The organism is Colwellia demingiae, assembly GCF_007954275.1.
GTDB lineage: Bacteria > Pseudomonadota > Gammaproteobacteria > Enterobacterales > Alteromonadaceae > Colwellia > Colwellia demingiae.
This window is the reverse complement of the sequence record NZ_VOLT01000018.1, coordinates 1-45,443: the sequence shown is the minus strand read 5'-3', so window position 1 is coordinate 45,443 and position 45,443 is coordinate 1. Positions and strand designations below refer to the sequence as shown.

36 protein-coding genes and 2 pseudogenes are annotated in these 45,443 nt (G+C 38.6%); 14 read left to right on the top strand and 24 right to left on the bottom strand.

All coding sequences use genetic code 11. The features are described from left to right. Positions 1–1,206 precede the first annotated feature (1,206 nt). Positions 1,207–3,168 carry a molecular chaperone HtpG gene (gene htpG, locus ESZ36_RS21840; protein ID WP_146791820.1) on the top strand — a complete coding sequence of 654 codons (1,962 nt, stop codon included), beginning with the start codon at positions 1,207–1,209 and terminating at the stop codon, positions 3,166–3,168. Positions 3,169–3,422: 254 nt separating this feature from the next. Then, the gene (adk, locus tag ESZ36_RS21835; protein WP_146791818.1) at positions 3,423–4,067 is read left to right on the top strand and encodes an adenylate kinase; all 645 of its coding nucleotides are present in this window, start codon (positions 3,423–3,425) and stop codon (positions 4,065–4,067) included. 67 nt (positions 4,068–4,134) lie between these two features. Here the strand turns inward: adk and ESZ36_RS21830 are convergent, their stop codons facing one another. From ESZ36_RS21830 to hisG, 10 genes are all read right to left on the bottom strand, one after another. After that, entirely contained in the window at positions 4,135–4,614 is a 480-nt protein-coding gene (locus ESZ36_RS21830; protein WP_146791816.1) for a GNAT family N-acetyltransferase, read from the bottom strand. Between the two features lie 5 nt (positions 4,615–4,619). Further along, positions 4,620–4,916, bottom strand: a complete 297-nt coding sequence (locus tag ESZ36_RS21825) for a DUF6559 family protein (protein ID WP_146791814.1) — start codon at positions 4,914–4,916, stop codon at positions 4,620–4,622. Positions 4,917–5,290: 374 nt separating this feature from the next. Beyond that, positions 5,291–5,911: a bifunctional phosphoribosyl-AMP cyclohydrolase/phosphoribosyl-ATP diphosphatase HisIE gene (gene hisIE / locus ESZ36_RS21820; RefSeq protein WP_146791812.1), complete on the bottom strand. Its 621-nt coding sequence runs from the start codon at positions 5,909–5,911 to the stop codon at positions 5,291–5,293. Next, positions 5,905–6,681, bottom strand: coding sequence for an imidazole glycerol phosphate synthase subunit HisF (gene hisF / locus ESZ36_RS21815; RefSeq protein WP_146791810.1), 777 nt, complete (start codon positions 6,679–6,681; stop codon positions 5,905–5,907). The genes hisIE and hisF overlap by 7 nt, the downstream gene beginning before the upstream one ends. Next, the gene (gene hisA / locus ESZ36_RS21810) at positions 6,681–7,454 is read right to left on the bottom strand and encodes a 1-(5-phosphoribosyl)-5-[(5-phosphoribosylamino)methylideneamino]imidazole-4-carboxamide isomerase (RefSeq protein ID WP_146791808.1); all 774 of its coding nucleotides are present in this window, start codon (positions 7,452–7,454) and stop codon (positions 6,681–6,683) included. Before hisA ends, hisF begins: the two co-directional genes overlap by 1 nt. Further along, positions 7,451–8,107, bottom strand: coding sequence for an imidazole glycerol phosphate synthase subunit HisH (hisH, locus tag ESZ36_RS21805; RefSeq protein WP_146791826.1), 657 nt, complete (start codon positions 8,105–8,107; stop codon positions 7,451–7,453). The genes hisA and hisH overlap by 4 nt, the downstream gene beginning before the upstream one ends. A gap of 11 nt (positions 8,108–8,118) precedes the next feature. Further along, positions 8,119–9,204 carry a bifunctional histidinol-phosphatase/imidazoleglycerol-phosphate dehydratase HisB gene (hisB, locus tag ESZ36_RS21800; protein WP_146791806.1) on the bottom strand — a complete coding sequence of 362 codons (1,086 nt, stop codon included), beginning with the start codon at positions 9,202–9,204 and terminating at the stop codon, positions 8,119–8,121. 54 nt (positions 9,205–9,258) lie between these two features. Beyond that, a complete protein-coding gene (hisC, locus tag ESZ36_RS21795; RefSeq protein ID WP_170235919.1) occupies positions 9,259–10,419 on the bottom strand; it encodes a histidinol-phosphate transaminase in 1,161 nt (386 codons plus the stop codon). 2 nt (positions 10,420–10,421) lie between these two features. Next, entirely contained in the window at positions 10,422–11,726 is a 1,305-nt protein-coding gene (gene hisD, locus ESZ36_RS21790) for a histidinol dehydrogenase (RefSeq protein WP_146791804.1), read from the bottom strand. 168 nt (positions 11,727–11,894) lie between these two features. After that, the gene (hisG, locus tag ESZ36_RS21785) at positions 11,895–12,797 is read right to left on the bottom strand and encodes an ATP phosphoribosyltransferase (RefSeq protein WP_146791802.1); all 903 of its coding nucleotides are present in this window, start codon (positions 12,795–12,797) and stop codon (positions 11,895–11,897) included. Between the two features lie 613 nt (positions 12,798–13,410). On the opposite strand from hisG, the gene ESZ36_RS21780 reads away from it, so the two are divergent. Further along, complete coding sequence (locus ESZ36_RS21780) at positions 13,411–13,758, top strand: hypothetical protein (RefSeq protein ID WP_146791800.1); 348 nt, start codon at positions 13,411–13,413, stop codon at positions 13,756–13,758. 55 nt (positions 13,759–13,813) lie between these two features. Continuing rightward, positions 13,814–15,757, top strand: coding sequence for a DNA repair helicase YoaA (gene yoaA / locus ESZ36_RS21775; RefSeq protein ID WP_146791798.1), 1,944 nt, complete (start codon positions 13,814–13,816; stop codon positions 15,755–15,757). Between the two features lie 159 nt (positions 15,758–15,916). Here the strand turns inward: yoaA and ESZ36_RS21770 are convergent, their stop codons facing one another. From ESZ36_RS21770 to ettA, 3 genes are all read right to left on the bottom strand, one after another. Beyond that, positions 15,917–16,414, bottom strand: coding sequence for a glycine cleavage system transcriptional repressor (locus ESZ36_RS21770; RefSeq protein ID WP_146791796.1), 498 nt, complete (start codon positions 16,412–16,414; stop codon positions 15,917–15,919). Positions 16,415–16,499: 85 nt separating this feature from the next. Next, positions 16,500–16,868, bottom strand: coding sequence for a PilZ domain-containing protein (locus tag ESZ36_RS21765; protein ID WP_146791794.1), 369 nt, complete (start codon positions 16,866–16,868; stop codon positions 16,500–16,502). A 196-nt stretch (positions 16,869–17,064) separates the two neighbouring features. Continuing rightward, a complete protein-coding gene (ettA, locus tag ESZ36_RS21760) occupies positions 17,065–18,744 on the bottom strand; it encodes an energy-dependent translational throttle protein EttA (RefSeq protein WP_146791792.1) in 1,680 nt (559 codons plus the stop codon). Between the two features lie 284 nt (positions 18,745–19,028). Between ettA and ESZ36_RS21755 the strand changes: the two genes are divergently transcribed. Beyond that, a complete protein-coding gene (locus ESZ36_RS21755; RefSeq protein ID WP_170235918.1) occupies positions 19,029–19,736 on the top strand; it encodes a substrate-binding periplasmic protein in 708 nt (235 codons plus the stop codon). A gap of 184 nt (positions 19,737–19,920) precedes the next feature. After that, entirely contained in the window at positions 19,921–20,499 is a 579-nt protein-coding gene (locus tag ESZ36_RS21750) for a hypothetical protein (RefSeq protein WP_146791788.1), read from the top strand. Positions 20,500–20,528: 29 nt separating this feature from the next. On the opposite strand, the gene ESZ36_RS21745 is transcribed toward ESZ36_RS21750, so the two are convergent. The 5 genes from ESZ36_RS21745 to tkt all read right to left on the bottom strand — a co-directional run bounded on the left by ESZ36_RS21745 (position 20,529) and on the right by tkt (position 27,698). After that, a complete protein-coding gene (locus tag ESZ36_RS21745) occupies positions 20,529–21,413 on the bottom strand; it encodes a DUF481 domain-containing protein (protein WP_146791786.1) in 885 nt (294 codons plus the stop codon). Between the two features lie 405 nt (positions 21,414–21,818). Further along, positions 21,819–22,883: a class II fructose-bisphosphate aldolase gene (gene fba / locus ESZ36_RS21740; protein ID WP_146791784.1), complete on the bottom strand. Its 1,065-nt coding sequence runs from the start codon at positions 22,881–22,883 to the stop codon at positions 21,819–21,821. A 438-nt stretch (positions 22,884–23,321) separates the two neighbouring features. Beyond that, entirely contained in the window at positions 23,322–24,500 is a 1,179-nt protein-coding gene (locus ESZ36_RS21735) for a phosphoglycerate kinase (RefSeq protein WP_146791782.1), read from the bottom strand. A 70-nt stretch (positions 24,501–24,570) separates the two neighbouring features. Continuing rightward, on the bottom strand, positions 24,571–25,590 hold the full coding sequence (epd, locus tag ESZ36_RS21730) for an erythrose-4-phosphate dehydrogenase (RefSeq protein ID WP_146791780.1): 1,020 nt from the start codon (positions 25,588–25,590) through the stop codon (positions 24,571–24,573). A 119-nt stretch (positions 25,591–25,709) separates the two neighbouring features. Next, positions 25,710–27,698 (bottom strand): transketolase, encoded by a 1,989-nt coding sequence (tkt, locus tag ESZ36_RS21725; protein ID WP_146791778.1) that lies wholly within the window; start codon positions 27,696–27,698, stop codon positions 25,710–25,712. Positions 27,699–27,912: 214 nt separating this feature from the next. Between tkt and ESZ36_RS21720 the strand changes: the two genes are divergently transcribed. After that, complete coding sequence (locus ESZ36_RS21720; protein ID WP_146791776.1) at positions 27,913–30,261, top strand: CHASE domain-containing protein; 2,349 nt, start codon at positions 27,913–27,915, stop codon at positions 30,259–30,261. Positions 30,262–30,388: 127 nt separating this feature from the next. After that, a complete protein-coding gene (locus ESZ36_RS22620) occupies positions 30,389–30,526 on the top strand; it encodes a hypothetical protein (RefSeq protein WP_170235917.1) in 138 nt (45 codons plus the stop codon). A gap of 252 nt (positions 30,527–30,778) precedes the next feature. Here ESZ36_RS22620 and ESZ36_RS21715 read toward each other — a convergent pair whose 3' ends face one another. From ESZ36_RS21715 to ESZ36_RS21700, 4 genes are all read right to left on the bottom strand, one after another. Continuing rightward, positions 30,779–33,088 (bottom strand): FdhF/YdeP family oxidoreductase, encoded by a 2,310-nt coding sequence (locus tag ESZ36_RS21715; RefSeq protein WP_146791774.1) that lies wholly within the window; start codon positions 33,086–33,088, stop codon positions 30,779–30,781. Between the two features lie 13 nt (positions 33,089–33,101). Next, positions 33,102–33,893 (bottom strand): formate dehydrogenase accessory sulfurtransferase FdhD, encoded by a 792-nt coding sequence (gene fdhD, locus ESZ36_RS21710; RefSeq protein WP_146791772.1) that lies wholly within the window; start codon positions 33,891–33,893, stop codon positions 33,102–33,104. Between the two features lie 80 nt (positions 33,894–33,973). After that, positions 33,974–34,711, bottom strand: coding sequence for a DUF3726 domain-containing protein (locus ESZ36_RS21705; RefSeq protein ID WP_170235916.1), 738 nt, complete (start codon positions 34,709–34,711; stop codon positions 33,974–33,976). A gap of 9 nt (positions 34,712–34,720) precedes the next feature. After that, positions 34,721–36,430 carry a hypothetical protein gene (locus tag ESZ36_RS21700; protein WP_146791770.1) on the bottom strand — a complete coding sequence of 570 codons (1,710 nt, stop codon included), beginning with the start codon at positions 36,428–36,430 and terminating at the stop codon, positions 34,721–34,723. 523 nt (positions 36,431–36,953) lie between these two features. Here ESZ36_RS21700 and ESZ36_RS21695 point away from each other — a divergent pair. Further along, entirely contained in the window at positions 36,954–37,136 is a 183-nt protein-coding gene (locus ESZ36_RS21695; RefSeq protein WP_146791768.1) for a hypothetical protein, read from the top strand. A 135-nt stretch (positions 37,137–37,271) separates the two neighbouring features. On the opposite strand, the gene ESZ36_RS21690 is transcribed toward ESZ36_RS21695, so the two are convergent. Then, positions 37,272–38,195 carry a LysR family transcriptional regulator gene (locus ESZ36_RS21690; protein ID WP_146791766.1) on the bottom strand — a complete coding sequence of 308 codons (924 nt, stop codon included), beginning with the start codon at positions 38,193–38,195 and terminating at the stop codon, positions 37,272–37,274. 90 nt (positions 38,196–38,285) lie between these two features. Here ESZ36_RS21690 and ESZ36_RS21685 point away from each other — a divergent pair. The 4 genes and pseudogenes from ESZ36_RS21685 (at position 38,286) to ESZ36_RS21670 (ending at position 43,018) form a co-directional block, all read left to right on the top strand. Then, positions 38,286–39,728, top strand: a pseudogene (locus tag ESZ36_RS21685) (aldehyde dehydrogenase family protein). 14 nt (positions 39,729–39,742) lie between these two features. Next, entirely contained in the window at positions 39,743–40,732 is a 990-nt protein-coding gene (locus tag ESZ36_RS21680) for a dipeptidase (protein WP_146791765.1), read from the top strand. A 195-nt stretch (positions 40,733–40,927) separates the two neighbouring features. Continuing rightward, entirely contained in the window at positions 40,928–42,487 is a 1,560-nt protein-coding gene (locus ESZ36_RS21675; RefSeq protein ID WP_146791762.1) for a BCCT family transporter, read from the top strand. Between the two features lie 153 nt (positions 42,488–42,640). Next, on the top strand, positions 42,641–43,018 hold the full coding sequence (locus ESZ36_RS21670) for a RidA family protein (protein ID WP_011044606.1): 378 nt from the start codon (positions 42,641–42,643) through the stop codon (positions 43,016–43,018). A 368-nt stretch (positions 43,019–43,386) separates the two neighbouring features. Here ESZ36_RS21670 and ESZ36_RS21665 read toward each other — a convergent pair whose 3' ends face one another. Then, positions 43,387–44,112 carry a sulfite exporter TauE/SafE family protein gene (locus tag ESZ36_RS21665; protein WP_146791760.1) on the bottom strand — a complete coding sequence of 242 codons (726 nt, stop codon included), beginning with the start codon at positions 44,110–44,112 and terminating at the stop codon, positions 43,387–43,389. 964 nt (positions 44,113–45,076) lie between these two features. Here ESZ36_RS21665 and ESZ36_RS21660 point away from each other — a divergent pair. Beyond that, positions 45,077–45,443, top strand: a pseudogene (locus ESZ36_RS21660) (OprO/OprP family phosphate-selective porin); the annotation flags it as partial.

Genomic DNA, 45,443 nt, shown 5'->3' with positions numbered 1-45,443 from the left:
AGAAGCCCGTTACGAAAGTAACGGGCTTTTTGCTGTCTGGGATTTGAAAAGATTCAGCTGATGGGGAATGTGACTCAAACTAGTTAAGCCCATGTGAGAGTAGGACATTGCTATACTTCTATTTAAAAAAGCCCGATTCGATAGAGTCGGGCTTTTTGCTGTCTGGTATTTGAAGAACTTTGCCATTACGTAAGTAAATTCAATGACGCCGATGAGTAGTGTGACTCATGTAAGTTAAGCCCATGTGAGAGTAGACATTGCTATACTTCTATTTAAAGAAGCCCGATTCGATAGAGTCGGGCTTTTTACTGTCTGGGATTTGAAGAACTTTACCGTTACGTAAGTAAATAGAATGACGCCGATGAGTAGTGTGTGTGACTCATGTAAGTTAAGCGGATGTGAGCGTAAGATATTCTCAATTTCACTTTAAAGAAACCCATAGCTAATGCTACGGTTTTTTTGCTGTTTGGGATTTGAAAAAGTTCCTATTAATGGTTAAGCATATGACAGTTACGCCGATGGTTGTATGACTCAGGCCTGTTAAGCCTATTTGGGCATATGATATTCTAGACTTCACTCTCTAAATGATACACAAAAGCTAGATTTGAAAGAGTCGGGATCTTTGCTATTTGTAATTAAATAAATATAAAATTCGTAACTAAATGTTTTTTGATGGTTATGGTGGTTAAAAGTCATATTTTATATGGGGTTAGGGTATTGTTTTACACTTGGTTGTGCGAATACATATTCAATTAACTTGCTTAGTTATGCTAAAATGTACTAGTATATTAGAAATAAACTGTTTGTATTACTTACGCTATAAGGTAATGTGAACCAGTTAATAAATTGTGGTTTACTCCCTAAGCAACAAATTAATAACTGCATACTTATTGGTAAACCTGATCTGTCAATCATTTATCGCAAGTATACATTTCCGGAGTAGGGCAACCTACTCCGGTATTTTCCCTTTAATGTTGAATTTTCCTTCCTATCTTAGATAAATACTAGTTTTGATCATGCTTAGTGAAATAAAAATAAATAAATTAGCTTTAACCATGAAGTTGAATAGCCATTAGTTTATTACTTTTAGTATTATCAATTGATCAGCATTTATAGTTATCCCTTGAATTTTCTATCCTCAGCCCCACATACTTTCTAACAACTTTTTAAAAGTACATTAATAATTTTTCACCGGAGATATTTTAGATGTCAGAAACTAATCAAGTACAAAATCATGCGTTCGCATCGGACAACGCCAAAATACTACAATTAATGATCCACTCACTATATTCAAACAAAGAAATATTTTTGCGTGAGTTAGTTTCAAATGCTGCTGATGCTGCAGATAAGCTTCGTTTCAAAGCATTATCAGATAATGCTCTTTATGAGAATGATGGCGATTTACGTGTACGAGTTAGTTGTGATAAAGAAAATAATACGATTACTATTTCAGACAACGGTATAGGTATGAACCAAGAAGAGGTTATTGAACATCTTGGTACTATTGCTAAATCAGGTACTGCTGAGTTTTTCTCTCAGTTATCTGGTGATCAAGCTTCAGACTCGCAACTTATTGGTCAATTTGGGGTTGGTTTTTACTCTGCATTTATTGTTGCTGATAAGGTAACTGTTCGTACCCGTAAAGCTGGCAATAGCTCTACTGATGGTGTTGAGTGGATTAGTGCAGGTGAAGGCGAATTCACTACGGCTCAAATTGAGAAGACTAATCGTGGTACTGACATTATTCTTCATTTAAAAGAAGATGAATCAGAATATGCGGATGACTGGCGTTTAAAGTCTATTGTTACTAAGTATTCAGATCACATTTCTGTTTCAGTTGAAATGTTAACTGCAGAAGTTCCTGCTGTTGATGCAGTACCTGAAGTAACAGATGAGAATGATAAGGTAACAAGACCAGCTGTCGAGGCAATTGATGCTATCCCTGCTGTTTGGGAACCTGTTAATAAGGCTACTGCTTTATGGACGCGTGAAAAAGCTGATATTACAGATGAAGAGTATAAAGAATTCTATAAGCACGTGTCTCATGACTTCGGTGACCCTTTATTGTGGGAACATAATCGAGTAGAAGGTAAAACAGAATATACTTCTCTTTTATATGTACCAACTAAAGCTCCATTTGATATGTACAACCGTGAAAAACAACATGGTTTGAAGTTGTTTGTACAACGTGTATTTATTATGGATGACGCTGAACAGTTCATGCCGACTTACTTACGTTTTGTAAAAGGTCTTTTAGATTCTAACGATTTACCCTTGAACGTTTCTCGCGAGATATTGCAAGATAACAAGATTACTCAAGCGATTCGTAAGGGCTGTACCAAACGCGTTTTAAAAATGCTTGAGAAATTAGGTAATAAAGATGCAGATAAGTACCAAGGGTTTTGGGATGAATTTGGTCAAGTATTAAAAGAAGGTCCAGCTGAAGACCATGCAAATAAAGAACAAGTTGCTGGTTTATTACGTTTTGCTTCTACTAATGAAGATTCCACTACGCAAAATGTATCGTTAGCTTCATATATAGAACGTATGAAAGAAGGTCAGGACAAAATTTATTTTGTTGTTGCTGATAGTTTTGAAGCGGCAAAAAACAGCCCTCATTTAGAAGTTTTCCGTAAGAAAGGCATTGAAGTATTATTAATGTCAGATCGTATTGATGAATGGTTAGTAAGCCATTTAACAGAGTTTGATGGTAAGCAACTGCAATCAGTTACTCGCGGTGGACTTGATCTTGGCGATATGGATGATGCAGAAACAAAAGAGGCTCAAGAGAAACTTGAGAAAGAATATGACTCTGTTGTTAAACGCATTAAAACGAGCTTAGACGGCAAAGTTAAAGAAGTTAAACTGTCTCAACGCTTAACTGATTCTCCAGCGTGTATTGTTGCTGATGATGACGATATGAGTAGCCAAATGGCTAAGCTAATGGCATCGGTTGGTCAAGAAGTACCTGATACCTTACCTATCTTTGAGATTAATGGTGAACATGCGCTGGTTAAGCATGTAGCTGATGAGCAAGATGATGATATGTTCAACCAGTGGGTTGAGGTATTATTTGAACAAGCGATGTTGGCCGAACGCGGCAGTTTAAAAGATCCAGCAAGCTTTGTTTCACGCTTGAATAAGTTAATGTTAAGTCTAACTAAGTAAATTATGTAATCTTAACGTAATTTTTTGCTAGTACTTTAGTCTTAAAAAGGAGGGTTTCATGCATGAAACACCTCCTTTTTTGATCAATCGGCCCTTTCACCACTTGTTTGCACATAGCCTAACTTGTATAGTGTCAGCGACTTTATTGTAAAGACAAGAAATATTACCTTTGTTCGATCAAATGAATATTTATGCTATTGAGCAAAGGTAATATTTACTTCCACACTTCAACCATCAATTTAAGGTTACATAATATGCGCATTGTTTTATTGGGTGCTCCAGGCGCTGGTAAAGGCACACAAGCACAGTTCTTAATGGCTAAATTTGGTATTCCACAAATCTCAACAGGCGATATGCTACGTGCTGCTATTAAAGCAGGATCGGAGCTAGGTAACAAAGCCAAAGCCGTAATGGATGCTGGTCAATTAGTCTCTGACGATTTAATTATCGGATTAGTTAAAGAGCGAGTAGCTCAAGAAGATTGTAAAGCTGGTTTTTTACTTGATGGCTTTCCTCGCACTATTCCACAAGCAGATGCAATGAAAGAAAGTGGTATTGTTGTTGACCACGTTCTTGAATTTGATGTACCAGATGAAGTGATTGTTGAACGTATGGCTGGCCGTCGTGTACATTCTGGCTCAGGTCGTGTTTATCACCTTGTTTACAACCCACCAAAAGTGGAAGGTAAAGATGATGTAAGCGGTGATGATTTATCTATTCGTCCAGATGATGAAGAAGCTACAGTACGTAAGCGTTTAGCTATTTACCACGAGCAAACTAAGCCATTGGTAGATTTCTACCAAACAGAAGCTAAATCAGGTAGCTGTAGTTATTTAACAATTGATGGCACACAAGCCGTTGAAAAAGTTAACCAGTTATTATCAGCTCAACTGGCTTAAGTTATAGCCATTTAGTTAATAAAAAACTCGCATAAGCGAGTTTTTTTGTTTCTATGTTAGCTCATGCTTAACTACATCGTCGAATCATAGCTATGTGCGGTATGTCGTCTTCTAGGTACATTTCTGATACCTGAGTGAACCCATGTTGCTGGTAATAGGCTTTTAAATGTTGCTGTGCTGAAATTTTTATATTTTCATTAGGAAAATGTTGCTGGCACCGCGTTATACCTTCTGTCATCAGCTGATGACCTAAACCACCACCTCTTGCTTTAGTTGCTGTTACAACTCGTCCAATGCTTACATTATCAGGGTAATTTTGCCCCTTCGGTAAAATACGGAGATAAGCAACAAGTTGCTCTGCTTGATAACCCAATAGATGTAGTGTTTGAGGATGCCTATCTAGCAAATCTCTATCACTATCTAAGTCAGGATAGAAACAAGTCTGCTCAACAACAAAAATATCTACACGTAATTTTAGTACATCATATAATTGGTTAAGGGAGAGTTCTGTGAATTTTTTAGTTTGCCAAATAGTTTTTATTGTCATAATTATTACAGGTTTAAAAGTTTAAGGTAACCATAATACTTACGGTCACTAAGGTAGTCTTTGATTTCTTGTTTGTATTTTCTCATACACAGTTCAGGGAATTCAGTCGCAGTGACTTTATTTAATGCACACGAATCAAGAAAGAGTAGATAACCAAGTGGCAAATAGCTCGGATTGAAGTTACATTGATAAATGGTCGATCTGACTTGGCTGGCATTATAAAAAGTTTGTTCGCCATAACGTTTTTGTAGCTTGGGTAATAGTTGATTTCCGTACTTTTTAATTGCTCTACGCTTTAACATAACCCCTCCTTAGCACGTAATGTTCCATGTAAACTATCCGGCTATTATAATGAAGAATGATTTAGGTTCAAGAGATAATATGTCTGCCTAGTTCACAGCATGTTGTAGCTGTTCAATGTAGATCTCATCAAGGATATAAATAAGAATAATAATTAACTTAGAATAGGAATATTTGCGAGGAAAAATGGTAACAATGGGTAGTGTGTTAGCTAATCACACAAAATAAGTATCATGGGATAATTTACAATAAAGGAACGCGATTAGATTATAAATTTTTTACTGGTGATAAATACTAGCATCCTTGTTCTATAAAGATATCAAGGATGCCGGCATATAATAAAGTAACTTAGAAGTTCAGTAAAAAAACTAAGGTATTATTTGTTATGACGTGTTTGCAACACTTCCATAACCTCACTGAGTTCAATTTTTTGATCAGCCAGCAATACCAAGGTGTGATAGAACAAATCCGCACATTCACCTAGTAAATCTTCTTTAGTTTCAGCGACAGCAGCAAGTGCTACTTCAACACCTTCCTCACCTACTTTCTGAGCCATTTTAGTGGTACCGCGAGAGAATAAGTGAGCAGTGTAACTCTCTTTAGGATCATCATCTTTTCGTTGTTGAATCACTTGCTCAAGTTGGCTGAGAAAATTTTGTTGAGTAAGCTTTTGCTCAGGGAAACAAGACTCAGTCCCTAGGTGGCAACTTGGACCAATAGGTTCACAAGCAATAAGTAAACTATCGTTGTCGCAATCAGTTAATACTTGTTTAACTTCTAGAAAGTTGCCGGAAGTTTCGCCTTTTACCCATAATGCTTGTTTTGAACGGCTAAAGAACGTTGCCTTTCCCGTTGTTAGGGTTGCTTGTAAAGAGGCTTGGTTCATATAACCTTGCATTAACACTGCACCTGTCGCGGCATGCTGAATAATAGCAGGAATAAGGTTATCCATTTTCTGCCATGCCAAATCATTTATATTATCGTTAGTTACTAACATGGTCTTACCTCAATATTTTGTTCTTTTAAGTAGGTTTTTAAATCTTTAATCGGAATAATACCTTTATGGAAAACAGATGCAGCGAGCGCACCATCAACATCGGCTTGTTGATAAACATCACTAAAATGCTCAATAGTACCAGCACCACCAGAAGCGATTAAAGGCACACTACATTTTGCTCTAGCTTGTTTTAACTGCTCAATATCATAACCTTGACGAACACCATCTTGGTTCATGCAATTTAATACGATTTCACCAGCACCTAAGCTAACAACCTTTTCAATCCAGTCGAATGTGTTCCAACCTGTTTGTTGAGTGCGCTTTTCATCACCAGTAAATTGATACACCTGATATTCATCAGTGTCTTTGTTATAAAAGCTATCAACGCCAACTACAATGCACTGCTGACCAAAAACATCCGCTAAACGTGTGATTAAGTCAGGATCTCTCAATGCAGGGGAGTTGATACTAATTTTATCAGCGCCCATCATTAATATTTCTTTGGCGTCGTTTTCGCTTTTTATACCACCGGCAACACAGAAAGGAATATCAATAACTTCTGCGATACGGCTTACCCAGCTTTTATCTACTACACGGCCATCACTGCTTGCGGTAATATCATAAAAAACTAATTCATCGGCTCCTGCTTCAGCATATTTTTTTGCTAAAGGCACGATATCCCCAATAATTTCATGATTGCGAAATTGTACACCTTTTACTACCTTGCCATCACGAACATCAAGACAAGGAATAATTCTTCTGGCTAACATTATTTATCACCTGTCTTACTTACAGCGTTATTTGCTGAGGTAGTTGGCCAACAAGCGATTGCTTCTTCAAGCGTGAATTTTCCTTCTAACAATGAACGACCTAAAATAACGCCGCTAACACCGGTAGGAATCAGGGCTTTAATATCATCTAAGCTACCAATACCACCTGAAGCTTGCCAATCAATCTCAGGATATTTAGCGCAAACCTCAGAGTATAAATCAACATTAGTACCCGTTAACGTACCGTCTTTACTAATATCAGTGCATAGTACGTGCTTGATGCCTGCATCTTGGTATTGCGCAAGTAAATCTTCTAGGTTCACACCGCTATCTTCAATCCAGCCATGTGTAGGTAATGTTTTATTGCCTTGTGCATCAATTTTAATGTCTAGCGCTAATACAATTTTTTCACAGCCGTAGGTTTTCACCCATTGTGTTACTAGTTCAGGTTGCTTGATAGCTAAACTACCGATAACAACGCGATCTGCGCCGAGCGCTAATAACTGCTTTACATCATCTTCACAACGAACACCACCACCTACTTGAATAATCATAGAAGGGTGGTTAACAACTGTTTTTAAGGTTTCTAGTTGACGTTTCGTGCTGTCTTTGGCGCCATCTAAATCAACAAAGTGCATAACAGTAGCACCTGATTTAGCATAGGCTTGCTGACGTTCTTGTACCGTATATTGGTAATTTGTTTTTTGAGCGTAATCGCCTTGGTATAAACGAACAACTTCACCACCGATGAGGTCAATTGCTGGGATCATCATAAGTTTACAAGCTCCTGATTGAGTTCTGTAGAGTCTAACTCGAGAAAATTTTTAATTATTTTACTGCCTAACGCACTAGAGCGTTCAGGGTGAAATTGACAACCGATAAAGTTATCTTTCGCGATAGCAGCAGAAAAAGTACTGCCGTACTCACAACTTGCAATGGTGTATTCACTTACGGGTGCTGCAAAGCTATGCACAAAATAGAAGTAATCGCCTTCAGATATCCCCTTAAAAACAGGATGATTGCTTACTTGGGTGAGTGTATTCCAGCCCATATGTGGCAATCTATTTCCTTGTGCTTTTAATGGTTCAACGTTTGTTGGGATCAAATTTAGGCAAGGAACTATGTTGCTTGCATTGTCATCACTGTTACCTTCGGTTGAGGACTCTGTCATTAACTGCATGCCCAAACAAAAGCCAAGTACTGGTTGAGTTAAGCCTTGTAAAACAGTCACTAAATTTTTAGCTTTAATGTTTTTCATGGCATGCTTAGCGCTACCAACACCCGGGAATATAACTTTTTCAGCTTGTTGTATTATCGTTACATCATCAGTGATAGTTACCTCAAAGCCAAGTCTCTCAATGGCAAACTTAACAGAATATAAATTAGCACAGCCGGTATCTACAATGACATTTTTTGCTGAAGTCATTACCTTTGTCATTATAAACTACCCTTTGAACTTGGCATTGCATCCCCATCAACCTTGATAGCTTGACCTAATGCGCGACCAAAAACTTTGAATAGACTCTCAACTTGGTGATGACAATTACCTTTACTTGTTGATAAGTGTAATGTTATTAACATTGCGTCAGCAAGAGAGCGGAAAAAATGAGGAACCATTTGTGTCGACATGGTGCCAACCTTATCACTGGTAAAGTCTGCATCAAACTCCAACCAAGGACGACCAGAAAGGTCGATGGCACACTCAGCACGACATTCATCCATTGGTATTACAAAGCCAAAACGGTTAATACCACGTTTATTGCCTAGTGCTTGCTTTAATGCTTGGCCTAAGGCAAGCGCTGTATCTTCAACACTGTGGTGTTCATCAATATGATAATCGCCACTAACGTTACAGGTTAAGCTAAAGCCGCCGTGAGTCGATATTTGATCCAACATGTGGTCAAAAAATCCTAAACCAGTGTCTATGCTGCTTTGACCTGCTTTGTCTAAGTTTACCGTAACGGTAATATCAGTTTCTTTGGTTGTACGCGTAACAGTGGCTATTCTTGGTTGTTCTAACTGGGTAATAATTTGATCACTAACTTGAGCCCAATTTAATGTCTCGGGATCATATTTGATGCCAACGATACCCATGTTAGCAGCAAGTCCCATATCTGTTTCTCTATCGCCAATAACAAAAGAGTTAGCGAAATCTACACGACCTTGCTGAAGGTACTCACTCACTAAACCAAGCTTAGGTTTACGGCAATTACAGTTGTCTTCATCAAAATGAGGGCAAAGCAATACATCTTGAAAATGTACACCTTGAGAGCTAAAGAAGTCCATCATCTTGTTATGAGGTAAATCAAAGTCCGCCTGTGGAAAGCTTTTTGTTCCTAGCCCATCTTGGTTTGAAACCATCACTAGTTTAAAACCTTTCGCTTGCAGTTTTAATAACTCTGCAACGACATTAGGTTCGAATACAAGTTTCTCCAAAGTATCAAGCTGCTTATCGATAGCGGGCTCTTCCACTAAGGTACCATCACGGTCGATAAATAATATTTTCTCTTGTGTATTACTCATAAAATGCTCTTCATTATGTTTGTTACGCCACTTGTAATGCCGCGTTAACTTTACTTATAGTGTGTCTAATAGCTGCTTTAGCTGCGTGATTTCTTCTTTACTGCCAATACTTATTCGAAGGCAATTATCAAGCTGTAGCTGCTTAGACTGATCACGAATTAAGATGTTATGTTCTACCAATAAGTTAAATACTTTGTTTTTCTCATCGATATTATTACAACGAAATAATACAAAGTTAGCATCGCTGTTAAAAACATCGCTACACCACTTTTTTTGCTTCAGCCATTCACTCAACTGCTCACGTAAACTATTGGCAGAATTTACTCTAGCTTGCATAACGCCTAAATCATTCGTTAATGCCTTGCTGGCAATTTCAGCAACAGGTGCTGCAATAGGGTAAGGCGCAATAACCTTACTTAGTAGTGTGATAACTTCTTTACTCGATAAGGTAAAACCACAGCGTAACCCTGCTAGGGCAAAAGCTTTTGATAAGGTTCTTAGTATAATCACGTTATCACATTGGCTAATGAGTTTATTATTTACTTGCTCAGCACCCAATTCTTTATTGGTATATTCATAATAGGCTTCATCTACAACAACCATGGCGCTGTCTTTAAAAATCTCAATTGCAGCTTTAATTTGTGCTGATGGTAAGGTGTTACCTGTAGGGTTTCCTGGTGAGCATAAAAAGACAACTTTTGCTTTTCCTACTTGTTGCTTCAACCCTTCAAGGTCTAGCTGACACTTTGCCTCTGCGGTATTAACTAAGGGTACGCTAATAATACCAGCACCGTGGTTTTCTGCACTGATAGCATACATACCATAAGTGGGTGGGCAGATAAGGACGCTATCTTGATAAGCACGACAGAAACTACGAATAATTAATTCAATACCTTCATCTGCGCCGCGAGTTGCCAGTATATTATCAACAGGCAAGTTACAATAATTACTATAAGCATTTAATAGTGCTTGCGGTTGAAAGTCAGGGTAACGATTGATATTCTCGCTGCTTAATTGATACTGACCTTGACCGGGCGCTTCATTGGCATTCAACCAAGTTCTGCTATTAGCTTGCTCATTATCACCGCTTGCAAAAAGACGTCTAGCAGATTGATAAGGCACCATATCTACTAACTCTTCTCTTGCTAACTTATCTATCAAGGTATTAGTTTTTAATGTATTACTTTCTGATGCGTCATTTACTAGCGAGGTCATAACTAACTACCTTCTTCTAAGCGAATGGTTACCGCGCGCTGGTGCGCGTCTAAACCTTCAGCATCCGTTAACTCAATAATGCATTCAGCTAAACTTTGTAAACCCGCTTTCGTTATCTCTTGTACAGTAAAGCGTCGAGAGAAGTCAGCTAAAGATAAGCTCGAAATAACTTTTGAGTAACCATAGGTTGGTAAAACATGGTTAGTACCACTGGCGTAATCACCCGCAGATTCTGGCGTATAAGCACCTACAAATATCGAACCTGCATTGCGTAATTTACTGAGTAATGTTGGAGCATCTTCTGTTTGAATGATCAAGTGCTCGGGTCCGTACTCATTAGATACTTCAACAGCCTGCGCTAAGTCTTTAGTCAGAATTAAGCGAGATTGCTTTAATGCTTGTTCTGCAATTTTACAGCGAGATAATAAGGTAAGTTGCTGCGTTAATTCAGTTGATACTTTTGTGATTAAAGACTCACTATCACTGAGTAATATTACTTGGCTATCTACACCGTGCTCAGCTTGTGATAATAAATCAGCAGCGATAAAGGCTGGGTTTGCTTGCCCATCGGCGATTACTAATACTTCAGAAGGACCTGCTGGCATATCAATAGCGAAACCTGCGACTTGTTGTGATAACTGAGTTTTAGCTTCAGTAACATAACGATTTCCCGGTCCAAAGACTTTATTCACTGCAGGAATTGTTTCTGTGCCGTAAGCGAGTGCAGCAATCGCTTGTGCACCACCAACGGTATATATTTCTGTAATACCACAAAGATCGGCAGCCACTAATATTTCATCGGCTAATTGGCCATTTTTATCCGGAGGACAAACAAGCACGGTACGTTGACAGCCAGTAAGCTGTGCAGGTACACCTAACATCAATACTGTAGAAGGTAATGGTGCAGAGCCTGCTGGAATGTATAAACCAACACTTTCAATAGCTTCTGTTTTCAATGTGCATTTAACACCAGGCATTGTTTCAACGGTAATGTCAGAAGCTGTTTGCGCGCTATGAAATGATTTTATTTGCTTATACGCAGTATGAATAGCTTTTAAGCGTTTATCTGTTAATGCTAGTTTTGCTTGGGCAACTTGCGCTGAGCTTACGGATAAAGTACTAAGTGCTATACCATCAAACTGCTCAGTTAACGCAAGAATAGCTTTATCACCTTGATTTTTAACTTGCGATAAGATGTTAGAAACTTGCGTTGATAATAGTGCGCTATCGGCAATAGCCGGTCGAGCAAGGGCACTATTTTTTTGTTGCGGTGAAAGCTCTTGCCACTTGATAAGTTGATTTATCATAATTATGTCTCGGTATTAATATTTTCAATATAATTGTCTGAGAAACTAAGCTAAATAATTGTGACTTCAGCAAAGCTGTCAAGTTGTGAGTTGCCTGAGCTTAGTGTACTAAGTGATGGCAACGAACAACGCAGACAATACCGCTGAAGTTTCAAGTATACTGCTTATTTAGCCCATCATCTTCTCAATTGGCATCACTAGGATAGAGTGACAACCTAAAGCTTTCAATTGTTCCATAGTTTCCCAAAAGAATGTCTCTGTTGCTACTACATGTACAGCAACCATATTGTCACGTTCAGCAAGTGGCAAAATAGTTGGTGTTTCTGTGCCGGGCATTAATTTGCTGACTTCAGCTATTTTATCTTTTGGCGCGTGTAGCATAATATATTTGCTTTCTTTCGCTTTCATTACGCCATGAACACGTGGTAATAATGTATCTAAGATAGCTTGTTTTTCTTCACACAATGGATCAGCTCGTTGAATCAGTGACGCTTTTGAACGGAAAACTTCAGCTACTTCTTTCAAGCCATTAGCTTCAAGCGTTGCGCCGGTTGAAACTAAATCACAAATACCGTCAGCTAAGCCAACGCGAGGTGCTACTTCAACCGAGCCTTTTAACAAACAAAACTCAACATTAATACCGTTAGCTTTAGCAAAACGATTTAATAATTGCGGGTAAGTTGTGGCAAAACGTAAGCCGTCTAAACATGCTAAACCCGTGTATTCAAATTCTTCAGGCATGGCAATTGAGAAGCGACAGCCACCAAAATCTAAAGAGGTAGTGCGAATGTAGTCAGACTTATTGCCTTTTAATTGACGATCTAATTCTTCTTCTTCGAGTGTGTTATCACCCACAATGCCTAAGTCACAAACGCCGTCCATAACTAAACCGGGAATATCGCTACTGCGCACACGCATAATATCAATAGGCATATTGCTTACATGAGCTAATAATCTTCTATCGCTCAAATTCAACTTTAATCCACAAAGCTTAAGTAGTTTTTGGGTGTCTTCACTTAGGCGTCCTGATTTTTGCATGGCAATGCGTAAACGTGGCTCTGATGTGCTCATAATGTTAATTCCTATCGTTTTTAATCTTAAAATTCGTCATGTATATACAATTTATTATTCGCTAAAATGCGAAAACCCCCGAGAGAGTCGTGACTCTTTCGGGGGTTTAGCAATTATAATTACTTCTATTAAGAGGATATATTATGCTTTTTTAAACCACTGAAAGGCCAGTTGCCCTTCAGTAATTTACTTATTAAGTAAACCTGAATGGGCTAGTTGTAGTGATGGTGATGATGTCGGCGATTCAGGTTAATAATCATGGTTAAAAAGTCTCTAATAGTAGGTCATTTGCTGTTAACTTGATGGTAATCTAAAATTAAATTAACAGGTAGAAAAATAATTTGTTTTGATGCTGTTTACACTACTGTTTAATTAAGGTACCTGCAAGTAATAAATAAGGGTTTTTTATTATGATTTGTTATATGAATCTTGCTTAAAGTTATTACTCTAAATTGATTGTGTGGACCAGTTAAAATTTATAGCCTAAAGATTTTAAGATAATAGTCGATAACATGGTATTGCAATATATACTCAAGCTACCTGAAATACGCATTTTCAACAAGTTTGGGTATAGTTATTTATTTGCGACTTTTAAATTGCGGAGGAACTAAGAATGGATATTTTTACTACTCAACTAACACGTGTAGTCCCTGTACCGATTAAGCCAGCAAGCTTAAAGGTTAAGGCATTACTCAAAGAAGCTGCTAACAGTAAACTTAGCCAAGACTCTGATCATATTGAAAACCATGAGTATTATTTTACTTCGGAAGACGATCAATACCACTCCAGCGTGCAAGGAAGTGAGCAAGAGCAGCATGCCAAGCAAAAGCAAGATGAGAAAAAGAATACTGATTGCATAAATAATGAAGTTGCTTCAAAGCAGGACGAAAAAGAGATTAACGTTGAAAAATCTAACAATGGTAATAACGACGATACTAAGCACTTAGATCTTTATGCTTAAGCTGTTGTTAAGTATACTCTCTGCATAAATACTCATTTGTGTCCTCTCGTTTTACATGACCGAAAACAACGTTAACCAAGTTAGCCAAGCCTTTTCTCAAGAAGGCGCTTTAGCTAAAGCCATTAAAGGCTTCTCGCCGCGTCAGGCACAAACTGATATGGCGCTTGATGTTGCCCATGCAATAGACAAGCAATCATCGCTTATTGTTGAAGCAGGAACAGGTACCGGAAAAACTTTTGCGTACTTAATCCCTGCCTTTTTATCGTTAAATCCGAAAAATCCGAAAAAGATCGTGGTTTCAACCGGGACTAAAAACCTGCAAGAGCAACTCTTTCATAAAGATATTCCCTTAATAAAAAAGGCGCTAGCGAGTAATGCGCAAGTCGCTTTATTAAAAGGTCGTGCAAACTATTTATGTAACTATCGGTTAGCACAGTATCAAGATAGTCGAGGTCAACTTGATGCTCAAATGTTGCAAGATTTAGTTAAAGTAAAAACCTGGGCAAATGGCACGCAAAGTGGCGATATTGGCGAACTAGTGAATGTCAGTGAAGACTCCAGTATTTTTCCTTTTGTAACGAGTACCTTGGATAACTGTTTGGCAAGAGACTGCCCAGACTATGAAGCATGTCATTTAGTTAGAGCTCGTCAAAAAGCAAGTGATGCCGATATTATTGTGGTGAATCATCATTTGTTTTTTGCTGATATGGCCCTAAAAGATACTGGTTTTGGTGAGCTTATTCCTAAGGCTCAAGTGATGATTTTCGATGAGGCGCATCAAATTGGAGATATCGCGAGTGAATATTTTGGCGAGGCATTTTCTAGTAAGCAACTCGTTGATTTATGTACCGACGTATTACAAGTACACCGCAGTAGTTTAACTGATGTCAAACAGTTAGGTCTAGCAGCCGAAAAGCTACAAAAGACTTGCCAAGAATTTCGCCTCTTATTTAATTATGATCCGGAACGTGGCAATTGGCGAGAAAAATATAAACAAGCTCAATTTCAGCAAAAATTCGCTAACCTAAAAATTGATTTAGATTTTCTATATCAAGTGATAAAACTGTGTGTTTCAAGAAATGAAGCCATAGATAATTGTTTTGACCGTGCTGTTAATTTACTTGCTCAATATGACGTGATGGCAAATGTTGAAGCATATGGTATGAGCTTCTGGTATGAAACCACTCCGCGGAGTGTGGTATTACATCAAACACCCTTAAATGTTAGTGAAAAATTTAATACCTTTGTGAAAGAATCTGGTGCTGGTTGGATTTTTACCTCGGCAACATTAGCTGTAGATAATAGCTTTAATCATTTTGCTAAACACTTAGGTTTACAAGACGCTAAACAATTATTACTTGATAGTCCGTTTGATTACCAAGCACAATCGCAGCTTGTTGTGCCGCGTTATTTGCCGCAGGCCAATGATAAAAATCGTGCCTTAAAGTTAGCTGAGTTAGCTGAACCGTTGATTAAAGCCAGTAAAGGTGCCTGTTTCATGCTTTTTACCAGTTATCGTGTAATGCACCAGGTTGCAGAAATTTTGGCTGAAAGTATTGATAACCCCTTATTAGTGCAAGGTAAAATGGCTAAGCGAAAGCTACTCGAGCAATTTGTCGAACAAGGCGATGCTGTACTGCTGGCTACGGCTAGCTTTTGGGAAGGTATTGATGTTCGTGGTGATAAGCTCACTTGCGTGATTATTGATAAGTTACCTTTTGCTTCGCCGGACGATCCTCTGTTGCAAGCTCGGTGTGAAGATGTAAGGCGTCAAGGTGGAGAGCCTTTTACTCAAATTCAATTACCTCAAGCGGTTATCGCGTTAAAGCAAGGGGTAGGGCGACTTATTCGCGATGTTAGTGATCGTGGTGTGCTAGTTATTTGTGATGATAGGTTGGTGAATAAACCTTATGGTGAAACTTTCTTAAAAAGTTTACCTGATATGAAACGGAGCCGAGATATTAATAAAGCCGCAAAATTTTTGGAAACTTTATCCTAGGATAGCCTCTTAGAGAGTAGTACCCCCTTATTTATTAACTATTGGCAAGTAAAATAGACATAAAAAACGAGTGCTTATGGCACTCGTTTTTGATTAGCATACATTTAAATTAAAGGTTGATAGCACAGCCGTCTTACTAAGCACTACTACCTAGAAACACTAGCGGGAAATATCTACCATCAAGTCATCTGCGATTTGCTCTAATGCACTGATAAGGTGATCCACAGATTTATCATCAATAGCAATTTGTACTTTCGCTTTAAAAATATCTTGGCCACTATGAGCCGCGCTATCATTTGAGCTTACTAGCTTGATTAAGTTACCATTTTGATGATGAATAACAGAAGATACTTCTTGTACAATGCCTGCTCTATCATTAGCCGTAATCTCTAGTACTAAATTACTAATAACGTCGGGTATGTTAGGCTCTGCCACTTCAATTTGGCAACTTAATCCTTTAATGCCTTTTAATGCACTGATTAAGCTTTCACTTTTTTCACTTGCCACGGCTACTTCAATTACGCCGGCGAAAAAGCCAGATAAATGATGCAGACTACTCACTTGCCAGTTGCCTTGATGTTTGGAAATAACTTTAGATAAAGTGTCTACTAGACCTGTTTGATCAGGGCCAATACAAGAGATGATTAGATGATTCATTAAGACTCCTAAAAGGTTTGGGTAGAAAAGCTGGAAAACTTTTACTAATTTAAATTTAAACTAAAATGTAAGTATAATCAATAACTTAATTTAAGTTTATACGTGATAACTGACTTAGTTCTTTATTCAGTTGTTCGCTATTACCTAGATTGAGTTCAACCAAACGACGTAAATGAGTAACACTGTCAATATCAATAGCATTACATTGCAAACCTGTTTCGTTTTCTTCTTCGTGAACAACCGCAATGTTCATGTTCACTTCTGATTCATTGTCTGATAATAAAAAGTGTAAGGTGCCTACTTTACCTTTTAAGGGTTGTTCACTCTCAATGGCAGTAACTAAGGCACCATTAAGTGATATATCATGAATAGACACATGGTATATATTATTTTCAATTGCTATCTCTGCTTTTATTGAAAATAAAATACGAGTAAATTGTCGTCTATTTTCCATGTCTATTTTCCAACCGGGATAATGACTTTTGTCATCGATTGGCTTCAGCATAGCCTTATTTTATTGAAAAGTAAAAAATTACAGGGCACAAAAAAGCCAGTTAAAATCAAGTTTTAACTGGCTTTTATCGGTAAACTCATTAACAAATCACAGCAAAATTACTAACGTACTAGTAACGGCTGTTTTTATTTAGTGTTTACCCTATTTTTTTGTATTTAATTCTGTGTGGTTCAGTTGCTGCAGGGCCTAAAGTTTTCTTCAACCATGCTTCATAATCTGTAAAGTTACCTTCAAAGAAGTTGATTTGACCTTCATCTCGGTAATCTAGGATATGAGTAGCAATGCGATCTAAGAACCAGCGATCATGGGAAATAACCATGGCACAACCAGGGAATTCTAATATCGCCTCTTCCAATGCGCGTAAAGTTTCAACATCTAAATCGTTGGTTGGTTCATCGAGCAGTAATACGTTTCCACCTGTTTGCACTAACTTGGCTAAATGCACACGGTTACGTTCACCACCGGATAACTCACCAATGATCTTTTGTTGATCGTTACCTTTAAAGTTAAAGCGTGAACAATAAGCACGGCTTGGGATTTCAAAATTACCAATTTGTAAAATATCATGGCCTTGTGAGATTTCTTGGTAAACGGTTTTGCTGTTATCCATGTCATCACGGAATTGATCGACGCTGGCAAGCTTAACTGTATCGCCCAATACTACTTCACCAGAATCAGGTTTTTCAGCACCAGACATCATTTTAAAGAGTGTTGATTTACCTGCACCGTTTGGTCCGATAATACCAACAATAGCACCTTTAGGTACGCTAAAGCTTAAGTCATCAATAAGTACTCTATCGCCAAACGATTTGGTTAAGTTATTAACATCAAGTACTTTATCGCCTAAACGAGGTCCAGGTGGAATGTAAAGCTCGTTAGTCTCGTTACGTTTTTGATGATCTTGGCTATTAAGTTCTTCAAAACGAGCCATACGGGCTTTACTTTTTGATTGGCGTGCTTTTGGATTTGAGCGTACCCATTCAAGTTCTTGCTTAATGGTTTTTTGTAATGCACTTTCGGTTTTACCTTCTCGCTCAAGACGAGCATCTTTTTGCTCTAACCAAGATGAGTAATTACCTTCATAAGGAATACCGTGGCCTCTATCAAGCTCTAATATCCAGCCAGCAACATTGTCTAAGAAATATCTATCATGGGTGATAGCTACCACAGTACCAGGGTAGTCATGTAAGAAGCGCTCTAACCATGCAACAGATTCAGCATCCAAATGGTTGGTTGGTTCATCGAGTAATAACATGTCTGGTTTTTCAAGTAATAAGCGACAAAGTGCGACACGACGTCGTTCACCACCACTTAGTACTGCAATTTTTTTATCCCATTCTGGCAAACGTAATGCATCAGCGGCACGTTCTAATACGTTATCAATATTATGACCATCTTGCGCATTAATGATATCTTCGAGGTCGCCTTGCTCTTTTGCTAGGGCGTCAAAGTAAGCGTTTTCTTCAGCATACTCGTTATAGACTTGGTCTAAACGTGCCATAGCATTTTTAACTGTCGAAACCGCTTCTTCAACAGCTTCACGCACAGTTTGATTCTCATCAAGTTGAGGTTCTTGTGGCAAGTAGCCAATTTTAGTACCTGCTAATGCAACCGCATCACCTTCAAATTCAGTATCAACACCAGCCATAATACGAAGCAAGGTAGATTTACCTGAGCCATTTAAACCTAAGACACCGATTTTAGCGCCTGGGAAAAATGAAAGAGAAATATCTTTTAAAATAGTGCGCTTGGGTGGAACTACTTTAGAAACTCGATTCATCGACATGATGAATTTATCTGGTAGTGGCTGAGCCATGTAGATACCTTTTTATTTGGAGGAAAATATAATTGCGGTTATTTTAGGGCAAAGCTGGATTGATTAGCAAAGTAAACTTTGTTTTATTGTCCTAAACACTGAAAAAGGAACTCATTAAGTAATAGTTCTTTTAAATAGAGGGATTGAGGTAGTTATCGTCAGTTATCTAAAATGAAAAAATTAGTTTTTGTGAACGAAACTTAATACTTTTAATGGAGATGATAATTTAAATGATACAATTTATTATATTGATTTCACACATTAAACCTAGATGTAGAGTTGCAATGAAAAATTCACTGTTAATTATATTTTTACTTCTTTCTTTTACTGCACGGTCCAACGAAGAGGAACTAAAAGTGGTAACAGAAGACTGGCCGCCTTTTATTTTAAAGGGCCAGGAAGTCTCAGGAATAGTTACCAGTAATATAAGGGAAATACTGGCATACACCGATATTAAATATTCGATAGATGTCTATCCATGGGCAAGAAGTTTTCATTTAGCAACAACCAATCCTAATATACTTATTTATTCCATTTATAGAACAAAGCAGCGAGAGTCAAAATTTCATTGGTTTTGCCCCCTCTATAAATCCACCCCAATTCATGTGTATAAACTTGCGTCGAATGAGATCAATATAGATTCTTTAGAGGCATTAAAAACAAGTGTAGTAGGTATCATGCGTGGAGATAATAGCCACAGTTACTTTCTACAACAAGGATTTCAAGAGGGAGTGAATCTAGATATATCTTCTAATGAAGAAACAAACCTGAAAAAATTAATTAAAGGGAGGATAGATGTTGTTATTCAGTCTAAAGAATCACTAAACTATCGCTTAGGTTTACTTGGATCAGAAGATTTGAATCTTATGTCAGGCTTAGAAATATCAAAAGGTGAAAGTGCTGAACATTGCATGGCACTAAGCCTTGGAACTAAAGCTGAAACAATTAAGAAAATAAAAAAAGGATTCGAGCAGTGGCAAAAAACTCAATAATGATGTTTTGATTAATTAATCTTTCATTCTTTACTACAGTTCTTTACGCCAAGGTTACGATTTTCAACAGTTACACTCTTTTGTGACGCTAGAATGGTAGTCATTATCAGTGCCTAGTTAATGTGAGAATAAAATTATTACCTTAACAGTGCGTCAAGACTCAATATCATTTTAAGAAACGACCATGAATTCGAATATTGCTATAACTATTACCGCATTATCACTATCGAGTTGCGGCTCCATAGGTGGATATACAGAAAATCATACGGAAACAAAGGTGAGCTTTTCTGAGTACAGCGCTCACACGAATAATTACCTTAACAAGCAAACCCGTTTAAAAGTGGCCCAAACTGGTTTAGTTTCTGGCAGCACCTTATTATATTCAGCTCAGGGCAGTAGTTCACCGATTAGTACTAATAACAGTAGTTTCAATGTAACTTATCCTTTGTGGATAAACGAGTCAGAAGTTGATGATGTTGAGTATGCTATTGATAAGTACCGCCAATGGCAAAAACAGGAGACTCCTGATAAATACCTCTTAACTTTACCAATCAATGAATATGTCTCTGAATGGATGAATGGTGTTACTTTCAAATTTGGTTTGTATAGCACCAAGCAAGGAAGAGACTTTCTCAGCGTTTGTTACGAATTTAGTGAATCAGGGATTTGCACTTTTACTTACATGATTGATGAGCAAAGTGTTGAGCTGTTATCTAACGATTTACAGAAATTTAAGCAGCATTCATTTGAGTTAGGCAGCTAAAAATTTTGGCTGCACAACTCATGAGGCAATTAAAAACTATAAATAAGTACTGCAGAAGTTTCCGTATTTAAATTTTCTTTATCATCATCAACTTTTGAGTTGTAATCGATAACGAAGTTAAGTTTAAGTTGCAGCGAATCAATTAACCTACTAGTAATTGAACTTTCAGCTTTGTAAATGCTGTTTTGCCCCTGTTCTATCGCGTGTTTTACAACGAATAGTTGTTTAAACTCAATATGCTCATTCATCTTTCTTATATACAGTGCTTGTGCTTGTAGAATAAGAGTGTCTTGAGTTTTATTTGTCATACCTAAAGCTATTTCTTCAGTCGTAAGTTGGGTAACGTCCCTCTTAAAACCGGGACCTACATCGGCATCAAAACTAGCATCTTTGTTTTCAAACCAACGGCGCCCCCAACCCATTGATATTGACGCTTGTGAGTCAAAACCAGAAAAACGATTTTCTTCATAAAAGACACTACCATAGATGTAGTTTTGCTTTACTGCATCAAGGGTGTAGTTAGTTTGCGAAGTAATACTCCACTTTTGATCGGTAGTTTCAAAGTTTTTTTGGATGTCATTGGTACTTACTTCATCTTCAGTTTCAGTTTTTTTAACTAATAAATCAAAAACAAAGAAACTTCGCCAAAGGCCTCTTTCAAAGCGTAAATCCAAACCTGTTTTGATATCGGCACTACGGGTGTTCCCCGTTAAGTAAAGCAAACCAAGTTGTGCTGAGGCGGTAAACAAAGTGCCAGATGAAGGTTGTTGAGACTCGTCAGCTTTTTCAAGACTAAATAATATGTCTGAAGCATTAGCAGAATTTGTCTCTATTTTTTGCTCTTGAGCATTAGACAGCGTAGGTAACGCGCAATAAATTGCAAAAATGGGTAGTAGAATGAAACGAGAAAACATCTTGAAAAAATTACTTAATAGAAATGAAACGTGATTATATTAAGTCGATTATACCTAACTAGCTTGTTTATTTCGAGCATAAAAAAAGGGCCTAAGCCCTTTTAATTAATAGTTATACCAATTCCAATAAGTTTCTTCTCACTCAGCGAGAGTTAAAAGACTTAGAGGCAAGGCATTGATTGTAGAGAATGGTTATTCCCTTCTCAAAATTAATAACGCGGCATATAAGCCTTTTAAACTCGCCCTTCGGGAGCTTTCCAGCAATTAGATAACCGCACAAAATTTCTTTCATATAGAGTAACTATATGCAAAAAAATTCTATTTGTTCTCAAACCGCTGGTAAGCTCTGAGTGGGAACAAATTTAATGGACTTGGTATTATTGTAACTACTTTGTATCGATGATGTTACTTGATGATAGCTTTAAGCTCACCACGTTGGTAACGATCAAACATGTTATCAAGACTTATTGGCTTGATTTTGCTGGCATTACCAACAGTATTAAATGCTTCATAACGTGCTTTACAAATGTCGTACATAGCATTTGTAGATACTTGTAAAAATTTACGTGGATCAAATTCACTTGGATTTTCTGCTAAGAAACGACGAATAGAGCCCGTAGCAGCAAGGCGTAAATCTGTATCTATATTGATTTTACGTACGCCATTTTTAATACCATGTTGAATTTGTTCAACAGGTACACCGTAAGTTTCAGGGATCTTTCCACCAAACTCATTAATAACAGCTAACCAATCTTGTGGTACAGATGAAGAGCCATGCATCACTAAGTGAGTATGTGGGATACGTTGATGAATTGCTTTAATACGATCAATCGCTAAAATATCGCCTGTAGGTGGACGTGTAAATTTATAAGCACCATGAGAAGTACCACAAGCAATAGCAAGTGCATCTACCTGGGTTTTATTTACAAAGTCAGCTGCTTCTTCAGGGTCTGTTAACATTTGTTCTTTTGTTAAAACACCTTCAGCGCCAACGCCGTCTTCTTCACCAGCCATGCCTGTTTCAAGCGAGCCTAAACAACCTAATTCGCCTTCAACAGAAACACCACAAGCGTGTGCCATTTCAACAGTGCGACGTGTTACGTCAACATTGTATTCATAACTACTTGGAGTTTTGCCGTCATCCATTAATGAGCCATCCATCATTACTGATGAAAAACCTAATTGGATTGAACGTTGGCAAATCGTAGGAGAAGTCCCGTGGTCTTGATGCATAACCACTGGAATATGTGGAAACTCTTCAATCGCCGCTAAAATTAAATGGCGTAAAAAAGGCGCGCCGGCGTATTTTCTGGCACCTGCAGATGCTTGCATGATGACAGGGCTATCAGTATCACTAGCGGCAAGCATGATTGCACGTACTTGCTCTAAGTTATTTACATTAAATGCTGGAATACCGTATTCAAATTCTGCCGCATGATCGAGCATTTGGCGCATTGAAATTAAAGCCATTTACTTACTCCTAGATAAGTTTTTGTTGCTAAGGTTGAAAGTTTTTATTCAGATAACAAAATTATAGCAAATAGCACCTTTATCTGACAGGATAATTTGATTAAAGTTGTTTTTTAAACACTAATAGATGTAAAAGCTGAATTTTGTACGAATATTACAAGATACACTTGTTTAACAAGCCATATTAGTGACTTTTTCGAGATTGTGATTGTAAGTTTACTACAATTGCATTGCAAGATGTTTCGTTTGTATTTCGGTTTTATTTCGTTCTTGTTTCGTTTTGATGTTTCTTGTCTGTTTTGAATTTCGTTTTACTTTCTTTTTCTTTTAACATTGATATTTTAGCTATTAAAAAACGAGTACCTTGACTAAGGCACTCGTTTTTTGATTTAGTCCCACTAGCAGTTAACTGCTAGTGAATAATGAATAGTAGCAATATTATGATTTAGCGCGTTGCTCTAATATTTCTACAGCAGGTAACTTTTTACCTTCTAAGAATTCCAAGAACGCACCACCACCTGTTGAGATGTAAGATATTTTATCGGCAATTTCATATTTATCAACAGCGGCTAAAGTGTCACCACCACCAGCTATTGAGAAAGCTGAGCTATCAGCAATGGCTTGTGCGATGACTTTGGTACCTTCACCGAACTGATCAAATTCAAATACGCCAACTGGACCATTCCACACAATAGTACCCGCGTTAGCGATGATCTCAGTGAGTGCTTTTGTAGAATCTGGCCCGATATCAAAAATCATTTCATCAGCAGTGACTTCATTGACCGGCTTTAATGTTGCAGTTGCAGAGGCTGAAAATTCAGTGGCAACAACGACATCACTAGGAACCGGGATATCACCGTTGTTCGCTTTCGCTTGCTTAGTTAAGCGAGTTGCTTCTTCAACTAAATCAGCTTCATATAATGATTTTCCGACGTTATGACCATCTGCTGCAATAAAGGTATTAGCAATACCGCCGCCAACAACAAGTTGGTCAACAATGCCCGCCAAAGAATCAAGCACAGTCAATTTAGTTGATACTTTAGAGCCACCAACAATTGCGACAAGTGGTCTTGCAGGATTATCTAAGGCCTTGCCTAATGCTTCTAATTCACCAGAAAGCAATGGACCAGCACATGCAGTAGCAGCAAATTTTGCTACGCCATGAGTACTTGCTTGCGCGCGATGAGCAGTACCAAAAGCATCCATAACGAATACATCACATAAAGCAGCTAACTTTTTAGCTAGAGCGTCATCATTTTTCTTTTCACCAACATTAAAGCGAATATTCTCAAATACCACTAATTCACCAGCAGCAACGTCTACGCCTTCTAGGTAATCAGTGACTAAGCGTACAGGGTAATTTAATGCGGCACTAAGGTAATCAGTTACTGGTTTAAGTGAAAACTTCTCTTCAGGCTGGCCTTCAGTTGGACGACCTAAATGAGACATAACCATCACTTTTGCGCCAGCTTCTAGTGCCAGTTTAAGTGTGGGTAATGCCGCGCGTAAACGAGCATCTGAGGTGATTTTACCATCGGTTACAGGTACATTTAAATCTTCACGAATTAATACGCGCTGGTTAGCTAATGTTAAATCAGCCATTTTGATAATCGACATTGTTGTCTCCTGTTTTCACTGTCTGTGAATTTTGTGAAATATTTTCTATAAAGTTTATTTTCAATTTTTCTTAGTTTTCTGCTTGATGCATTGCCATGGCAGTGTCTAACATACGATTGGCAAAGCCCCATTCGTTGTCACACCACACAAGCATTTTAATTAAGCGCTTATGGCTGACGCGTGTTTGGTTACCGTCGACGATACAAGAATGAGGGTCATGATTAAAATCGACCGAAACCAAAGGCTCTTCGGTATACGCCAATACGCCATACAAATCATGATTACTGGTCGCAGCTTGTATCGCTTGGTTGATGTCGCAAATGCAGACATCATTATTAACGGTAAGGCTTAAATCCATTGCGGTAACATTGATTGTAGGTACACGTACAGCAATCGCTTCAAAGCGGCCTTTAAATTTTGGTAATATTCGTTCAATACCCGCAGCAAGTTTAGTGTCTACTGGAATGATTGATTGGCTGGCTGCACGAGAGAGACGTAGGTCTTTATGATAAGCATCAATGACTTGTTGATCATGCATTGATGAATGTATGGTGGTGATACTACCACTTTCTACATCAAAGGCCTCATCGATGACTTTAATAACCGGCACTATACAGTTAGTCGTGCAAGAGCCATTTGAGACAATACGATCACCTGAAGTTAATGTTTGATGATTAATGCCATAGATGATGGTTGCATCAATATCTTGGCTACCCGGATGCGAGAATAACACTTTCTTAGCACCTCGATTGATATGGCTTAAACCATCAGCTTGATTGCCATACTTACCGGTACAATCAAGGACAATATCAATATCTTGCTGCTGCCAAGGGAGACTATTTAAGTTACCGATATGCGTTAGTGCTATTTCATCACCATTGATAACTAATTGGTTGTCTTTTTGGCTAACACTGAAAGGAAATCGACCATGAGTACTATCATATTTCAATAGATGAGCTATGCCAGAAGCAGGTGCTAGTTCATTGATTGAAACTAAGGTAAATAAATCTGTCTTGCCACTTTCATATAGCGCTCTAACTACGCTGCGACCGATACGGCCAAAGCCATTAATGGCAATTCTAATTGTCATAACTTCACTGCATTTACGGATTGTTTTAATCGATAAGCTAGTAATAACTTACAGGAATAATGCGGAGTATGGGCTACAACGAATTTTTTCAGACGTTGTAGCCCGCTTAACTCATTTGCTTAAAGCTTGTTTACAGTATTTACAACATTGTCTACAGTGAAACCAAAGTGCTCAAGTAATACATTACCTGGAGCTGATTCACCAAATGTTGTCATACCAACAACTGCGCCACTAAGACCAACATATTTAGCCCAGAAGTCAACATGTGCTGCTTCAATAGCTACACGCTTAGTTACGCTAAACGGTAATATTGCTTCTTTGTAATCGCTACTTTGTTTATCAAAGACATTGGTTGATGGCATAGAAACCACACGTACTAGTTTACCTTGCTCAGTTAATGCTGTTGCTGCATTAACTGCTAAAGCAACTTCAGAGCCTGTAGCCATTAAGATAACATCAGGAGTGCCAGCACAATCAACTAAAATATAAGCGCCTTTTTCAATATCGCTTACTTGCGTTTGAGTACGACTCATTGCTGGTAAACCTTGACGTGAAAATATTAACGCAGTTGGAGCTTTTTGGCTTTTAACGGCAGCTTTCCATGCAACAGCAGATTCTGTTGCATCACATGGGCGCCAAGTCGTTAAGTTTGGTGTAGTTCTTAAGTTAGTTAACTGCTCAATAGGTTGATGCGTTGGACCATCTTCACCTTGACCAATAGAGTCATGGGTATAAACAAAGATATTTTGAATACCCATTAGTGCAGACATACGAACCGCATTACGCGCGTATTCCATAAACATCATGAAGGTCGCACCGTAGTTAACAAAACCACCATGCAATGAAATACCATTCATAATACTACTCATACCAAATTCACGTACGCCGTAAAAGATATAGTTACCAGCAGCATCTTCTTGAATACCTTTAGAACCAGACCATAACGTTAAGTTTGAGCCAGCTAAATCAGCAGAGCCACCTAACATCTCAGGTAAAACACTACCGAAAGCTTCAATCGCATTTTGTGATGCTTTACGTGAAGCAATGTTTTCACTGCTTTCGTGACATTGTTGAATGAAGGCATTTGCTTTTTCTTCAAATTCAGCAGGTAATTCACCTTTAATCACGCGACGTTCATATTCGCTTGCAAGACCAGGGTGTGCTGCTTTATAAGCGGCAAACTTATCATTCCAGCTTACTTGGCTCGCTTGACCTTTTTCTTTTCTATCCCATTGTGCATAAACGTCAGTTGGGATCTCAAATGGTGCATGTGGCCAGTTTAAAAACTCACGTGTTGCGGCAATTTCGTCATCACCTAGTGGTGCGCCGTGACAGTCATGAGTACCTGATTTATTTGGAGAGCCAAAACCAATGATAGTTTTACAACAAATCATACTTGGCTTATCAGTCACTGATTTCGCTTCTTCGATAGCGTGAGTAATTGCTTGAGGGTCATGACCATCAACACAAATAACATGCCAGCCGTAAGATTCAAAACGAGCAGGGGTATTGTCAGTAAACCAACCTTCAACTTTACCATCGATTGAAATGCCATTGTCATCCCAAAAAGCGATAAGCTTACCTAAACCTAAAGTTCCGGCTAGTGAACAAGACTCATGAGAGATACCTTCCATTAAACAACCATCGCCCAAGAAGCAATAAGTAAAATGGTCAACAATCGCATGATCTTCACGGTTAAACTGTGCTGCTAACGTTTTTTCAGCAATAGCCATACCCACGGCATTAGCAATACCAGCACCTAATGGACCCGTAGTTGTTTCAACACCTGGCGTGTAACCATATTCAGGATGGCCAGGGGTTTTTGAATGCAATTGACGGAATTCTTTCAAATCTTCAATAGATAAATCATAACCCGATAAATGCAATAGTGAATAGATAAGCATTGAGCCATGGCCGTTTGATAAAATAAAACGATCGCGGTCGGCCCAGTTTGGGTCGGTTGGATTATGCTTTAAAAAATCACGCCATAATACCTCTGCGATATCGGCCATACCCATAGGTGCACCAGGGTGCCCTGATTTTGCTTTTTGTACGGCATCCATACTTAATACACGGATAGCATTTGCTAACTCTTGACGCGATGACATAGTAGCTCCAGATCTTATAGTCTTGAAAGAATAAAAATTGCGCGTATTTTCGCTTACCAGAGCACGTAGCGCAAATTATATTATGGAATTCTTTATATTATTTTGTATGAAGGTTAATTATTCAGATACTATAGTGCTAATATCGATTAAAACTTAAGATGATATATTTACAATTGATGAACGGACTCACTCTGCCGATCTTAAATAATTACTTATGATGCAACTCCACTTACTGCGTATTATTATTTCTGCCATTTTATATCTTGCCGTTTGTTTTGGCGCGATATGGTTAATCAATCCACAATCACTAGTAAACTTTGTCGGTCCTTCTGCGGCGCTTATTAGTGGGCTACTGCTTATTTGGGGGATTACACCACTCATTGCTGTATTGCTGGTGAGCCCTCTATTGGCATTTGGGCTGGGCTATTACTTTCATCTAGATGCAAATTTAGCGGTGATGACTATTGCCGTACTAGCCATCATTTTACAAGGGTGTTGGACTAAACAACTTGTTTATCGTTTTATTCATTATAAAGAATGGTTAACATCAAGAAAGCAGCTATTTTTCTTTATATTACGTATAGGCCCCATTGCAAGTTTAGTGTCTGCAAGCTCGGTATTAGTTATTGCCATGCTTGATAACCAAGTAATGACAGGTACTTTCTTCTATACCTTTGTTAACACTTGGTCGACGAGTATGTTAGCCGCGGTATTTTTTATTCCGTTATTGTTACTGATTAAAAATGCTGAACAGTTTAAATTGACTAAACGGCTCTTTGTTAGTTTTACCTCTATTTTAGGTGGTTTAGCTATTTTATTACTGCTTAAAACCTCCCAGCACGAACAGCAAGACTATAGGCAAGCACTTTTTAAACAATCTAAAACTGAGGTAGAACGTTTAGTGCTCGCTGAAGTTGATGCCGTTGTGAACAATATTAATAGCCTTGCCGCATTATTTAAAGCCAGAGATAAGGTTTCATTAACAGAATTTAACTTATTTAGTGAAGGTATTCTTGATCAGAGCTCAAGCGTAAGGGCGCTAGAATGGGCCCCAATTGTTCCCTTTGCCGATAAAGCAGGCTTTGAACAAGAAAGCAGAAAAGTGCTGAAAAAGGACTTTTCTATTATAGAACTGTTAGCAAATGGCAATACGATCTCAGCTCAGCCCCGTACTCAATATGCTCCTGTGTATTATATTTATCCTCAATACAACAACCAGGCCGCTTTGGGTTTAGACATTTATAGTAATCCTAAGCATATTTTGTCTATGCAAGTTGTTGTTAATAGCAAAGCGGTGATTACTAGTGCACCAATCACTTTAGTACAAGACGAGTTAGCTAAGCCCGGTATGCTCTTTAGTAAGGCCGTTTTTTTACCGCCCGAGGATAACGAGCGTACTAGTAATGACGCTCAGCAGAAGTTATCAATAATTAAAGAAGGTAAATTATTAGGTTTTGTGGTGGCCGTCGCTCAGTTTGATAGTTTTTTTAAACGCCTTGCACAGCAAAAAAATCAAGAGGTCAGTTTTTTTATTCAAGATGTTTCAGGTAGCCAACCTCTTTCTCTATTTGGCCAAGCTTTTCCTACGGTGAATCGCCATGTTGATACTATTACGATTGAGGTGTTTTCTCGACTTTGGCAAATAGACATTGCGGAAAAACAACCTTGGTTTAGTCAGGCTAAAAGTTGGCAAGCATGGGCGGTCCTCATTGGAGGAACGTTTGGCGCAGTATTATTTCAAATGCTGGTATTAATGATGGCAGCCTACTCGAGTGAGCTAGGCCAGCAAGTTGATATTAAAACCAGAGCACTTATTTTAGCTAAAGAAAGCTCAGAACAAAAAAGTTTAGCTAAAAGTAATTTCTTACAGAGCTTGAACAAAGAGTTGCGGGTGCCATTATTAGCAATGAAAGCATTTGTTGAACAGCTAAAGAAAAAAGGCATTAATAATAAGCAAGTTACAGGAATAAGCCATGCAGGTAGTAATGTTGCACTATTACTCGATACTATGATGGACTTATCTAATATAGAGTCAGGAAAAATAACAGCTAAAGAAGACTGTTTTGATTTTTATGGCTTTTTACAGCGCACAGAATCGTTATTAAAAGCAAGCAATGCTTATGAAGGCAAATCCATTTTTTTCCTGATTGATGAGAGTGTGCCTCACTACCTCAATAGCGATGAGTTATATATACAGAAACTGCTCAATGCTTTGATTGAGAGTGCACATCATTTATTGAAAGTCGATTCACTGCGATTATCGGTTAAGCTTCACAAACATAAATTAGCCGATACTAGCTTATTTTTTACTTTATCACCGCTAAACCCAGCTTCAACTAATTCAAATGAACAACTGTTCCACGCGCAAAGTCATGATGATTTGACTGCAGATAGCACGGCATTAGCTATGGCCATTAAATACAGTCAATTACTCGGTGGCGATACCAGTTTAGGTGCTTTAAGTTCTGGCGCTGGTGTATTAAATGCTTCTATTCGAGTCACCATATCATCAAGCAAACAGCAAGAAATTCAGCAAGGATTAATATTTGATTTAATGAGTTAATAACCTTGTTAGCAAAACCTAATGAAATAACTTGTAAAAAAAAAGTTAATGGTTTAGTGTCATCGTGCCTGTTCATAAATAGTACAACTTAATAATAAATCAAACAGGCAGCGACAAAGGTAAAACAATGAATAGTTCGTCTTCGCGAGGTTTCAAATTAACAACCGTGATATTTGCAGTAATTATCATGGCTGTGACCGCAATACTGAGTGGAAACTCAGTCGCTGATGACATGGATGTAGAAATAACACAATCAGAGGAATAGTAATTAAATCAATATTGATTTCATTACTATAGAAAATTTAAGCCTCACTACTGAATCAGTAGTGAGGCTTTTTCTTTAGTAACGCTTTAAGCTACATTATTGACCTCGACAATAACGCTACACGGATGGTGTTATTAGAGAATGCAGGAGCATATCCTCCTGAGTAACTATTCTCTTCAATCAATACCTTGCCTCAAGGCGTTTCTAATTCCAGCTGAATCCTGAGTTTTTAAGTGTCATGGATATAGGCTGTTATATTTTCTCGATTGATACCGCAATAGATTTATAAGTTGGTGTCCCACAATTATCAGCGACACTCTCTAATGGTACTAAGGGATTGGTTTCAGGATAATAAGCGGCTACACATCCTGAAGGTATTGGGTATTCAATAATTTTGAAATGAGATAAAGAACGTTCGATACCATCGTTTGATACGGTTGTTATTTTTACATAATCACCATTGTTTAATGCCTGCTTATTAATATCTTCAAGGCTCATAAATATAATGTTTCGTTCACCATAAACGCCTCGGTAACGATCATCCATACCATAAACTGTGGTGTTGTATTGATCGTGAGAACGCAATGTTTGCAGCGTTAACACGGGTTTATCGGTCAGTGACTGTGCGCGTTCATGCGCGAGTTTTTCTGGTAAGTTAGCATCACAAAACGTGGCCTTTTTCATCGGTGTAAGCCATTGACGTTGTGAAGCAGGGTTTTTCAGGTGGAAACCTCTACCTTCTTTTATGCGGGCGTTATAATCTTCAAAGTCAGGAATAACGGTACTGATTTCTTGCCTAATTAAGGCATAATTACTCGCTAATTTATTCCAATCAACTATTTTATCGCCTACTGATGCCATTGCTATTCCAGCTACAATGGCTGTTTCTGAACGAAGCGCGTCAGATGCCGGTTCATTTTGCCCTGTTGAGCTATGCACCATACTCATAGAGTCTTCTACCGTGATACATTGTTCGCCGCTATTTTGACGATCGATTTCTGTACGGCCAAGACACGGAAGGATTAGCGCGCGTTTTCCTGTTACCACATGGCTTCGATTCAGCTTAGTACTGATTTGTACCGTTAAATCACATTGTTGTAAGGCTTGATAACTACGTTCTGTATCGGGTGTCGCCGCTGCAAAATTACCACCTAGGGCAATAAATATTTTAGCCTTACCCTCAAGCATGGCATGAATAGAGTCAACTGTATTAAAGCCATGAGCACGTGGGACATTGAAAGAGTAGTGTTTTTCTAACGCATCAAGAAAGGGCAAGGGCGGTTTTTCATCAATACCAACGGTACGATTTCCTTGTACATTTGAGTGACCACGAACAGGACATGCACCAGCACCAGCTTTACCTATATTGCCTCGTAGCATTAGTACGTTTAGTAATTCTTGTACTGTATCGACAGAATGACGGTGTTGAGTGATCCCCATCGCCCAAGTGAAAATGACTTTATCACTGCTGGCGTATATCGTGGTTATTTGTTCAATTTCTTCTCTACTTAGATTACATTGACCAAGAATTTTATCCCAAGCACTCGATGTTACACTGCGTTGATACGCTTCAAAACCATGGCAATGTTCTTGGATAAAATCAGTATCAAGTACCGATTTGTCCTGTTCAAATCGCTCGAATAAACATTTAGCCACCCCACGTAATAACGCCATATCTCCGCCTAACCTTGGCGTGAAATAATATTGACTAATATTTGTACCGGTTAAAAATATCATTTCTTTTGCGCTTTGTGGATCTGAAAATTTTTGTAACCCACGTTCTTTTAAGTTGTTTATTGAAACAATTTTAGCGCCTCTTTTACTTGCCTCTCTCAAGGTTCCCAGCATGCGAGGGTGATTGGTACCAGGGTTTTGGCCAAAGACAAAAATGGCGTCAGCTTTAGAAAAATCGTCTATTGTTACAGTACCCTTGCCAGTACCAATACTATTTGTCATGCCAATACCTGAGGCTTCATGGCACATGTTAGAGCAATCAGGAAAGTTGTTCGTTCCCAGCACTCGGCCAAATAACTGATATAAATACGCCACTTCATTACTTGCTCTACCCGAGGTATATAATAATGCCTCATTGGGCGAAGAGAGTTGTTGCAGGCCATTACCAATTATTTTAAAAGCACCTTCCCAGCTAATGGGTTGGTAGTGATCACTTACACCGTCGTAAAACATTGGTTCGGTTAAACGACCACTCTTTTCCAGTGAATGACCATCCCATTGTTGCAGTTGCGTTATAGAATATTGTGCAAAAAACTTGCTGTCGACTCGTTTGCTGGTCGCTTCCCATGCAATTGCTTTAACACCATTTTCGCAAAAATCTACTTTGCCAGCACTTCTTGAGTCTCCCCATGCACAACCCGGGCAGTCAAAGCCACCAGGCTGATTTGCCCTGAGTAATGTTTTAACGCTTTTAGCTGCATTTTCACTTTGGATTAAATGTTTAGCTGAGCTTCTTAGCGCACCCCAACCGCCAGCAGCTGAAGAGTAGGCAGGCTTTCTTTTTGAGGAGCAGGTTTTTGATGACTTGTTTTTTACTGACGTAGACATGTGATTTCTCTTGTTAAGCGTAGCGTTTTAGTTGCCCGTGTTGGAAGCAAAATAAGGCTAATTGTGTTTTACGGGCCGAACTCAATGCTAAGTCAGTTGGTTGCGCTAGTGTGACTAAGGTTGTTAGAGATAAACGGGCGGCCTTGGCGATTAAATCGTGGCTACAACGACTTGTTATTAAGGCAAAGCCCTCATCAATCGCTTGTTTTTTATCGGATAAACAACCAAGTAATTTATCCAATGCTGAATGGCGACCAACATCTTCTCGAACAGCGAGCATTTTAGCTGATAAATCAAAAAAGGCAGCGCAGTGATTTCCTCTTGTACCCCCCGACTTTTTCAATAGTGCAGGTAAGGCATCTCTCGCTTGAATGATCACCTGCTCGGACGGTAACTTGAGCGATTTAGTGGTTTGTTCTTGAGGCAGACTCAATGACATTGCCGCTTCAATGGAATCCAATCCACAAAGACCGCAACCACTTGGTCCCGCCATAGTGCGACGACGTTGTTTTAGTTGGTGTTGAACTCTTGCTAAAACCTGCAGATCAACTTGCCATCCACATTGATGAGAATGAACAATGATATCCAAAACGTCGTTGCTTGAATTAATTAACCCTTCACTTAAGCTAAAGCCAAGTGCAAAGTCTTTTAAATGCTCAGGAGATGCCATCATTACCGCTTGGCTAATGCCATTGATACTGATGGCAACCGCTACTTCCATAAGTTGTGCTTGGTGTAGCTTTTGCTCAGAAGGTTCAGTAATAGGTAAGATACCGTTAAGGTGTTCTATTGCTAGATTATGCAAAATATTGGCACCTTAAACGGGAAGTGTTTAAGGTATTGTCGACAAACATATTGTATCTGTCGACGGTACCTAAAGGCCTTTTAATTGCCACCGGCATCTTTTCGTGAACGCTCGGTATTTTCAACTAATACGCCCAAGCCTATTTTATTAATCTCTTCCCAAACACCAGTATCAATTTCAATACCATGTTCAACTGTATGTTCTTTGTTGCTTTCAACTTGTTTTGGGCTAATAAAATGACTTTTACTATTTTGTAAAGAAGAGGTTAAGTCTACTCGTGAACTACAAATAATAGTAAGCGCTTGTTTATCATTTTCACTGCTTGTTAGATTAGTAACCCCTTCGCTGTAACTTGGGTAGCGTTGACCTGAGCGAATAGCAGCAGTATGTTCGGTCACGGTATCACTACCGTTTTGCCAATAAGCTGCTGCACTAATGCCGCTACGACCACGATCTGTCAGTGCTTTTAGAATAAAAATTCTGTTGTGGCAGTTATGCACTGTGACTGTGGCTATACCACTTTCTAATGCTTTAGCATGGGCTAGATCTACCGCTGCAGCAATACAATTAAGGGCACTACGATGGTGAGCATCAATAATTGCTGAGGTACTATCTTCATAAATTACATTACTTAATGGTTTGTTTTTATCTTCACCAATATAAGGCAAGGCTAATTTGAATTCACTCAAGCCATTTAAGCCATGCTTTTCTAACCATAGCACCATGTTGGCTGCATCTTCATAATTACCGACAAAGTAATCACTTGCTTCAAAGCATCTGCGCAGAGCTGCTTTTAATTCATTCATTGAAATATTCACGGAACTCTCCTATTGCTTTGGTGCTAGTGGCATAAACCAATCGTCATTAAATGCTTGGCCAATTTCTTCTAATAGTGGGGCGCCCTGAAACATGGTATTACGTACCCATAAACGAGAACGAGGATCAAACTTGCTTACACCAAAAAAAGCTAACTTGGCGCGCAATAAGTGCATGGGCAATACTTCGCGATCTAATAAGTTTGCTTGAATATCACCATAAACACAGCGGTTCATACCCTGAATGCGTCGTACAATTCCGCGTAATTTTGGATGCGAAACCATAAATCGAGCCGTGGTGTCATCTGGATTTTGAACGATATAATCTATTAATTGGTTATAACATTTACGTACGGCATAACCGACACCCAGTGCCATTTGCTTCTTTTTGCCTTCAATATCAGCAACACTACCTAGACGAGGTTCCATTTTTTCTTCTGAACGGTACCAGTAAGTTTCTCGAGCGCCTTCCGCGTCAAAATCGATTGCTAATGCCCAGTCATAACGTTTTTCGATGATATCTTTAAGTTGTCCAGCAGGCATGAGTGGGTCAAGGTCTAAAAACTCCTCTGCACTGTGAAAATCTTCTAATTCGTCGACGAGTTCGGGATATATTTCTAACATGCAAGACACTAACATTTCTTGGCCCTGCAATGAGCAATGTTGTTCACTATACTCAACCAACTCGTTCCATGAATCAAAACCACGTTCAATCCGGCTTTTAAGGCAGGCCATATCTTCAATAACAGCTTTATTATTGTTGGTTTGCCATTCATCTTCGGTCTGTGTTTCAAGGGTGTGTCGTGCACTGCGGTCGATCAGTTGACTAATCGTTTCACGCACTTGGTCATTAACGCTGCCAAGCGCACGAACACGAGCTAAAGCCAATTCACGCATTTCTATCCATTGGTTGATAAGAAGCGGATGATTGACCAAATACGGCGCCATGCCTAAACCGGTTGAATTACCAATACCAAAATAGCGCTTTATTTCAGGCTTCATTGGAGTAAATGTTTCGGGCGTTTTATGACGAGCTATATGTTCGACTTGTAATAGACTGAAGTTGCGTAGCATCAGACAAACAAACATTTCACCGGCAAATGGTCGGGCAAAATCTTTATGCTTTTCTCTGACTTTTTCCCAATCAGCCATGCCGAGTTTACCACTGCCATAAACGGCTGTGGTTCGATACAAATAACCCACTTCAACAATTTTAGCCACATCAGGTTGTTCACCTGCAGCAAGTTGATTGACCACATAATCAAAGTTACGTGCACTGCGGTTGGCACGAGATAAAACAAAAACACGGGCATCTACGCGTCCAGCTTCTTGTTTAGGCACGTTTTCACGCAGTTGTTCAATATAAGTTTGGTCGACCTTACCTTCAACTAGGGCCATAGTCAGGTCCCATTTTGTGGCAATAACACGGTCATTACGCTCATCATGTGAAAGGTAATCAGAAAATAAAACAAAGCTGAAAAGGCCATGTGGTGCTTGGACTTCATAGACAACTGTGCCGTAGCCATCATCGTCAAGATTAAAAACGGAAGGTTCAATCTTCCAGCGTTCACGAAATATTCGACGTACTAAGGTACGCATGAAACTTAGGCGACTTTGATGGTACGCGCCAAGGCGTTCCAATTTCATCACCTGACTTGCAGGGCGAAGTGGTAAAGAATTCTCACCCCAAAGCGATGAGTGGATAGCTGCATTTGTTGTCATTTACTGATCCTCATTTGCTATACAAAATATGTTATCTGAATTGACTTCGATTTTCTTGTTGTTCTTGTACCTGTATTGAAGCCAATTCAGCATTAACCCGTTAAAATTTTATTATTTCAGCGTAATTATTAAGAAAGTCTAAAAAATGACCTCACTGAATGTGATGTTATTTTTCGCCCATTAAGCCATTTTATACAAGGCAATAAGGTCTATCGTCTGATAAGAAAAACTTATGTGCCATATCTAGTTATTTGAATAATATCGTTATTATTTTTTTTCTACTTACATGTAGTCATATTGTTTGTTTGAAGAATGTTAAGTTTAATGAAAAGACAATAGTAGAAGTTATTGATGAATTGGAGGGCTAAAATTTATTGCCGCTATTTAATTTAAAATACACCAATAAGTTTTTTTTATCGTTGTATATTATTTATTAATTTTTATTATCAAAAAATGCTCACTATAATCATTGTATATTCAACAGCGGTACTTTTAAAACCGCAAAAATTGATAGAGGTGCACAATGAATTCAGCAACCAATAACGAGAGTAATTATTTCAACGCTAGAGATATAGAACATAAAGAAGTGACTGTTAGTGAGAATAAACGCCCATCTACTAAAAATACACAACAGCGTATAAGTAAGCATGAGCAAACACTTTGTAATGATGTTAGTACGGCAAGTTATGTGCGTGGTTACAATTGATTTTATTTCGCCACAGCATTTGTGGCAATGGAATCTCTAATACCAATAAAAACCATTATAGCCAAAGGCAACCCTTGCTTTGTTTATAATGGTTTTTTAGTATGCGTTATGGTTAAACGCTGTCAATTCGACAGCTTATTCAGATTCCACATCCTTGGTCTTATCTTGATTTGTATTTTTCAAGATGAAGCTTGCCAAAGCTTCTGCTGCTGGGGATAACGATTTGTTTCTGAGTTGAACTATCCCAATATGACGGACGATTTTAGGCGTTGTCAGTGGAATAAAGCGAAGCTTGCTATTATTTTTAGGGAAAGCAAACCAGGGTAAAGTGGTGATGCCAAGACCTTCTTCAAGCATAGCGATTAATGACAACATATTAGAAATAAGAAATTGCGAGTCGCTCAATAAAGGCTCTGCTTCAGTATCTTCGAGTAAGCGAGAAGTACCATTTCTGATCAATCGTTGTTTACGTAGCTCTTTCCAATGTAGTTCAGTGACTTCGGCAAACGGATGATCCTCACGACAAACTACACCAAGTTGATCTTCCCAGATAGGGGTAAAAGTGATGTCGGCATGCTCATGTTCATGAGGCAAACTGGCGATACCAATATCTACTTGTTGTTTTTCAACCTTTCTTAAAACTGCCTCGGAGTTATCATCGTAAAAACTGATATGAAGCTCTGGCACATCAGCGATAAATTTTGACAATAACTCGGGTAACATCCTACACGCAATAGAAGGTACTGAGGCAAGACGCAAATGACCTGTTTTATGCTCACTCATTAAAGCCATATCTTGAGCAACATTGTCATGGTGGGCAATAAGTTCTTTTGCCTTAGGTAGAAAGTATTGACCAAAAGGCGTTAGTTCAGTATTTGAAGTCTTCGCATTGCGTTTTTCAAACAATACCGTACTGAGTTTATTTTCTAGATCTCGAATTGATAAAGATATTGCCGGTTGAGTTCGACAAGCTTTTTCTGCCGCCGTATGAAACCCCTTCAATTCAGCCACCCAGACGAAGTGACGTAACTGAGCTATTTTAAATTCAGGTAGTGCCATAAGGAATCCTTATCAATAGATATTTTTTATTAATTTTTATTATTAAAACATACTGCCTATAATAAATTCAATTATTTTATGGAGGTATTTATGTCTGAATCAATTTTTTGTAATTACATTAACGGCGAATGGGTTGAAGGGGCAAGTTCACTTGCTAATATCAGCCCTGCGGACATCAGTGATGTTATTGGTCACTACGCACAAGCTAACAAAGAACACGCATAAGCAGCTTTAGATGCAGCGGCTAAAGGTCAACTTGAATGGCAAGAGAGTGGCTTAGAACAACGCTATTCAGTATTGATGGCCATTGGTGATGAGCTTATTGCGCGTAAAGATGAATTAGGTAAGTTGTTAGCCCGAGAAGAAGGTAAAACGTTACCTGAAGGCGCTGGCGAAATCTATCGTTCTGGACAATTCTTCCATTATTATGCCGCTGAAGTATTGCGTCAAATGGGTGAAACTGCTGATTCAGTTCGTCCAGGTATTGAAATTGAAACCCGCAGAGAGCCTGTTGGCGTTGTGGGCATTATCACACCGTGGAACTTCCCTGTGGCTACAGCCGCTTGGAAAATTGCACCGGCATTGGCCTTTGGTAATTCGGTTGTTTTAAAACCAGCAAACCAAGTACCGGCGAGCGCTTGGGCATTAACTGAAATCATTTCACGTCAAGGTTTACCTGCAGGTACGTTTAATCTGGTAATGGGTCCTGGTGCAGAAGTAGGTGATTTGTTAATTAACTCTAAAAAAATTAACGCACTAACTTTCACTGGCTCTTTAGAAACAGGGCGTAAAGTTGCGATAGCAACGGCAACAAACTTAGTGAAATGTCAATTAGAAATGGGCAGTAAAAATGCGCTAATCGTACTTGATGATGCGGATCTAGAAAATGCTGTTGAGTGTGCTGTTGGCGGTGCTTTCTTTGGTACGGGTCAAAAATGTACCGCTTCATCGCGTTTAATTGTCACTGAAGGTATTCATGATCGTTTTGTTGATGCGGTTGTTGCAAGAATGAAACAACTTGTTGTCGGTCATCCTCTACGTGAAGGTGTTCATATCGGCGCGGTTGCCGATGCTCGTCAAATGAAGCAAAACCTTAACTATCTTGAAATTGCCAAAAAAGAAGGCGGAAAGTTAGTCAGTGGTGGTGATGTTATTACTGAAGAAACTGAAGGTTATTACTTAACACCAGCCTTATTCACCGAAACCACCAATGCAATGACGATTAACCGTGAAGAAGCTTTTGCGCCTATCGCCTGTGTGATCAAAGTGAAAGATTATGACGAAGCGTTAGCCACACTGAACGACACCAATTACGGTTTAGTTGGCGGTATTTGTACGCAATCGCTTAAGTTTGCAACGCACTTCAAGCGCAATGCTCAAACAGGTTGTGCGATGGTTAACTTGCCAACTGCAGGTACTGATTATCACGTACCTTTTGGTGGCCGTAAAGATTCTAGTTTTGGCTCACGTGAGATGGGTAGCTACGCAAAAGAATTTTACACTATCGTAAAAACCACTTATATCCGTTCATAAATCGAGTAGTCATTATGCATAACGATCTTATTGTCATTGACGGCCTGCAGTACTCAAATTGGAACCGGGCTATTTTTCAGCAGCTTAAAGAAGGTGGTGTAACTATGGTGCATGTCACCGTTGTTTACCACGAACAAATTAGAGAAACACTATTGCGAATAGGTGAATGGAATCGCCAGTTTGAGATCCATCATGATTTGATCATGCCGGTGAAAAGCACGGCGGATATTCGTCTTGCCAAGCAATTAGGTAAGGTCGGTATCATGTTTGGTGCGCAGAACTGTTCACCCATTGAAGATGATATAGGAATGGTTGAGATCATGCGTGAACTCAACTTGATGATTATGCAGCTCACTTATAACAATCAAAGCTTATTGGCTTGTGGTTGTTATGAAGCAGAAGACAGTGGCGTTACTCGTTTTGGTAAACAAGTAATCAAGGAAATGAACCGTGTTGGTATGGTGGTAGATATGAGCCACAGTGCAGAGCGTAGTACGTTAGAGGCGATAGAAATATCAGAGCGTCCTATTGTGATCTCACATGCTAACCCGAACAGTTTTCATGAAGCTAAGCGCAATAAGTCGGACACAGTGCTAAAAGCATTGGGAGAATCAGGTGGGTTATTAGGTTTTAGCCTTTACCCGTTTCATCTTAAAAATGGCCCTGATTGTAGCTTGGATGATTTTTGCGACATGGTGGCAAATACCGCCGATTTAATGGGCATTGATCATATTGGTATCGGTACAGATTTGTGTCAAGAACAACCCTTATCTGTACTTGAATGGATGCGTAATGGACGTTGGTCAAAGGAAATGGATTATGGAGAAGGCTCAAAAGCAAATGCTGATTGGCCTCGCCCGTTATCTTGGTTTCGTGATAGCCGTGACTTTCCAAATATTACAAAAGGTTTACAAAACCGAGGCTTTAGGACGGAAGATATCGCCAAAGTCATGGGCATGAACTGGTTGAACTTACTCGATGAGGGGTTAAAACCACAAGTGTGAAAGCGCTAGTTTGTATTGAATTATACCAAGCGGATTGAATAGTTGACCATTTGAAGTCGATCAATAAAGTTAGTTTTCTTGGTATAAAAATCAATACAAAGGTAGTGACGTATATACCTAAATCACCTGAATATGCGCTTCAAGTGGCTTGGGTAATAATTATAACGATAAGTGATCTATCAGGAGACTATAATAATGAATACTTCTAAAGCTATTGCGGAAGAGAGCGAGGTTAAAATGCCTAAAATCAAATTCCTAGAAGGGGTAGATATACCCGTATTTTTGATCAGTGGTGGCGCGCTTGTGCTATTTTGTATCCTAGCATTGTACGATATCAAAATGGTGTCTAACTGGGTTAATTCAACCTTTGCAGCATCAACTAAAATCTTTGGCGCTTACTGGCAAGTACTCCTGCTCCTGACTTTTGTTATTGGGATCTTTATGGCGGTAAGTCGAACTGGTGGCGTTGTGTTAGGGGGACTAAAGTCGCCTGAAATGTCGACCTTTAAATGGATTTCTATCATCATGTGTACGCTACTTGCGGGTGGCGGTGTCTTTTGGGCTGCTGCAGAGCCAATGGCGCATTTTACTTCCCCATCTCCTTATTTTGGTGGGGAAACAGGCACAACTGAAGCGGCTTATAATGCGTTAGCACAAAGCTTTATGCATTGGGGCTTTTTAGCTTGGGCCATTCTAGGTAGTTTGACTGGCGTAGTGCTTATGTATTTGCATTATGAAAAGGGCTTACCGTTAAAACCTCGTACTTTGCTTTATCCTGTTTTTGGTGACAAGGTAATGAAAGGAGCTTTTGGTACTATTGTTGACTCTTGTTGTGTACTCGCTGTAGTGGCAGGTACGGTTGGACCTATTGGTTTCCTTGGTTTACAGGTAAGCTTTGGCTTAGAAAAACTGTTTGGTATTCCTGATACCTACGTAACACAAGTATCCATATTAGTTGGTCTTATTTGTATCTATACTATTTCTGCTGTGAGTGGTGTTACTAAAGGCATCCAACTTTTAAGTAGTATCAATATTATTTTAGCAATTTTCTTAATGGCATTTATTTTAATATTTGGCCCTACTGCTTTTATATTTGACAGTTACTTGCACTCTTTTGGTCTTTACCTAAATAACTTTATTCCAATGGCGACTTATCGTGCAAATACTGCATGGCTTGACTGGTGGACTGTGTTCTTTTGGGGATGGTTCTTAGGTTACGGTCCGTTAATGGCGATGTTTGTTGCGCGTATCTCTCGCGGCCGTACTATCCGTCAGATGATCTTAACTATTTCAGTGGTTGCGCCAGTTATCACCTGTTTTTGGTTCACTATTGTAGGTGGCAGTGGTTTAGCATTTGAGTTAGCGACACCAGGTGTTATTTCAGAACCTTTCACTGGTTTTAATTTACCAGCAGCATTACTGGCTATTACAGAACAATTGCCATTTGGTTGGATAATATCATTCTTGTTCTTGATATTAACGACTATCTTTGTTGCGACAACGGGCGATTCAATGACATTCTCAGTATCTATGGTAATGACAGGAACTGATTCTCCACAGAGTTCTTTACGTGTGTTCTGGGGCGTAATGATGGGGATTATGGCAGCTTTGCTTATCTCTATTGGCTCAGGTGGTATATCGGCATTGCAATCCTTTATTGTAGTAACGGCAGTTCCGGTGTCCTTGGTGTTGTTACCGTCCTTGTGGAATGCACCGCAAATTGCTCGCAAGATGGCTGATGAGCAAGGGTTATAAGTCAAATTAATTAATCATGGTAGGTACCTTAATTTAAGGGGGCTTATCATGATGGTTAATCCCCGCATTATGAAGACAAACGCTCCCTACGCTAATAAGCTATTTATTGTTAAAGCGTTAGTTATCGATTAAATTTAATTACAGAGTAAAATTATGAAAACACCAGTAAAAACAGAACTATTTGCTTCGAAAGCACCGTTAGAATGGGCAATTATTGCTAATAACACTTTATCAACAGCTCAGATCCCAATTAATGCAGAAGGGCAGGTAGTTGAAGGTGGTATTGAAGCGCAAGCACGTCAAACAATGGAAAACTTTAAGCACACTATTGAAGCTGCCAATTTGACTATGGACGATGTGACGCAAGTACTTATTTATGTCACTGCGCGCGACCAATTACCGGTGTTTAACAAAGTATATGCTGAGTACTTTCAAGCACCATATCCTAACCGAGCCGCAATGATTGTTGCCGGTTTGGCACGTGAAGAAATGTTGTGTGAAGTTGTTGCTTATGCGGCAGTACCACAATAAGTATCTTTAAAAAGTGTGATTAATATTTTGAATCGCACTTAGATTAAAATAAAAAGCCGGCACTTGCCGGCTTTTTTGTTATTAAAATCACAAGACTCAAGGAAGATTTTTCTTAGTGTCGAACTTTTTATATCGCTGTTCTGTTAGGTGCAGCTTGGTGCAGTTTAGTTTTTATCAGCTTAGCTCTCTGTGTTTCTCAATTGTTTTTCTTGCTACTCTATTTATCCCCTTTGTGGAAACAGTCTATTCAATTCGCCTTTAGTTACTTATTTAGTTACTTATTTAGTTACTTATTTAATAAAAATATTCTTTAGTCCTCCCTTTATAGAAACCTTCGTAAAACCTTCGTAAAACCTTTAGTAAATGCTTCAATAAAAGAAGGCTTTCAGCAAAATAATGCCACAGGACGTCAGCGAAAGCGTAGCAATTAATGGCTTTAAATAACGCTGCCCTAAGTACTTATCCAAATAAAATGAAGATGCAAACCCTACAAATAACGCGGGGATCAAAGGTAAGGTCAGTTGCACTTGAGCATAATTTATATTGCCTGATGCGAGTAACATAGCCAGGGATACCAGTGTTCCAATAAGAAAAAATAGTCCAAGTTCTGCTCTTAGCGTACTGAGTTTACTATTTTGGTAAACCAAGGCAATAGGTGGACCACCGACTGACGTTGTGGTGCCCATGAGTCCTGAAAAAAATCCCGCTAACACTAAGTTTCTCGCACAATGGTGGATATCTACACGTCGATAAGTCAGTAACACTGAGAGCATAATAAGGAGGGAGAAACCGACGGCAAAGAATATTGGCGGCAATAACGCTAACAATAAAATCCCCAATACAGAGCCTGGAATACGCGCCAGTAGTGCTATTTTTATATTGCTAAAATGTAATTGCTGTCGATAACGAATACAGTTTAACAATGACAAAATACAGCCCAATGCCAGTATAGGCGCAGGTAGGAAATTAGGATTAATGATGACTAAAATAGGTGAAGCGACAACCGCTAACCCAAAGCCTGACATACTTTGAAGAGCAGAGCCTGTTATGACGGCGATTAAAGCCACTACTAATAAGGATGGTTCAATGAGCATGGTGGTATTTTAGTGGAAAAATATTTTTGTTAGGCATGATGCAGGTAAAAAAATCCGGTAATAAAGGTGGTTACCAAAGGGACCTTCTAATCAAGAACCCTATGGAAAATCTAGTTATACCAAGTCCATTAAGTTATTTCCCACTCAGCGAGAATTAAAAGGTTTAAAGGCAAGGCAAGGCATTGATTGAAGAGAATGGTTATTCAGGAGAATATGCTCCTGCATTCTCTAATAAGCTGCATCCATGCAGCGTCCTTATCAAAATCTATAACACAGCATGTAAGTCTTTACTTTTTTATTAGGTACTCGCCCTTGGGAGCTTGTCAGAAAAGCAATAACTGCACAAATTTGTGAGATATAGAATGACTATACCAGCAAAAATCTTGTTTGTTATGACTCTTCTGACATAGCTCTGAGGTGGGGATAAATTTAATGGAATTGGTATTAGTATTAATGATTGGATCATCGCAGTCTAATGAAAATATATTACTGGTTGATAAGTATTTTAAATAGCCTAACTAATTCACTAGTCGCCTGCCCAACAATCTGAACTGTGAGTCTTTTAAAATCAGTGAGAATGCTTCGTTATAAAGTCGCGATATGAATAACTCACGGACGAAATATGGGTAGTTTAGAGGACATTCTTAATTGAATATAATTTATTTCCATCATTTTATATATTTTTACAATGTAACGGTTATGTGGAGATAACCTTTGATAACAATGGTTTAGATGGTGTTTTTACTGTTGATTTTCATTAGCAATAAGATTCTCTTATTGAGTGATTAAGCTAATTGACTTCAATATTAGTTGATATCTCCTTAGTATTATTTTCGAAGTTAACAAGAACATATTGAAGCAGTTTTAACACTGTTAAGTACTCTGAATATGTTCTAAAAAATAACAGCATGAAAACGTAACTAAATATAAAAACAAATGCGAATTATCTTTTGGAGAATAACTAATGAAAACATCCATCCCATTACTTGGTTTATTGTTAGCAAGCTCAACAACAGCTTGGGCGGCCACAGAAACCACTAAAATTGAGCGACTAGAACAACTTGAGAAGCAAGTTGCTGAGCTTAAAAAAGAAGTTAATACCAATACTAAAACCACTACAGATTTAACACCTAAAATCAAAGTTGGCGGTGCCGTACGTTTTCAGTATAGCTATGAAGATTACGATGATGACAATAAAGATCGTGGTGGAGATTTTGATTTTGACGTCTTTCGTTTAGATGTAAACGGCAGTATTGGTGATGTTAAATTATCAGCTCAATACCGCTGGTATCAATACATGAATGTAATTCATCACGCCGATGTAGCCTACC

Excerpts from the sequence above, each read along its gene's own strand:
- htpG (WP_146791820.1), top strand. The coding sequence starts at position 1,207 with ATGTCAGAAACTAATCAAGTACAAAATCATGCGTTCGCATCGGACAAC.
- adk (WP_146791818.1), top strand. The coding sequence starts at position 3,423 with ATGCGCATTGTTTTATTGGGTGCTCCAGGCGCTGGTAAAGGCACACAA.
- ESZ36_RS21830 (WP_146791816.1), bottom strand. The coding sequence starts at position 4,614 with ATGACAATAAAAACTATTTGGCAAACTAAAAAATTCACAGAACTCTCC.
- ESZ36_RS21825 (WP_146791814.1), bottom strand. The coding sequence starts at position 4,916 with ATGTTAAAGCGTAGAGCAATTAAAAAGTACGGAAATCAACTATTACCC.
- hisIE (WP_146791812.1), bottom strand. The coding sequence starts at position 5,911 with ATGTTAGTAACTAACGATAATATAAATGATTTGGCATGGCAGAAAATG.
- hisF (WP_146791810.1), bottom strand. The coding sequence starts at position 6,681 with ATGTTAGCCAGAAGAATTATTCCTTGTCTTGATGTTCGTGATGGCAAG.
- hisA (WP_146791808.1), bottom strand. The coding sequence starts at position 7,454 with ATGATGATCCCAGCAATTGACCTCATCGGTGGTGAAGTTGTTCGTTTA.
- hisH (WP_146791826.1), bottom strand. The coding sequence starts at position 8,107 with ATGACTTCAGCAAAAAATGTCATTGTAGATACCGGCTGTGCTAATTTA.
- hisB (WP_146791806.1), bottom strand. The coding sequence starts at position 9,204 with ATGAGTAATACACAAGAGAAAATATTATTTATCGACCGTGATGGTACC.
- hisC (WP_170235919.1), bottom strand. The coding sequence starts at position 10,419 with ATGACCTCGCTAGTAAATGACGCATCAGAAAGTAATACATTAAAAACT.
- hisD (WP_146791804.1), bottom strand. The coding sequence starts at position 11,726 with ATGATAAATCAACTTATCAAGTGGCAAGAGCTTTCACCGCAACAAAAA.
- hisG (WP_146791802.1), bottom strand. The coding sequence starts at position 12,797 with ATGAGCACATCAGAGCCACGTTTACGCATTGCCATGCAAAAATCAGGA.
- ESZ36_RS21780 (WP_146791800.1), top strand. The coding sequence starts at position 13,411 with ATGGATATTTTTACTACTCAACTAACACGTGTAGTCCCTGTACCGATT.
- yoaA (WP_146791798.1), top strand. The coding sequence starts at position 13,814 with ATGACCGAAAACAACGTTAACCAAGTTAGCCAAGCCTTTTCTCAAGAA.
- ESZ36_RS21770 (WP_146791796.1), bottom strand. The coding sequence starts at position 16,414 with ATGAATCATCTAATCATCTCTTGTATTGGCCCTGATCAAACAGGTCTA.
- ESZ36_RS21765 (WP_146791794.1), bottom strand. The coding sequence starts at position 16,868 with ATGGAAAATAGACGACAATTTACTCGTATTTTATTTTCAATAAAAGCA.
- ettA (WP_146791792.1), bottom strand. The coding sequence starts at position 18,744 with ATGGCTCAGCCACTACCAGATAAATTCATCATGTCGATGAATCGAGTT.
- ESZ36_RS21755 (WP_170235918.1), top strand. The coding sequence starts at position 19,029 with ATGAAAAATTCACTGTTAATTATATTTTTACTTCTTTCTTTTACTGCA.
- ESZ36_RS21750 (WP_146791788.1), top strand. The coding sequence starts at position 19,921 with ATGAATTCGAATATTGCTATAACTATTACCGCATTATCACTATCGAGT.
- ESZ36_RS21745 (WP_146791786.1), bottom strand. The coding sequence starts at position 21,413 with ATGTTTTCTCGTTTCATTCTACTACCCATTTTTGCAATTTATTGCGCG.
- fba (WP_146791784.1), bottom strand. The coding sequence starts at position 22,883 with ATGGCTTTAATTTCAATGCGCCAAATGCTCGATCATGCGGCAGAATTT.
- ESZ36_RS21735 (WP_146791782.1), bottom strand. The coding sequence starts at position 24,500 with ATGTCGATTATCAAAATGGCTGATTTAACATTAGCTAACCAGCGCGTA.
- epd (WP_146791780.1), bottom strand. The coding sequence starts at position 25,590 with ATGACAATTAGAATTGCCATTAATGGCTTTGGCCGTATCGGTCGCAGC.
- tkt (WP_146791778.1), bottom strand. The coding sequence starts at position 27,698 with ATGTCATCGCGTCAAGAGTTAGCAAATGCTATCCGTGTATTAAGTATG.
- ESZ36_RS21720 (WP_146791776.1), top strand. The coding sequence starts at position 27,913 with ATGATGCAACTCCACTTACTGCGTATTATTATTTCTGCCATTTTATAT.
- ESZ36_RS22620 (WP_170235917.1), top strand. The coding sequence starts at position 30,389 with ATGAATAGTTCGTCTTCGCGAGGTTTCAAATTAACAACCGTGATATTT.
- ESZ36_RS21715 (WP_146791774.1), bottom strand. The coding sequence starts at position 33,088 with ATGTCTACGTCAGTAAAAAACAAGTCATCAAAAACCTGCTCCTCAAAA.
- ESZ36_RS21700 (WP_146791770.1), bottom strand. The coding sequence starts at position 36,430 with ATGACAACAAATGCAGCTATCCACTCATCGCTTTGGGGTGAGAATTCT.
- ESZ36_RS21695 (WP_146791768.1), top strand. The coding sequence starts at position 36,954 with ATGAATTCAGCAACCAATAACGAGAGTAATTATTTCAACGCTAGAGAT.
- ESZ36_RS21690 (WP_146791766.1), bottom strand. The coding sequence starts at position 38,195 with ATGGCACTACCTGAATTTAAAATAGCTCAGTTACGTCACTTCGTCTGG.
- ESZ36_RS21680 (WP_146791765.1), top strand. The coding sequence starts at position 39,743 with ATGCATAACGATCTTATTGTCATTGACGGCCTGCAGTACTCAAATTGG.
- ESZ36_RS21675 (WP_146791762.1), top strand. The coding sequence starts at position 40,928 with ATGAATACTTCTAAAGCTATTGCGGAAGAGAGCGAGGTTAAAATGCCT.
- ESZ36_RS21670 (WP_011044606.1), top strand. The coding sequence starts at position 42,641 with ATGAAAACACCAGTAAAAACAGAACTATTTGCTTCGAAAGCACCGTTA.
- ESZ36_RS21665 (WP_146791760.1), bottom strand. The coding sequence starts at position 44,112 with ATGCTCATTGAACCATCCTTATTAGTAGTGGCTTTAATCGCCGTCATA.